The following is a 57671-nucleotide window of genomic DNA, read 5'->3' as shown; positions in this document are numbered from 1 at the left end:
GCCGCCTCCGCCGCCTCGCCGATGGAGGAGCAGGTGACCAGGACGGCGTCGACCCCGACCGACTCCAGGTTGCGCAGGTGCGCGAGCACGGTGTCCCGGACGGCCGGCGTGACGCCCTCGCGGCGTGCGGTGTCCAGCAGCCAGGCGTCGGCGACGTGGATCCGGCGGGGCGGCGCGGTCGGGGCGCGCAGCAGGTCGTCGAACGTCGCGGCCAGCGCGGGAACGGTGTGCAGCAGGCCGACCGTGCCCGGGTCGGCGGTCACGCCTTCCGCCACGGCGTCGCCTCCCGGTCGACCACCTCGACGAGCCGTTCGAGGCGGGGCACGGAGACCTCGGCCAGTGCCCGGTCCACGTCGGGGCGGCCCACCACGTCGCTCCACAGCGCCCGGCCGGCGAGGAAGCCGCTGGCACCGCCCTGGCAGGCGGCCCGTACCGCGCCGAGGAAGTCGTCGCGGTGGACGCCCTGGGACAGCACCACCCAGGGGCCGGTGACGGCGGAGCCGAGGTCCTCGCACGCCCGCCGGAGTTCGTCGGTCGTGCCCCGGCCCTGCCGCGGCACCTGCGCCTTGTAGAGGCTGGGACGCAGCGGGGAGAGTTCCCGGGCCGCATCGAGGATCGCCGCGTCCTGGTCCCACCGGCCGGCGGACAGTTCCTCCGGGGTGGCCCGGACCACCGGCTCCAGCACCGAGAGCACGTCGCGCTCCGCGGCCAGGCCGATGAACCGCCGGGCCAGTTCGACGCGTTGCTCGCGGTGCGCGTCGCGGCGCCAGAGCAGCAACAGCTTGATCGCCCGTACGCCGGTGAGATCGAACTCCGGCGCGGCGACCACCTCGTCGAGCCGGGTGTCCTCGACCGGTTGGCCGGGCTCCTGGTCGAGGGCGTCGGCGGCGAGGATCAGCCCGCACCCGGCGGGCAGCAGCCCGTCGCGGCGGACCTCATCGAGGCCGGTCGTCCGGTCGATGAGGAACCCGGAGGCCAGCGGACCGAGCGCGCGGGCCACCGCGGTCTTGAAGGCGACCATCCCGTCGTGGTCCGGCCGGCCGGCGCCCGCCTCGGCGAACATCGTCCGCAGGCTCTCCCGCTGGTCCATGGCCACCATCGCAAACCCGCCCCCCGGCCGCGCGATGGCGTCCAGGGTGGGTGCCGCTCTTCCCGATCCCGTCATCTGACCTCTTCTCCTCGCGAATCGTCGTCGGCCGCCCCGGCGCCGGTCGCGGCCGTCACGAACCTGGCGAACGGCTCGTCGTAGTCCCGGCCGGCGCCCGCGACCGCCGGCCCTGGCCGCCAGGCCAGCGCGGGGGCCGCCGGCCCGGTCCGGTGCGCCCGGACGGCGGCGACGATCGCCGCGCCCGCGGCCACCGGCTGCGCCGCCGGCACCACCCGCAGCTCGGCGGGGAGGACGTGGGCCTTGACCCGGACCCAGGCGGGGTTGGCCGCGCCGGCCCCACCCAACAGGGTCACCGCCGCATCGGCGGGCCTGCCGGCGAGCCCGGCCTGCTCGTGCAGCATCCACCGGGTCTGCAGGCACAGCCCTTCGAACATCGCGCGGGCCAGCTCGGCCGGTGTGTGCGTGGGGCGCCGCCCGAGGACCCGCAGCCGAGCCCGCGGGTCGGGCGCCGGGGCCTGCCGCCCGGCCAGGTACGGCAGGACGATCACGTCGGTGGGCCGGTCACCGCGGTCGAGCACCTGGGCGGACAGCTCGGCAGCCGGCGCGCCGCCCGACTCGTGAGCCAGCCACCAGGCGATCGTGGCTCCGGCGCTCGACGAGCCGGCGAGGATCGCCCGGTGCCGGCCGGCCACCGGGACGACCGTGCTCATGCCGGCCCGGGCCACCGCCACCGGGTCGGGGCAGCCGGCGACGACGGAGAGCACCGCCTCGGCCGTACCGAGCGAGTTCGCGACGTCGCCCGGCTCCCGCACCCCGCAGGCGTACGCGCCGACGGCGTGGTCGTGGCCCGCCACCACCACCGGTGTCCCGGCGCGCAGCCCGGCGCCCACGAAGGCCGGGTCCCGGACGGTGGCGGCGAACGTGTCCGGCGGCACGACGGGCGGCAGCTGCTCCGGTCGCAGACCCACCTCGGCCAGCAGGTCGGTGTCGAAGCCCTCCGGCACGGGCTGGCCGGGGCGGGGCAGCCGGTACGCCATGGTCCGCCCGGCCAGCGTGTGGTCGGTCGTCAGGTGGCCGGTGAGCAGCAGGCAGACGAGATCCGCCGCGCCCGCCCAGGACGCCATGGCCCGCCACTCGTCCGGCCGGTTGGCCCGCAGCCACGCCCAGGTGGCCAGCGGGACCTTGGCGCTCGGTCGTACCCCCGTCGCCGCCACGAGGTGCGCCCAGCCCAGCCGGCGGGACAGCTCGTCGGCCTCGGCCCCGGCCCGGTGGCCGTCCCAGCGCAGCCAGGAGCCGAGTGGCGTTCCGGTCGCGTCGAGCGGCACGCCGGTCTCGGCCATCGAGGCGATGCCCACGGCGTCCGGCGCCGACGACCCGTCCAGCACCTGGCGGAGCAGGCCGACCAGCACGCGACGCACGGAGTCGGGCGGGGGAGTGGGGGCGGTGGCGACGGCGCGTACCCGGACGGCGGAGCCGTCGATCGCCACGAGGGCCACCTTGGTGTTGGTGGTCCCCACGTCGATGCCCACGCTCAGGCAGGCCCCGCCCGAGGGGCCGCCACGCGGAGTCCCCGGCGGGTCGGCCTCGGCCGCGTCGGCGGGACGCGTGGCGCCATTCACCGGGCCATTCTGTTCGGTTTCGAACGAACGGGTCAAGGTCGATGTTCGACGATTGACAAAGTGGTTGCTGTCGCACTTGGATGGACCGGTGCGCTACACGCAGGCTCCCGAGCGGCGTCGCGAACTCCTGCGCCGGGCGGCCGAGGCCGGCTACGTCTCCTCGACCGACGCCGCGGCCGAGCTGGGCGTGTCGGAGATGACCATCCGCCGTGACCTGCGGCAGTTGGCCGCCCAGGGGCTGGTGAACCGGGTCGCCGGTGGCGCGAGCGCCCCCGTGCCGGCGTACGGCGTCCCGTTCGAGCAGCGCAGGGATGCCGCGACGGCGGAGAAGGAAGCGGTCGGCCGGGCCGCCGTCCCGCTCGTACCGGCGGGCGCGGTGGTGGCCCTCGACGCCGGCACCACGGTCGCGGCCCTCGCGGCCCGGCTGCCCGGTGGCCTCACCGTCGTCACCCATTCGGTACCGGTGATCCTGGCGTGCACCGGGCGCGAGGACCTCGAGCTGATCTCCCTCGGCGGCGCCTACCACCGCGCGACCCGCTCCTTCACCGGGCCGATCACCCGTGGCAGCCTGGAGGACCTGGCGGTGGACGTGGCCGTGCTCTCCGCGACGGCGGCCGGGCCGACGGGGGTCTACTCCGCCAACGCCGCGGACGCCGAGATCAAGCGGGCGATGGCCCGCATCGCCCGCCGGGTGGTCCTGCTGCTCGACCACGGCAAGCTGGCGGCGCACGCCCCGATGCGGTTCCTGGACCTGGCGGCGGTCGACACGGTCGTCGTCGACGCGGGGACGGACGCCGACCAGCTCGCGCTGCTGCGGGCGACCTGCCGGGAGGTGGTGGTCGCGCCGCTGGACGCCGGGACGGCCGTCCCGACGTCCCGGCCGGCGGCGAGCGCCACCCGGGCGGCCGGGACGTGACCGGGCCCTGGCTCGGTGCCGTCGCCGACGACCTCACGGGGGCCTGCGACCTCGCGGACGCGGTGAGCGAGGCGGGTGGGTCGGCGGTCGTGGTGGTGGGCCGCCCCACGGCGCCGCCGCCCGCCAGCGACTGCGTGGTCGTGGCGCTGAAGTCCCGGACCGCACCGCGCGAGCAGGCCGTCGCGGAGTCACTCGCCGCGGCGCGGTGGCTGCTCGACGCCGGCTGCACCACCCTCTACCAGAAGTACTGCTCGACGTTCGACTCCACCGACGCGGGCAACATCGGCCCGGTGGCGGACGCCCTGGTCGACCTCATCGGGGACGCCGTCGCCGTGGGCACGCCGGCCACGCCGCGGGTGGGCCGCACGGTCTACCAGGGACACCTCTTCGTCGGCCGGCAACTGCTCTCCGAGTCGCCGCTGCGGGACCACCCGCTCACCCCGATGCGCGACCCCGACCTCGTGCGGGTGCTCTCCCGCCAGGCCGAGGGTGGGGTCGCGCTCGTCGACCGGGCGACGGTCACCGCCGGCCCCGCCGCCGTCGCCGCCGCGATCGGGGCCGCCCGCCGGGACGGCGCCCGGCACGTGATCGTCGACGCCCTCGCCGACGGCGACCTGGACACGCTGGCCACGGCGCTGCTGGCGACGCCGGACGGGCTGCTGGTGGGCGGTGCCGCCGGGCTGGCCGCCGCGCTGGCGCGGGTGTCCGGCGCCGGGGCGCGATCCTCGGCGGCCGGTGCCGGTCCGGGCGGTGCGGTCACCGCGCGGGCCGTACCGAGGGTGCCGGAGGGCCGGCGGTTGATCCTCTCCGGCAGCTGCTCCGCGCGCACCCGGGAACAGGTGGACGCGTTCCCCGGGCCCCGGGTCGCCCTGTCCCCGGTCGACCTCGACACCGGTCTTCCGGAGACGGTCGACGCGGTGGCCGACGCCGTGGCCCGGGCGTACCGGGACACGACCGGGCCCGTCCTGGTCACCTCCTCGGCCGACCCGGAGCAGGTCGCGCGGTACGAGACCCGGCTCGGCCCCGGGCGAGCCGCCGCGCTGCTGGAGGCGGCCACCGCGGAGATCGCCCGCCGCGCGGTGGACACCCTCGGGGTCCGCCGCCTGCTGGTGGCCGGCGGTGAGACGTCGGGGGCGGTGGTCCGGGCACTCGACCTCGGCACGCTGCGGGTGGGACCGGCGGCCGGCCCCGGCCTGCCGTGGATGGTTCCCGCGGGCGGCCCCGCGCTGGCCCTGTTGCTCAAGTCGGGGAACTTCGGCGACCCGGACCTGTTCACCACCGCCTGGCGGCACTGCCCCTGAGGGCCGCCGTGGTCGCCGTACGAGTCGAGCCCGAGGGGACCCGGGTTCCTCAGTGCGCCGGCGAGGGCTGCTCGGGCGGGCGGCGGGCGGCGTGGCCGGCGTCGGCCAGGGCGACACCGAACAGCACGAGCGCGGCCACGACGGCGGCGACCAGCGGCGGGGCGAAATACAGGGGTCCGGCAGCCGCCGCGAGGGTGGCGATGGCGACGACCCGGCGGATCGACAGCCGGTTGAACACGACCCGTTCCAGGCGGATGCGGCCGTAGAGGAACAGCGCCGGACCGCCGAGGACCACCGCGAGCCACACCGGCTCCGGCCGGCCGCCGGGGTGTTCGAGCACGATCTCGTAGCCGACGGCGGTGGTGACGATCCCGACCACCATGACGATGTGGGCGATACCGGTGGCGCGGCCGGCGGCCAGCCGGTCCCTGGCGGCGGCGACCGCGTCGGTGAGGACCTGCCCGGAGCGGTAGAAGTAGATCCGCCAGAGCAGCACCGTCGACAGGTACGCCACCACCAGCGCCGCCGACGTGGCCGCGGTGGCCGGCTGGTCGGTGAAGGTGATGCCCGCGGCCAGGACGGTCTCCCCGAGGGCGATCAGCAGCAACTGCTGGTAGCGCTCGGGCAGGTGGCGGCCGCTGTCCATCGCCCACGCGCTGATCGGTGGCCGGGCCCGGCCGGGTAGTGGCCAGCGCAGTTGAGCGGTGACGATGTCCACCGTCACCGCGACGCCCCACAGGGTGGCCCGGGCGACGCCGCTGACCAGCGCGCCGGCTACCCAGATCGTCGCGGCGGCCGCGCACCAGAGCACCGAGCGGACGTAGAGGTCGCGCAGGGCGTGGCCGTGCAGGCTGGGCAGGAGGATCAGTGGACGGGCGCAGTGCAGGACCAGGTACGGCAGCACGAACGCCCAGCCCCGGGTGTCGAACGCGTACGGCAGGGACGAGGCCATGACCAGCAGGCCGAACGCGCTGGCCAGCACGATCAACTGGATCTTGCGGCGGCGGGGGTCGAACCAGCTGGTGATGTGCGCGGTGGTGATCCACAACCAGATCAGCGGCATGGCCAGGACCAGCAGGTACGCCAGCGACCGCCACCGCACGAGCGGATCGCCCGCGGTGACGTCCCGCATCACCCGGTCGACCACCCCCGCGAGGGCGAACACCAGCACCAGGTCGACGAAGAGTTCCAGGAAGTTCGCCTGCCGCACGTCCTCGCGGCGTTCCAGCAGGTCCCGCCCGTCGCCTCCCCGCAGCCCCATGCCGCCCATGCTCGCCCCCGTGACCCCGCCCCGGAGCCCGGTTGGAGGCGCTCCACCCACAGGAAGTTGACCCGGCGCCGTTCGGACACCCGCCGAAGCGCGAGGTCCCGATGCCGCCATCCGACCGGAGGGCGCGGGGCGACGGTGTGTCGGCGCCGCCTCGGGGTAGCGGTGAGGAAGGAAGAAGGATCCCGAGGAGGACGAGATGACCGAACCCAGGTACGTGCCGGTCGGGCTGGCCGCCGCCGGCAGGTTGATCGAGGACGACGGCGACGCCGCCCCCGGCGGAGAGATCGTCGGCGCGGACGACGCGGCGGCCGACGCCGCCCGGGCCGGTGCCGACGTGGACCTGTCCGGGGCCACCCGCGACGGCGACGGCGTCCCGACCGGCGCGGCGGACGCCGAGGCCGACCGCGACCGCGCCGCCGGGGGAGCCTGACCGCCGAGGCACCGGCCACCCCGCCCCGCCCTCGGACCGAGGGCGGGGCGGGGTGGCCGGTGCCGGGCGGATCAGCCGACGGCGGGGCCTCCGGCCCCCGTCGTCGGTACCAACAGCTCGGGTAGGTGTCCCAGGGCCCGGACCGCGGTGACGGCGGCGTAGCCGTCGGCGAGCCAGGCCAGGTCGGTGCCGGGAACGCGGCGGGCGCCGCTCTCCTCGACGGCCGTACGGACGTAGTCGTGACCCTTCTCGGCGACGGCCACCTGCACCTGACCGAACGGGGCGAGGGTGGCCTGGCGCAGCCCCGCGACCTGGTCGGCCGGCAGGTCGGGCACGTTCAGGTTCAGCACCGTTCCGGCGGCCGCGTCGCGCAGCCAGGGCAGCAGGCTTCCGGCCAGGTCAGCGGCGGTGGACCAGTGGCGGGCCTCGTCGTCGACGGTGTCGAGCACGTCGATCGCCGCACCACCGCTGCCCGCGCTCGCCGCCGCCGGCGACAGCACGTCCAGCGACACGGCCAACGCCCGGGCGCCGCCGTTGCCGGCGGTCAGCGCCGCCCCCACGGTGCCCGAGTGCAGGATCGCGTGTCCCGCGTTCGCACCCCGGTTGATGCCCGACAGCACCAGCTCCGGAGGCGGCCCGAACACGCCGAGCCCGGCCAGGATGGCGATGTAGGCGGGCGAGGCCGCCACCGCGTACGCCGGCACCTCGGGCAGCCCGACCAGTTCCGTCTCCGTGAACATCACCCGCCCGTCGTCGGTGACCGCGGACAGGGCCGCGCTCATCCCGCTCGCCTCGGACCGCGGCGCGGCGACCACCACGTCCAGGCCGCGTTCGTACGCGGCGCGGGCGAGCCAGCGGATGCCGGGCGCGAGCACGCCGTCGTCGTTGGTCACCAGGACCCGCGCCGGCCGGTCACCGGTCATCGGAGCCCCCCGACGCGTCCTCCAGCGGCGTCAGCCGCACCCGGCCGGCGAGTTCCCGTACGGCCTCCGCCCGGCCGGTGCCCAGTCCGTGCCGGGTGACGTTGAGCGCCCCGGCCGCGGCGCCGATGCGGACGGCCTCCCGCAGGTCGCCGCCGCGGGCGAGCACCGCCGCGACGCCGGCGGTCATCGAGTCGCCGGCGCCCCGGTGGTCGGCCAGTTCCAGCGGCGGGGCGTGCACCTGAAGCGTCGTACCGTCGTCGAGCAGGGCCAGGGCCGGCTCCCCGGCGCGGCTGATCAGCACCGATCCCGCGCCCCGCTGTTGCAGGCGCCGGCCGGCGTCGAGCAGCGACTCGACGCTGTCGTCGTCCGCGTGGCCGTCGTCCAGCAGCTCCTCGTGGCTGACCTTGAGCACGGCGACCCCGCCCTCCAGCACCGCCGCCAGGTAGGCGCCGGACAGGTCCGCCACGACGGTGCCGCCGTTGGCGCTCAGGTCGGCGGCCAGCCGCCGGTAGATGTCCGGATCCACCACGTCCGGGGCAGCGGGCCCGCTGAGTACGCTGACCGGCGCCCGCAGCCCTTCGGTGAGCGTCACCGTGTACAGCTCGTCGATGTCGTGGCGGACCATCGGCGCACCCGGGTCCTCGGCGATCTCCGCCCGCGAGCCGTCGCGCCGGTCGTGCACGTACCAGCCCGTCCCCGACTGCCGCTTCACCACGCGTACCGTCACGTCCTCGTCGACGAGCAGCTTGCGCAGCGCGTCGCCGACCTCGCCGCCGACGGCCACGCACAGCGTGACCGGGGTGCCGAGGCTCGCGATCATGCGGGTCTGCCACACCCCCTGCCCGCCGGGGTGCAGGTGCAACTCGACCGCGTCGGCCTGCTGCTCGATGGTCACGGTCAACAGCGGTGCCGGGGCGAACACCATCACCTGTTCATCCATCGCCACCTACTGCCCCGGGACGGCCCCGCCAACCGGGGGCGGGGCCGGATTTCGGGGCCGGGTCAGCGACGGATCAACTCCGGGGCGGCGGTGTCCAGCGGCACGGCGGTGCCGGGCACGAAACCGAGTTGCACGCCCGGTCGGGAGCCGACCGCGGCGAACAGCCGGTCGGCGGTGGTGCGGGCGGTTGGCGGGCAGCGACAGCAGGTGGTAGCCGCGGGCGACGACGCGGGCCAGCGGTCCGGACAGCGGTACGTGCAGCGGGTTCGCGGTGGCCTGCCACCCGCCGAGGTCCACGACGAAGCCCAGGTCACGGTGCCGGTACGGGCGACGACGGCCGACCCCGTACGACGCGGCGACGTTGTCGGCGGCCAGCCGGCCCTGCCGGACCGCATGCTGGGCGGTCATCGGGGTGATCTCGCCGGGGCGGGCCGGATCGGGCACCGCGGCGGCGTCGCCGCAGGCGAGGATCTCCGGGTGGCCCGGCACGGCCAGGTACTCGTCGACGGTGATCCGGCCCCTGGTCGTCGGCAGCCCGGTGGCCTCGACGAGCGGGTCGGGTCGCACCCCGACGCACCACACCAGGGTGCACGACGGCACGAACCGGCCGTCGGACAGGCGGACCCCGTCGGCGGTGGCCTCGGCGACCGAGGTGCCCAGGCACACCTCGATCCCGCGCTGGCGCAGCTGCGCGAGGCGCTGCGCAAGGTCGGCAGGGGCGAGCGGCCGCAGATGGCCAAGCACGAGGCCAAGCGGTGACGGACGCGAGCGGTGCCCGTGCCCTCGCGGGTGCCGACAACGCTCGCGGTCCTCGACCGATGGCGGCCCGCAGGCTGCGGTGGGCCCGCTCACCGGTCCGGCACGCGTCGGCGCGGTCCACCTTCGGGCGGACGCACTCGGTCAGCTCGGCGGCCATGTCCTCGCCGAGGCCGGTCTCCGCGCGCTAGGCGCGGGCGCCCGGACAGCGGCGGCATGGTGCGGAGACCAGCGGGTACGAGGCCCACATGGCTGACCTGATCCCGTCGTGTGGCCACCCGGGCGGCATCGGCGACGTCGGCGACGCGGTCGGGCAGGCGTGACTCCCCGGGCCGGACGATGACCGGCGACGGCGATGCGCGCCCAGCCCGGCAGGCAGCGAGCGACGATGCCCGGCTGAACGGGCTCGCCCGCCGGCTGGACAAGCCAATGGGCGTGCTCGGCATCCTGTTCCTGGTGCTCGTCCTCGGCCAGGCGATGACCCACGACGAACCGCTGGCCACCGTGCTGACCGGCGCCAGTTGGGTGCTGTGGGCCGTGTTCGTCGTCGAGTTCGCGCTGCGCGCCTGGCTGGCCCGCCACCGCGCCGGCGAGTTCTGGAAGCGCAACTGGTGGCAGGTGATCTTCCTCGCCGTACCCTTCCTGCGGTTCGCCCGGGCGGCCACCGCCCTGCGCGCGGCACGCGGCACCGGCGTGGTGGCCGCGGCCGTCCGTGGTTCCCGATCGGCGGGTCGGCTGCTGACCGACCGGCTGGCCTGGCTCGGGGGTGGTCACCGTGGCGATCATCCTCGCCGCCGGGCAACTCCTGGTCCTCACCGCCTCCTACCCGACGTACGGGCAGGCTCTGCACGATGTCGCTCTGACCACCATCACCGGCGAGCCGCTCGCCGCCACCGACACCTTCTCGCAGGTCCTCGAGCTGGTCCTCGCCGCGTACTCCGTGGTCGTCTTCGGCACCCTCGCCGGCGCGCTCGGCGCGTTCTTCCTCAGCCGGCAGCGGGAAGAGGAACGAGTTGGCCGTCAGGCTGCCGACGCGGGGCGGTGAGCGTTCATCCGCCAGACGCTTCGTCGAGCGCTCCGGACGACGGCCTCCTGGATGGGCTGGCCGATCGAGACCGAGCTGCCGAGTCCGGCCTTGCGGCCCTGCTCGGCCCACTCCGGCCAGCGGTCTTGCACGCCGAGGTCGGGCACGGGCAGGACGCTGCCGCTGGCGGCGGCGTCCAGGCACGGGCCACCCCCGTGGGCGTACTGCCGCCCGTCCGTGTCGCGGGCCACGTCGTCGGTGAACGCCGTCGTCAGCCGCTGCGCCGACCCGTGCCGCTTCGCCCGGCGGTCACCCGGCGACGACGAGCGCCTGGGGGGCGGCGGCCTTCATCCGGGTACGCAGCCACTTGAGCTGGATCGCCGTCTCGCCCTCGCAGCACCGCACGACCGCGAGCAGGTCCTCGTCGCGCGCGCCGTAGGCGGCCTGGCCGACGACGGTCCAGGCGATGTCGCACTCGGCCGCCATCAGGTAGAGATCCTGCAGGTCGCGCAGCAGGCCGATGCCGCCGGTGCGGGTGCCGGAGAACAGCTGCGAGTGCAGCCGGTCGGGTTCGTCGGGCGCGTCCTCCGAGTAGCGGGCGGCGAACGGGTGCAGTCGTTCGGCGTGCGCGTCGCAGCGGCGCGCCTGCTGCTGGCACAGGTGCTGGATGTCGGGTTCATCGGCGTGCGCGTCGGCGACCTGCCGGAACGCCTCGGCGAGGTTGACCTGGGCGCGGTGCAGCAGGCCGAGGTAGTGGGCGAGGTGCACGGTTCACTCCTTCCCGCTGGTGGCCCGCGCCGCCGGCCCACCCACGGTCGGCGGCACCCCGGCGTCCGGCGGCGGCGCGCTGCCGCCGGACGTCGGCGCCGGCGAGGGTACGCCCCGGCCGTCGGCGAGCTTGGCGACGCTGACCGCGGCGACCTTGAACAGGGGCTGCTTGGAGACCGGGTCCCAGGCGGTGACGGTCAGCTCGTTGGCGGCGCGGGGGGTGCGCTCATGCGGTTCCTGGTCGAAGTAGCCGTAGTGGAACGGCAGGAACACCACGCCGGGGCGGATGCCGCACAGCCGCGCGCGGGCCTGGATGCCGCCGCGGGCCGAGGCGACCCCGACCAGGTCGCCCTCGGCGATGCCGAGCCGGGCCGCGTCGGCCGGGTTCAGCTCCACCCACACGTCCGGTGCGGCCCGGTCGAGCTGTGGGGCCCGCCCGGTCTTCGTGCGGGTGTGAAAGTGGTAGACGGTGCGCCCGGTGGTCAGCAGCATGGGGTGCTCGTCGTCGGGCACCTCGGGGGAGGGCTGGTAGTCGACGGTGTGCAGGAACGCCCGCCCGTTCGGCTCCTTGGCGCGGTACTCCGACTCGGTGAACTCGGCGCCGGTGGCTAGGTCGTGGCCGTACGTCTCGCAGTAGTCGGGGTCGGTGGGGAACACCCCGTCGGTGTAGAGGCGCTCGGTGCCGTCGGGGTGCTCCTCGGTGCAGGGCCACTGGATGCCGGAGCCGCCGCGCAGCCCGGCGTAGGTGATGCCGGTGTAGTCGCACGGTCGGCCGCGGCTGCACTCCTTCCACGCCTCGAACGCCTCCTCCGGCTCGGTCCACCGGATCAGCGGTTGCCCGTCGCGGTCCCGGAAGTCCATCCGCCGGGCGTAGTCGAGGAAGATGTCCAGGTCCGGGCGGGCCTCGCCCGGTGGGTCGACGGCCTTGTCGGAGATGTGCACGGTGCGGTCGACGCTGGTGAACGTGCCGGTCTTCTCGCCCCAGGTGGCGCCGGGCAGCACCACGTCGGCCAGTTCGGCGGTCTCGGTCAGGAACAAATCCTGCACCACCACGAACAGTTCCGGTTTCGCCAGGACGCGCCGGATGCGCGCCAGGTCGGGCAGGGACACCGCCGGGTTGGTGGCGCTGATCCACAGCAGCTTGATCGAGCCCTGTTCGGCGTACCGGAAGATCTGCATGGCATGCGTCGGGGGCGCCCAGTGCGGGATGGTGTCGACGTCGACGTTCCAGAGCCGGGCCAGCTCCTCGATGTGCGCGGTGTTCTCCCAGTTGCGCAGGCCCGGCAGGTCCCCGTCGGCGCCGGTCTCCCGGGTGTTCTGGGCCGTGGGCTGGCCGTTCATCTGGTAGATCCCGGCGCCGGGCCGGCCGAGCATGCCCCGGACCAGGTGCAGGTTGTTGACGCCGCAGGCGGCGGCGGTGGCCTGGTTGGACTGGTAGAAGCCCTGGAGCACCGTCGACAGCAGCCGCCGCGAGGTGCCGAGCAGCTCCGCGGCGCGTTCCACGTCGGCGGCCGGCACGTCGCAGATGTCGGCGACCCGGCGGGACGGGTAGCCGTCGACCGTGCGGCACAGCTCCTCGAAGCCGAGGGTGTGCGCGTCGACGTAGTCGCGGTCGTACCAGCCGCGCCGGACGATCTCCCGGAGCAGGCCGTTCATCAGGGCCACGTTGGTGCCGCTGCGCACGGCGAGGTGCAGGTCGGCCTCGCGGGCGACCGGGGTGGCGCGCGGGTCGACCGCCAGCATCGCCGGCGGGTTGGGGCCGCGCCGCCGGTCCAGCATCCGCATCCACAGCACCGTCTGGGTCTCGGCGACGTTGTGCCCCCACAGGGCGATCGCGTCGCAGTGATCCACGTCGGTGTACGAGCCGGGCTGCCCGTCGGTGCCGAAGCTCGCCTTCATCGCGGCGGCGGCGGTGGCGGTGCAGAGCCGGGTGTTGCCGTCCATGTGCGGCGTGCCCAGCCCGGCCTTGCCGATCACGCCCAGCGTGTAGTACTCCTCCAGGAACAGCTGGCCGGTGGTGTAGAAGCCGAAGTGCCCCCACCCGCCCGGACCGTCGAGGAGTTCCTTCGACCGGGCCACGATCCGGCCCATCGCGGTGTCCCAGTCCGTCTCGACCAGCCGGCCGCCCTCGCGGACCAGTGGCCGGGTCAGCCGGTCGGGGCTGTGGTTGGCCTGCCACCCGTACAGGTCCTTGGGGTCGAGCCGGCCCCGGTTGATCCGGTCCACCGCCCGGCCCCGCACCCCGACGATGCGGCCGTCGGCGACCGCGATGTCCATGGCGTCGCCGTTGGAGTGCAGCACCGATGCCGACTGCACCCACCGGTCCACGTCCGCTTCGGTCAGGTCACCGTCGAGGAACCGGTCCACCCGCACCGGCCACTCCTGCCCCGGCCCGTACGGGGTCCGCTCACCCCACGGGTCAGCGATCCGGTCCACCATGACGCGCTCCCTCCGAATCCCGGTCGTCACACCTGTCCCGCCGTCACCGCGGGTCGTCGAAGCCCTCGGTGGCCCGTTCGCGGCGCAGGTGCGCCAGCGCCCGCCGGCCCAGGTCGGTGTCCTCCCGGCCGAGCGCCTCGTACATGGTCGCGACCTTCTCGTAGGGCTGGGCGGGCGGCAGCAGCGGGATCGCCGGATCCACCATCGCCTCGATGAGCGTCGGCCGGTCCGCCGACAGGGCCCGGTCCCAGGCGGCGTCGACCTCGGCCGGCGTGCTGACCCGGACCCCGTGCAGGCCCAGCAGTTCGGCCCAGCGCGCGTACGGGGCGTCCGGCAGGCGCTGGGAGTCGACGAAGCGGGGGTCGCCCTCCATCTCCCGCTGCTCCCAGCTCACCTCGGCGAGATCGCGGTTGTGCAGCACCAGCACCACGAACCGGGGGTCCGCCCAGTCGCGCCACCGGTGGGCGACGGTGAGCAGCTCGGCGAGCCCGTTCATCTGCATGGCCCCGTCGCCGGCGAGGGCCACCACCGGCCGGTGCGGCTCGGCGAGCTTCGCGGCCAGCCCGTACGGCAGCGCCGAACCCATCGAGGCCAGCGTGCTCGACAGGTGCGCGTCGACACCGAGGGGCAGCCGCAGGTGCCGCGCGTACCAGTAGGTCACCGAGCCGACGTCCACCGACACCTGCGCGTCCCCGGGCAGCCGGTCGGTGAGGGCGTGCACGACGTACTGCGGGTTGAGCGGCTCGGCCTCGGCGGTGGCCCGCCGGCGGGCGATGTCGCGCCACCGGGTCACCTCGCCCTCGACGCGCTGCCGCCAACTCCGGTCGGACCGGGGTGTGAGCAGTGGCAGCAGGGCCCGGATGGTCTCGGCGGCGTCGCCGAGCAGCGGCACCTCCACCGGGTAGCGCATGCCGAGGCGCCGGCCGTCGATGTCGATCTGCACCGCCCGGGCCTGCCCCGGAGCCGGGTAGAACTCCGACCAGGGATCGTTGCTGCCGACGATGAGCAGCGTGTCGCACCCGCTCATCAGGGCGCTGCTGGCGGTGCTGCCGAGGTGCCCCATCACGCCGGTGTGGAACGGCAGCGACTCGTCGAGCACCGGCTTGCCCAGCAGCGATGCCGTCACTCCCGCGCCGAGCGCCTCGGCCAGCTCGACCACCTCGCCGGCGGCGGCGCGGGCGCCCTGCCCCACCAGGACCGCCACCCGCTGGCCGGCGTCGAGCAGGTCGGCGGCGGCCCGCAGGTCCTCCGCGCGGGGGCGCAGCTCGGGCACCGGCAGCCCGGGATTGGTCACCATGATCCCGTGCTCGTGGGCCCGCAGGTCGGGGGCGGGGGCGGTCTGCACGTCGTGCGGCAGGATCACGCAGGTCGGGCTGCGGGTGGCCAGCGCGGTGCGGATCGCGCGGTCGAGGAGCATCGGCAGTTGCTCGGGCGTGTACGCGGTCTGCACGAACTGGGCGCACACGTCGCCGTAGAGGCGGACCAGGTCGATCTCCTGCTGGTAGCCGCTGCCCAGCACCGACGTCACCTGCTGTCCGACGATCGCGAGCACCGGCTGGGAGTCCAGCCGGGCGTCGTAGAGACCGTTGAGCAGGTGCACCGCGCCCGGGCCCTGGGTGGACAGGCACACCCCCAGCCCGCCGGTGTACTTCGCGTGGCCGCACGCCATGAGCGCTGCGGTCTCCTCGTGCCGGGCCTGCACGAACTCCGGCCGCCCGGCGCGGCGCAGCGCGCCCATGAGCCCGTCGATGCCGTCGCCGGAGTAGCCGAAGACCCGGCCCACGCCCCAGTCCACCAACCGGGCCACCACCAGATCCGACACCGTCGCGTCCGTCATCGCCGCCTCCTCGCCTCGCCTCGGCCCTCCAGCATGTGGCGATACCCCGGACCGCCACGCCGAACCGGACCGACAGCACCGGTTCGGGTGTCCGTACCGGCCTCGGCCGGTCAGCCCCGCAGCCGGCGCTCATGGCCGCACGCTGAACCGGCGCGAGGAGGGCACCAGCGCCGCGGCGGCGGGCGCGGCGAAGCACACCACGGCACACACGGCAAGGACGCCGACCGCGCCGAAACGGTCGATCGCGGGAGCGATGAGCGCCAGACCGACAGGCGCGAGTCCGTAGGACAGGAGGAAGTCCAGCGAGGACACCCGGGCGAGCTTCGTCGGCTCGACCTCACGCTGCGTGGCGGTGAACCAGGGGACGTTGAACAGTTCGATGCCGAGCCCGGCGAGCACGTAGGCGGAGACGACCAGCACGGGGTGCACCGGCAGGAGCAGGCTGAGCGGTACGAGTCCGTACAGGGCGAGCCCGGCCAGGGCGGTCCAGCCCGGTGCCGGCGGTCGCCACCGCCCGATCACCACGGCGCCGGCGAGCGCGCCGAGGGTGTACGCGGTCATGGCGGCGGCGAGCACGGCCTCGGTGCCGTAGCGGTCGCGGCTGACCAGTGGAAGGACCACGCCGGTGGCCGAGTATCCGGTGGCGATGACGGCGGTCAGCGCGGCCAGGCCCGCGAGGAACCAGGGGTGACGGCGTGCCTCGCGCACGCCGTCGGCGAACTCGGCCAGGATCCCGGGCCTGGCGACGGGCGTGTCGGGTCGGCCGGTCCCGGCGGGTGGGATCAGGGCGGCGGCCAGCCACAGGCCCCCGACGCCGAGCAGGAGCATCGGGACGGAGACGACCAGGGCCAGCAGCGCGGTCAGGCTCGGGGCGACGAGGGTCGTGACCCGCACGGCGAGGGTGATCGCGGCGTTGGCCTGCTGCCGTTGTGGTTCGGCGACCACCTCGGCGGTCAGCGCCTGGAAGGCGGGCCGGCACGCGCCCTGTCCCGCACCCATCACGGCCGCCGCCACGGCCGTCAGGGCGAGCGATCGGCCCATGCCGAACACCATCACCGGGGCGGCGAGGGCGCCCATCAGGCCCGACCACAGCACCACCCGCCGCCGCGAGTGCCGGTCGGCGAGCACGCCGCCGATCGGGACGGCGACGAGAAAACCCACGGTCCGTACGGCCAGCAGCACACCCAGTTCGATGGCGGTCAGTGATCGGTCGAGCACCGCCAACCCGAGGATGAACGGCAGGGCCCACGTGGCCATGCCCGAGGCCGTCGTGCCTGTCCACAACCGGACGAAGGACGTGCTCCGCAGCGCCGACCTCGGCTCCGGGCGGGTCTGAACGGTGTCGTCAAGCATGCGCATCGATTCCCCGGCCCCTTGACCTGACAATGATTGTCATTATAGTAACGGTCGCGGTTCGTCTCGTCCCGGAGGTGTCCATGCCACGTCCCACCCGGCCCCGGCCGGGCGTTCGACGCCGTGGCCCTGGCCACTGGCTGTGCCACCCCGAACGGCGGTGCGACACCGGCGGCCCCGGCGCGCGGCGCGGCGGTCGACAGCTGCGACCGACGACCGACGTTCCCCGGCGCGCCGCACCGACCGCAGCCCGCCCGTCGACCCGAGGAGGACCGTGAACATCAGCCCGGCCGACCTGCCACCGGTACTGCCCGCCGAGCACGTCATCGCCATCAACCAGCCCAGAGCCGACCTGCACACCCACCGCGACTACGCCTGGAACGGCATGACGTTCGACCTGCCGCCCGGCGTGTTCCACCCCGGCGAGACCAGCCGAATGCTGCACCAGTGGCTCCTCGACGGCGACATCGAGACCCGTGGCCGCGTCTACGCCGCGATGGGCGTCGGCGTCGGCGTCGAGGCCGTCGCGGCCGGGCTGCGCGGCGCGCACACCGTCTACGCGCTCGACGTGCACCCCGCCAGCGTGCGGGCCACCGCACGGCACTACCGCACCCACACCGGCAGACGACCCGACACCCGCTTCGTCCCGCTGGTGTCGGACCTGTTCGACGCGCTGGCCGACGGCACCCGGCTAGACGTCGTGACCTTCAACCCGCCCGCCGTCAGCCAACCGGTCAGCGACGACCCCGACGTCGTGCGCAACGTCTGCGTCGGCGCGCCCCTGGTCACCAGGTTCCTCGACCAGCTCGTCGGCCGCGATCTGCTGGCCGAACACGGCGAGGTGTTCCTGATCCTGTCCAACACCGCCGACCTGCACACCATCATCGGCCATGCCATCCGGCGCGGCTTCGCCACGACGATCCACCACCGCCACGACTGGCACGACGGCGTCGTCACGTTCCTGTTCCGACTCACCCGCAACCAGCGATGACGGCCCTGACCGACCTGGTGACGGCGGTCCTCGACGGCCAGCACGGCCCCGACCCCGCATCCCTCGTCGCCACCAGCGTCTTCTGGGTGCACCACGGCACCCGCCTCGCCGGCGGGAACACCACCTACCGCAACCAGTACGTGCTCGCCCGCGTCGGCACCGCCATCGGCGCGTGCGCCTTCGCCGCCGGCGACGTGGACCCGACGGTGTGCCTGGAGTACTCCGGCGCGCCCGTGGCCCACCTGCTCACCGACGCACCGCCCGCGGTGCGGGTGGCGACCCTCGACGCGTACCTGGCGCACGTGCGTCCCCACCGGGACTCCGGCGCGGAGCCCGTCGTGCTGCCCGCCGGCGCCCCGGAGACGCGGGCGCAGGCGCGCGACGCCGCGGTCGCCGGACTCCTCGACGTCACGCCCGGCGCGAAGGTCGCGCTGATCGGCGTGGTCAACCCGCTCGTGTCCGCCATCCGTGCGCGCGGCGCGGAGTGCCTGCCCTGCGACCTCACCCTGCGCACCACCCAGTGGGGTGATCCCGTCACCCCCGACATGCGCGACGTCCTCGGCGTCGCCGACGCCGTCGTCGCCACCGGGATGACCATCGGCAACGGCACCTTCGACGAGATCCTGCACACCTGTCGCCACCGGGACGTCCCGCTGATCGTCTACGCCCAGACCGCCGGCGCGGTGGCCCGACACTTCCTCGGCGCAGGCGTCACCGCCCTGTCGGCGGAGCCGTTCCCGTTCTCACAGTTCAGCGCCGAGCGGACCGTGCTGTACCGGTACCGCGCCCAGTCCTGACCACCCGAGGGGAAGACGTGGACGAGCACATCAGCGAAACACTCAGCAGGCCAGCCCTGATCCGCCTGGACGACCGCACCACCTGCGTGCGCTTCGAGACCATGAAGGTGGCTTCCGCGCTCGCCGCGGTACGCCATCTGCTGCACCGGGGAGTGATCGCGCCCGGCGACACCCTCGTCGACAGCTCCAGCGGGATCTACGCCCACGCGCTGGCGCTGGCCTGCCACCGCCACGGCCTGCGGTGCCACATCGTCGCATCCACCACCGTCGACATCACGCTGCGCACCCAGCTGGAGATCCTCGGCGCCACCGTGGAACCGATGCCACCGACCGCCAACCTGAAGCTGGACCAGGACCGCCGGGTCGCGCGGGTCCAGGAGATTCTGCGGGCGAAGCCGCGCCACCACTGGATGCGCCAGTACCACGACGACATCCACTACCTGGGCTACCGCCCGATCGCCACACTTATCCGCCGGGAACTCGACGGGCAGCCCCTGACGATGGTCGGTGGCGTCGGCACCGGTGCCTCGACCGGTGCCCTGGCCACCTACCTGCGCGATGCCACCCTCGACGTGTCCCTCGTCGGCGTCCAGCCGTTCGACAGCGTCACCTTCGGCAGCGACCACGTCCGCGACCCCGAGATCATCATCGCGGGCATCGGCAGTGCCATCCCCTTCGCCAACGTCCGCCACACCCTCTACGACACCCTGCACTGGATCGGCTTCGACGCCGCACTGGCCGGCAGTATCGCCCTGCTGCGCGACCACGCCGTCTTCGCCGGCCTGTCGACGGGCGCCGCCTACCTGGCCGCACGCTTCGAGCGACGTGCGGACCCCCGGCGGCACGTCGTACTACTGGCCCCCGACACCGGCCACCGCTACGTCGACGCCGCCTACACCCGACACGCCCAGGCCCTCACCGCACACGACCTGCAACCCCACCAGATCACCGAACTGGCCGAGATGAGGCTGCCGTGGTCGCGCATGAACTGGAACGCCGCCCCGGCCCCCACGGCCGCAACAACCGAGCCGGCCCTTCGATCCGCATCCGGTTCGGCGGCCACCGGCGCCCGATGATCTCCAGCTCTCAGGCGGGCGCGCTTCCGTTGCGGTACGCGTTGAACGGGACGACGGGAGCCGCTGCAGCCCGAGGACCTGCGTGTCAAAGACCTTGGCCGCCTCCAGCGACATGCCCTTCAGGTCCGGAACGATCCTGCTGACTGCCATACGGCGATCTTCAATCCCACCCCGTCGGTTGACGACACACCGGCCGGGATTCCGGGATCGATGACCGCGGGTAGTCGATCGGGATCCACGGTCAGGGCCGCAGGTCCCGCAGGTACGCGGCGAACTTTTCCAGCCCGTCGATGTTGCGCGGGCTGCTGATGCCCTCGTTGTAGTCGAGGATGAAGAAGCGGTCGTTGACCACCGCCGGCAGGTTCTTGGTCTTGGGCGAGGTCTTGAGGAACCTGATCTTCTGCTCGGCCGGCTGATCCTGGTAGTCGAGGATGATGATCACCTCTGGTCGGGCCTGGACGACCGCCTCCCAGCCGACCTGCGTCCAACGGCCGTCGAGGTCGGCGAAGATGTTCCGGCCACCGGCGAAGGAGATGATGTCGTTCGGCGGCACCTGCCGGCCGGCCGTGAACGGCTGGTCGGTGCCCGAGTCGTAGAGGAACACCGGGGTCCGGGTGCTCGGTGCCTGAGCCTTGACCGCCTCGACCCGTCGCTTCATGTCGGCCACCACTGCGGCGGCCCGCTGCTGCACACCGAAGATCTGGCCGAGTCGCTCCAGGTCGGTGTAGAGGCCGTCGAACGGGGCGTGCCGCTCGGGGTGGTTCGGATAGTTGAAGCAGGATTCGGCGTGCATGAAGCTCTGGATGCCCAGCCCGTCGAGGATCTCCGGGGAGGTGCCGCGCTTGTCGCTGAGCCCGGAGTTCCAACCGGCGACCACGAAGTCGGCCTTGGCCTCCACCAGGAGTTCCCGGTTGAGCAGGTCGTCGCTCAGGAACTTCACCTTGGCGTACTCGGCGGCCCACGGGGACTCGGTCACCGGCGGATTGGCCGGCGGCATCACGTATCCGTGGACGTGCTCGGTGAGGCCGAGGGCGAACATCTTGTCGGCGCTACCGCCCTCGTAGACGACGGCGCGCCGCGGAGTGGTGTACTCCACCGGTTCGCTGCACCGGTTGACGGTGACCTTCTGCACCCCGCTCCCGCTCGGTTCGACCTCGGCACCACAACCGGCGAGCAGCGCCGTGGCGGTCAACGACGCCAACGCGGTACGGACTGCCGTCCGCCGTCGGGAAACGGTTCCGTTCATCTGGGGATTCCTTCCGAAGATCGTGCTTGGCGCAGGGAATAGAGCAGTTGTGGATCACCGGTCAGCGGGTGCGTCACGACGCTGACCACGACGCCGAACACCTCGCGGATCAGATCGGCGGTCAGGACCTCGGCGGGAGTTCCGGTGGCGACGAGCCGGCCTCCGGACAGCACGCCGAGCCGGTCGCAGGCCGCCGCGGCGAGGTTCAGGTCGTGCAGCACGACGAGGACGGTGAGCCCCGCGCCGCGCAACAGGGACAGCAGCTCGATCTGGTGCCGGACGTCCAGGTGGTTGGTCGGCTCGTCGAGCACCAGGATCTGCGGCTCCTGCACGAGGGCGCGGGCGACGAACACCCGTTGCCGCTCACCGCCCGACAGCGCGAGCATTCCGCGGTCGGCCAGGTGCAGCACGTCGAGCTGTGCCATGGCCCATCGGCACAGGCGCCGCTCCCGTTCGCTGAGCGGCTGGTTGCCGCGCAGGTGCGGGGCACGACCGAGAGCCACCGTCTCGGCAACGGTGAAGTCGAGGTCCGTGCCGCCGTCCTGGGTGAGCGCGGCGACCGACCGCGCGCTGCGGCGCAGCTTCAGGGTGGACAGGTCGTCGGAGCCGAGCCACACCACGCCGCGGCTCGGCCGCAGCGCCCGGTAGACGCAGCGCAACGCGGTCGACTTGCCGGATCCGTTCGGTCCGACCAGTCCGACGATCCGCCCGTCCGGCACCTCGAGCGACAGGTCCTGGACGATGACGTTCCCGTCGATCTTCACCGTGACGCCGTCGAGTCGGAGATCCATCACCGACCGCCGAACAGGTAGCCACGGCGGCGCATCAGCGCGAGGAACACCGGTACGCCGACCAGAGCGGTGATCACGCCCAGCGGCAGCTCCCGGGGAGCCACCAGGGTGCGGGAGACCAGGTCGACCCAGACCATGAACACGGCACCGGCCAGCGGCGCGACGAGCAGCACACGGTGGTGCGAGGCGCCGACCACGATCCGGACCAGGTGCGGCAACACCAGGCCGACGAACGCGACCGCTCCGCTGACCGCCACCATCGCACCGGTGACCAGTGAGGTGATGACGAACAGTCGCCGACGTACCCGGGTCGTGTCGACGCCCAGGCTGAGGGACGCCTCGTCGCCGAAGGTCAGCACGTCGAGGGTGCGGCTGTGCCGGTGCAGGACGACCCCTCCGACGAGGACGGTGGCCGCGGCCACCGGCAGGCCGCCCCAGGTCGCGGCGCCGAAGCTGCCCATGGACCAGAACAGCATGGTGGCGGTCGCCTCGCTGTCCGGTGTGAAGTAGATGATCACCGCCATCAGTGCCTGGAAGCCGAACGACATGACCACGCCGGTCAGCACGAGGCGCAGGGGCGTGATGCCGGCGCGGCTGTACGCGGCCAGGTAGACCAGCGCCGCGGCGGCCATCGCGCCGAGGAAGGCGCCGGCGGAGACCGCGTAGATGCCGAGCGCGCCGAGTCCGCCGGCGACCGTGACCGAGACGGCGCCCACCGAGGCGCCGGAGGAGACCCCGAGCACGTACGGATCGGCCAGGGCGTTGCGCACCAGGGACTGGATCGCCACACCGACCGCGGACAGGCCCGCCCCGACGATCGCCGCGAGCAACACCCGTGGCGTGCGGATCTGCCAGATGATCTGGTACGTGGTCACCTCGTCGGCGTGGATACGGCCGCCGGTGAGCGCGGCCCAGAGGTACCGGGCCGTCTCGCCGGGCGGGATGGCGACCGGTCCGAGGCCGATCACCACCACGAGCGAGACGGCCAGCAGGACCAGCAGGGCGGCCACGGTCCCACCCGTTCGCAGTGACGGGCGAGGGGTGCCGGCGGCAGGGGCATCCGGGTCGACCACGAGGTCGACGGCCGTGGAGGACGTCACGCCGAATCACTCTCCCGGTAACGAAATCCATTGTCAAATGCGTATCGTGGCACGTGACCGGGCGTACTTGTGGCGGAACTTCTCCACCCGCCCGGCGGTGTCGAGCAGGCGCTGCCTCCCGGTCCAGAAGGGGTGGCTGGCTGACGAGATCTGCACGTCGATGACGGGGTAGGTGTTCCCGTCGGTCCACTCGATCGTCTGGTCGCTGGTCGCGGTGGAGCGGGTGAGGAAGGCGAAGTCGGCTTCCTTGTCGCGGTAGACGACGGGGTGGCACCGGGGGTGGATTCCGGGCTTCACGCGAGTCGTGCTCCTTCGGTGTCCAGGTTGGTGTCGGTCAGCTCCGCCACGTCGAGGGGGAAGCAACCGGCGAACGGGTCGTGGTAGGTCCGCCAGACCTCCTCGCCGTCGGCGAGTTCGGCGTCAGTCAGCAGGCAGCCGGCGAGGGCCCGGTGCAACTCGACGGGATCGACGTCGAGGCCGATGAAGACCAGGTGCTGGTGCCGGTCGCCGTAGTAGGGGTCCCACTCGAGGGCGGCGGCGAGCCGGCGCTGGTCGCACACGTGCTCCCAGCCGGTCTCGGGCAGGCTCACCAGCCAGTGCCCGAGGGATCCCATCGCCAGGCCGCCGCCGGCGAACTCCCAGGCCACGACCGTGTCGGGTTGGCTGGCCAGCCAGAGGTGGCCCCGGGAGCGGATCATGTCGGCGTTGACGTCCGCCAGGACGTCGTGCAGCCGCCGCGGGTGGAACGGGCGGCGGGCGCGGAAGACGGCGGAAACCACGCCGCAGTCGGCCTCCGGCTCGTGCGTGCCCAGCGCGAAGCCCTGTAGACCCCGGGCGAGGACACCGGGGGTCTCCGGCCGGTGCCGGTGGGTGTGGCGCAGTTGGCGGGTGAGCGCGTCGGCGTCGACGAGATCGCCGTCGACCCGGAAGTGCGCCGCCCACGGCGCCATCCGCTGGAGCAGGACCGCGATCCTGCCGGTGTCGAAATCACCCTCCCTGGGCCGTCCCCAGAGCACCAGGGTGTCGGCGTACTCGATCTGCCGGACCACGACGTCGGCGAGACCGCGGTGGTCGTCCTCGGCGGCCTGGATGCCGAGCGTGGCGAGGTCGTCGGTGCTGGCGAGGCCGTCGAGCAGGTGCTCGGCGTCGAGGACGGTGACGTAGGAGTCGACGCGGATGAGGTCGGTGACCGGTGTGCCGTCGACGAGGTGGTGGGCGCAGGCGGCGGCGACCGCCTCGGGTTCCACCACCTCGGGCAGCATCAGCACCAGGTCGTGGCCGGGGTTGTCCCGGCTGAGCCGGACGAGGGTGGGCAGCACGTCCTCCCGCAGTGTGCAGGAGGCGCAGCCGTGCGCCAGGGCGATCCGCTCGTCCTCGACGATGCCGGTGCCGGTGCGGACCACCCGGCGGACGACGCCGTCGCGGATGCCGGCGAGGTCGTGTCGCACCAGCAGCAGCGACGGGTCGGTGGCGAGCAGCGTACGGGCGACGGCGAAGGTCGCCGCCGGCCAGAACCCGGACAGCACGGTCAGCGACGGGCGGGTACCGGCGTCGGCTGTCTCGACGCGGATCGGGGCCTGCGGGGACGACGTCATCATGTTCCTCTCAGCTTAATGAAAACGATTGTCATTCTAGCCAGACGGCGGCTGCCGGCGCGAGTCGCGTCCCCGGGTCGGGCCCGATCGCTGGCTGCCGGGCGTCGGTGACCCCTGCGCGTGCCGGCCGTCGCCGAGGCCCGCCCCCGCCACCCGGCGCGGATCCACCTAGTCGGATGATGTAGAAATGAAAACCGTTGTCGTTTTGTGTGTCACCTGAGCAAGGAGCGATCACTGTGTCCAGACGTTGTGACGTCACCGGCGCGCGGCCGAGTTTCGGCAACGCCGTGTCCCACTCCCACCGGCGCACCCGCCGCCGCTGGAACCCGAACCTGCAGGACCACCGCTACTGGCTGCCGTCGGAGCGACGGTGGGTCGCCCTGACCCTGACGGCGAAGGCCCTGAAGACCGTCGACCGCAAGGGCATCGAGCGCGTGGTCGCCGAACTGCGCGGCAGGGGAGTGCGGCTCTGATGGCCCGCCAGACCGACGTACGCCCGATCGTCCGGCTGCGCAGCACCGCCGGCACCGGCTACACGTACGTGACCCGCAAGAACCGCCGCAACGACCCGGACCGGCTGGTGCTACGCAAGTACGACCCGGTCGTACGCCGGCACGTCGAGTTCCGCGAGGCGCGCTGATGGCCCGCAAGAGCCTCGGCCGTCGGCAGGCGCGCCGCGAGACCCTCGTCGCCCGGCACGCCGAGGCGCGGGGCGAGCTGAAGCGGGCGGTCGGCCACCCGGACACCGACCCGGACGTACGAGCCGACGCGGCGCGCCGACTCAGCCGCCTGCCCCGGGACTCCAGCCCCGTACGACTGCGCTCCCGCGACCAGATCGACGGCCGCCCGCGCGGCGTGCTGTCCCGGTTCGGACTGTCCCGGGTGCGGTTCCGCGAGCTGGCCCTGCGCGGTGAGCTGCCCGGGGTGCGCAAGGCGTCGTGGTGACGCCCCCGCCCCGCCCCGCCCCGCCCCCGCCCGCGACGCGGGAGGCCATCGCGCGGATCACCGCCACCTGCACCACCGCGCGCAGGGGCGCGTCGTCCTGGTCGCCACCGCCGTCTTCCTCACGGCCTGGCTGATCGCGCCACGACACGGCCTGCTGACCAGGCGCCGGCGGCGCCGGTTTCACTCCTGGCCGATCCTGCGGGAAGCTTGACCGGCGCCGCCAGGATTGCGCCAGACACGAGGCGGAGGTGCGCGTGCGGTTCGAGGTACTGGGCCCGGTGCGGGTGTGCACGCCGGACGGCGAGGCGGCCCTGGCGCCGAAACCACGGGCACTGCTCGCGGTGCTGCTCGCCGCGCGTGGCCGGCCGGTCACGGTCGAGCGACTGCTGGCCGAGCTGTGGCCGGCGGGCGTCCCGTCGACGGCCATGGCGACGTTGCAGATGCACGCCTCGGCGCTTCGCAGGGTGGTGGGCGACCGGTTGCGCACCACCTCCGGCGGCTACCGGCTCGACCTGACCGCCGCCACCCTCGACGCCGCCGAGTTCGAGCAGACGGCAGCGCTCGGGCTGTGGCGTGGCGACGCGTACGACGGGGTGCGGGCCGGACCCTCCGTGGCAGCGGCGGCCGCCCGGCTCGCCGAGCTGCGGCTCTCGGCCCGGCTCGACTGGGCGCGGCGGACACTGGCGGAAGGTCGGCACGCTGCGGCGGCCACCGAGCTGGCCGGTTGGGTCGCCGAACAGTCCACCGCCGAGGGGCTCGTCCGGCAACTGATGCTCGCGCTGTACCGGTCCGGCCGGGCCGGCGACGCGCTGACCGCGTACGACGATGTCACCGCCGCCCTCGGCGAGCTGGGTGCCCGCCCCGGCCCGGAACTCGACGCGCTGGCCGCCGCCGTACGCCGGCGTGACCCCACCCTCGACCGGCCGACGCCCGGCGTGCCCGCGCGGCGCAACCGGTTCGTCGGCCGCCGCTTCGAGCTGGACAGGGCGATCGACCTGCTCGGCGCCGCCCGGCTGCTCACCGTCGTCGGACCGGGCGGCGCCGGCAAGACCCGGCTCAGCCTGGAGCTGGCTCGCGAGGTGGCCGAGGATCACGACGCGGTGCACGTCGTCGAGCTGGCCGAGCACCGCGACGGCCCGCTCGACGCCCGGCTCGCCGCGGCGGCCGGCATCCGCGAGGAGCCCGGCGTGGCGGTGCGCGACACGGTCGTCCGGCAGCTGACCGGCCGGGTCCTGGTGGTGCTGGACAACTGCGAGCACGTCCGGGCGGACGCGGCGGCACTCGCCCACGCGCTGCTCGCCGCCTGCCCCGGCCTGCGGCTCGTGGCGACCAGCCGGGAGCAGCTCGGCCTCAGCGGGGAGGTGATCCTCACGCTGGGCGGGCTCGCCACGCCGCCCCCCGGTGCGACCGATCCCCGCGCGGACGCGATGCGGCTGTTCGCCGACCGGGTGGCCGCGGCGCGGGGTGGCGCCGGACTGGCGCCGGCCGAGCAGGCCGTGGCCGCCGAGCTGTGCCGCCGGCTCGACGGACTGCCGCTCGCCATCGAGCTGGCCGCCGCCCGGCTGCGCGCGGTGCCGCTCTCCGAGATCATGTCGCGCCTCGACCGGCGCCTGGACCTGCTGACCGGCACGTCGCCGGTGCCGCGGCACCGGACCATGCGAGCGGCCATCGACTGGGGCTACGACCTGCTCGACGAGCCGCAGCAGAAACTGCTGCGGCGGCTCGGCGTGTTCGCCGGCGGCTTCGACCTCGCGAGCGCGGCCGAGGTGGCCGGCGGGGATCCGCTCGACCCGTTGACCCAGCTGGTCGACCGGTCCATGGTGGAGTTCGGGCAGGGCCGCTACCGCCTGATCGAGACCATCCGCGAGTACGCCCGCGAACGACTCGACCCGACCGAGCGCGCCGAGGCGTACGGCCGGTTGGTCGCCGTCTGGGAGCGTCGGCTCGCGTCGCCGCCGCCGCTGGACGGCCCGGCGCACACCGAGTGGCTGGCCGGCATCGGCGCCGACCACGACACGATCGTGGCGGCGCTCGACTGGACGCTGCGCGACGGCGACCCCGCGAAGGGACTGGGGATCGCCGCGGCGATGTGGTGGTACTGGTGGGTCGCCGGACGGATGGCCGAGGGCCGGGCCTGGCTCGACCGCGCCCTGGCCGCCGCCCCGCCGGCACCGTCCGCCCTGCGCGCCCGGGCGTTGCGCGCCGCCGCGGCGCTGGCCCGCAACTCCGGTGACCTGCCGGCGGCCCGCCGGCTGGGCGAGCAGGGCCTGAGCACGTTCCGCGAGCTCGGCGACCGGACCGGCATGGTCGCGGCGCTGAACAATCTGCTCATCACCGCCCAGGCGCAGGAGGACTACCCGGCCTCGCTCGCGTTCGGCTACGAGGCGCTGCGGATCGCCGAGGACGAGTCCGACGCCCGGATGGTCGCGGCGGCGTCCAACAACACCGCGGGCACGCTGCGCTGCGTCGGCCGCCTCGACGAGGCGGAGGAGCTGTTCCACCGCGCGCTGGCGGGGTTCCGCGTCCTCAACGACCGGCGCGGCGAGGCGGCCGCGCTGACGAACCTGTCGACCATCGACCGGCGCCGTGGCCGGCCCACTCCCGCGCGATCGGCGATGCGGGAGGCCCTGGCGATCTACACCGAGCTGGGCATCGCCGAGGGACAGTTGGACGCCGTCGAGGGGCTGGCGCAGCTCGACGTCCTCGACGGTGACGCGGCGGGCGGGTTGCGGCTGCTCGCGCTCGCCGAGCGGGAACGCTCCGCGTTGGGCGCCCCGAGTTTCACCCCGGACGAGATCGCCGACCGCGACCGGGCGGAGGCCGAGGCCCGGGCCCGGCTCGGGCCGGCGGAGGTGGCGCGCGCCTACCGGGAGGCGAACGCGACGACGCTGGCGGAGGCGGTGGCGGCGCTGCTCGCCGGCTGAACCGGACGGCCTTTGGGCTTTCTTTGGCGCCGCCGTCCATCCTTCCCGACGTGATCCGATCTACCAGGCCAGCGGCCATCTCCCTGCTCATTGCCGCGACGATGTCGGGGTGCGCGGCGACCGGGCCGACCACTCGGGACAGCGACGCCGACGCGGCGGCTCCAGCGAGCCCGTCCACCGCCGCGACGCCCGACACGGCGTATTCGCCAGGACCGACGCCGCCCGCCAGCGCGGGACCGGCGACGACGGGCCCGGCCACCACGAAGCCCGCCGGCGAGAAACCGGCCACGGCGAAGCCGTCGCACCCGGCCACCACCCAGGTCGCCGGCCCGCGAATCGTCTACCTGCGCGTCGCCCGGCAGCCGAAGTGCGCCGAGGGCACCGCCGTCTTCCGCGCCGACCCCGTGCCCCTGGTCATCGAGTGGAAGATCACCGGCGCCACCGGCGGGGCCCTGTCCGTGGACGATCCGACGAACACGCCCGGCACGTACGGCCCGGTGGATCTCGAAGGCTCGCAGGAGTTCCTCTTCTCCTGCACCGGCGACGTCGGCAGCACCGAAACGCACACCTACGCGCTCTACACCGTCGGCGGCGGGCCCGTGCGGTCCGCGACCGTCACCGCCTCGGCCAAGGTGCTCGACAAGGGCCTCGGCACCAACTGACCCCCATCCCGTACCTCTGCGAGGAGACGTCGTGAAGCACCGCTCCGCCACCCTGGCCGCCCTCGTCGCCGTCTGCCTCACCGCGGGCTGCGACCGCACCGGATCCACCACCGCCGGCGACCCACCGACCGCGGACGCCACGCTCGCACCGCCCGCCGGGGCCGCCTCCCCGACGCCGGGCGGGACGGCGGACGGCGGCCCGGGTGCGGTGCGGGGCGCCGGCGGCATCCCCGACCCCTGCACCCTGCTCACCGGAACCGAGGTGGTCGACCTGACCGGCCGCGAGGTTACCCGGAACGACGAGGACGGCGGCGATGCCGGCGACGTCACCCGCTTCTGCCAATGGCAGCAGGACCACGGCCAGCTCACGATCTTCCTGAGCCGCACCACCGCCGCGGACTTCGACGTCACCGTCGCCGCTGCCAGGCCGGTGGACGGGGTCGGCGAAAAGGCGTACTGGCACTCCGGGCACCTCTACGTCCTGCACGGCGCCGTGCAGATCGACGTCTACTCCCGCGGTGGCTCCGAGGCGCAGAACCTGGCCGACGCCGAGCAGGTCGCCAAGGTCGTCATCCCGCGCGTCTGACGACGGATCGCGCCAGCCCGTCAGCCCGTCCGCGAACGCCACCCCAGCTCCCGGCCGACCCGATCGTCGGGGCCCGCCGACGCGTGGGCCACCCCGGGGCCGGACCACGGCCGGCAGGTGGCGACCCGCTGTCACAATCGGACACACGTCACTCGACCATCGTCGATGCCTGGCTCGGTCGGGCGCCTGGGCTGTGAGGTCATCGCATGGGGAGACTCGTACTGCCGGTCGTCGTGACACTGCTGGCGCTGTCCGCGGTGCGATGGGCCGATCCGGACGCCCTGCGGGTTGACGGGTTCTGGCCGCTGGCGGCGGTCGCGCTGGTCACCTCCGTCGGAGCGGCGGCGACCCTGCGGCTGCTCCGCCTCGTCCTGACGCACGTGCCGCCGTGGATCAGTGGCCTCCTCGCCACCGTCGTCGCCTTCGCCCTGCTGACGTCGCTCACCGACGGCCCCGGCCTGGCGGCGGTCATCGGGGGGATCGTCATGGCGCTGGTGCTGCTCGTGTCCCTGCTGCGCGGCGGCGGACGCGCCCTGCGGGCGGAGCCGTTCCCGCCGGACGTCCTCGGCGTGGCGCGGCTCGCGGCACGGTTCGCGGTGCCGCTGCTCTGGTACCTCGCCGCCGTCGAGCTGGTGCCGGGCGTGCAGTCGGCGCAGCGGTGGCCGGGCGCGCTGCTGGGCGGCCTGGTCGCGGGCGGCACGCTGGTCATGGGCACGGCTCTGGCGTGGACCAGGCCGTGGCACGCCAGCGTGACGTCGGTGCCCGTGGACGGCGGCCTCCAGGTCGCGTACGGCGGGATCGGCCACCTCGTCGGGGTCGGCGACCCGCGCGCCGGCAGGCAGCTGCGGGTGATGGGCTCCGCCGGCGTGCTGGTCGAGCTGGCGGGTCTGCTGCCGAGCCCGATCCCGGACCGCATCCTGCCGTACCTCGACCGCCTCACGCCCGGCCTGGTGCGGGCGGTCTGCGTGGTCGAGACCCCGCAGCGCGTGCTGCTCGCCTCCGCCGGCTACGGCGAGGCCGTGCACCTGTGGGACCCCGCGACCGGTGCGGCGGTGCACGCCCTCGCCGGCCACCGGGGGTCGGTGAACGCCCTGTGCCCCGTGCCGGCCGGCGACACCGTCCTGCTCGCTTCCGGCGGGGACGACCGGGGGATACGGTTCTGGGAGCCCGAGACCGGCCGCCAGCTCCGGGCCGTCGGCCGTGAGGTGCGCCCGTCCGTCCGGGCGCTGTGCACCCTGTCGGTGGGCGGTCAGCTCCTGCTCGCGGCCGGTTACGCGGACGGCGTCGTCCGGCTGTGGGACCCGGTGCGGCTGCGACTCGTCGGTCAACTGGGCGTCCAGCGGGGCGGCGTCAACGCCCTCTGCGCGGTCACCGTCGACGGCGCGGTCCGGCTCGCCTCGGCCGCCGGCGACGGCACCGTGGTCCTGTGGGACCCGGCCACGGGTGAGAGCCTCGGCTCCTACGACGACGGGGCCCCCCGGTACGCGCTCTGCGCCGTGGAGATGGACGGCGAGGTGCTCCTGGCCGCCGCTGGGGACGGCGTCGGCGTCACGCTGTGGGACCCGGCGAGGACGGCGCGCCGGGGCTCGCTGGGCACCGGCTCGGTGATCGGCATGTTGCTCGACTCGACGGGGTGGATCCGGTCGATGTGCCAGCTCGGCACCGGCGACGACGCGTTCCTGATGCTCGCGGGGTACGACCGGGCGGTCCAGCAGATCCGGCTCCGGCCGGCGCTGCGGTCCCTGGCCGAGACCGAGAAGAACTCCTGACGGGGTTCGCTGGGCAGCGGCTCCGGCCGGGAGCCCCTGTTGCTTCGGGCGCGACGATCAGCGGCGGCAGCCGTGGGCGACGCAGGCCGCACGGCCGACGCCGGAGACGCCCCGTCCGGTTCCCACGGCGGTCACCCGGGTGGCCGGCCCGACCGGCCGGTCGCCGCTGTGGGGCTGCGGCACCTGCTGTCGATACCGGCGACGAGGTCCGCCCGGGTCCGGCGACGAAGTCGCCAACCTTGAGGGTCTTCACGTCGGAGTCGATCTCCTCGATGACGCCGACGTACCCGTGCCCCATCACCTGGTGGTCGGCAGGCTCGACGCCCCGGTAGGGCCACAGGTCCGACCCGCAGATGCACGTCGCGGTCGACCGGACGATCGCGTCCGTAGGCTCGATGATCCTGGGATCGTCACGCTCCTGCACCCGGACGTCACCGGACGGTGTGCATGATCACTCCACGCATCAGACGTCTCCTTGCTCGTGCACCGACTGCGCGGCACCGGATGCCGCCGAGAAGCCCAGCATCCGCGCCGTCGCGATCCATCGAAGCCCGGGGAACCGTCCCACCTGGGAGGGGCCAACAACATCCCCCGGCCTGACGCCGGTCACGACCGAATGCGGCGGCGGTCGGGTGAGCAGTTGGCCGTACGCATCGGGGGAGGACGGCGGCCGGGCGCCGGCGAGCCGACGGCCTGCGGTTGGCGGGCACGGCTGGCGCCGAGAGGCCGTAGACTCCCGCGATGGCCAACGGGCGATCGATACTACTGGTCTCGATGGTGCTGATCGGTCCGCTGCTGTGGTGGACCGGCGTGGCCAGCGCCGCCTACGCCGCCAACGGCGCCCTCCCGCCCGGCGACGCGACCCTGCGGCACGCCGTCTCCAACTACCGCAGCGGCGGGCTGAGCATGACCGGCCTCTTCGCTTTCCTCAATCTGCTACTGATCTCGGTGCTGCTGCCGACGGATCGGCAGGTGCGCGAGGGCCGGGCCGGCACGCTCGTCCGCGCGATCATCGGAGCGGTTCTCGTCACCGGCATGGCCTGGTTCGAATACCGGTTCAGTCCGGTGACCTACAACTGGAGCGGCGACCCGGACGCCCGGGACCTGGTCGAGGACCATCTCAGGCCCTGGCACCCGGCGGTCGGGACCCTCTGGATCGTCCTCAACGCGGCGGCCGCCGCCTCGATCGCCGTGCGGCTCGTGGTGATCCGTCGGCTGCGACCCACAGACGGCGACCGCCAGCGGCCTTTCCGTTCCTGACATCCGCCGAGGGTGTCAAAGGGCCGCCCTTCAGGGTGTCGAGAATGTGGCGCCGGCTCCGTCCCAGGGATACCAGCGCCCGGAACGGGCCGCGCGACGAAGAAGGAGTACCACCATGACCGAGGGGACGGACCGCAGGAGCCCGGGGGCCGCGGCAGTGAGCGAACTTCAGGGGGTCGCCCGGTTCACGTTTCACGAGGGCAAGCTCGAGGAGTTCAAGCGCCTGTCCGCTCGATGCGTGGAGATCGTGCGGACCAAGGACACCGGAACGCTGCAATACGACATCTACTTCAACGACGACCAGTCCGAGTGCATCGTCCTCGAGCGGTACCGGGACTCCGAGGCGCTCATCGAGCACACGGCGCATGTCGCTGACCTGATGCAGGCGATCCTTGCGACGGGCTCCGTCTCCGGCGAACTCCTCGGTGAGCCGAGCGCGGAGCTCAGAGCGAAGCTGGACGGCAGCGGGGTCCGTCTCTTCACGCCCTTCCAGTCGATGTAGCTCGTCGGCTCGGACCGTCGACGAGCTGCCTCAGGCCGCGGTCGGAACGGACGCGGGGGAGGGTGCCGCGGTCGCGGCGGAGCCACGGCGGACGCCGAGGGCGGTGACGAGCACGGCGACGACGAACGCGCCATCACCGCCGGCCTGCCGGCGAGGTGGGTCATCGCGGACGAGGCAGGCGGGCAGGACCCGAATTTCCGGACCTGGTTGCAGCAGCACAGGAAGGGCTTACGGCCTTGCCGCGTCCCGCAACGCGGAGCGCCGGCAACCGAGTGCCGGTCGCGGCTGAACCCGCCGGGGAGGCTCCGGTAGGACCCTGGCGGTTTCAACTGCCGCGGACAACGCGCGCAGGCTCGCGCTGGAGTCGCCGCCCGTGGCACCCATATGTCCAGGTTCGACAGGACCGATGATTCCGCGCCGCGGAGCAAGGCAGAAGACCCTGTCAGTGGGGCCGACCAGGGTCGTGCCGAGGTTCGGTTGTGCCGTGAACGCCCTACCGGGCTGACGTCGCCGTTCTGCCGCGAGCGAACCCGCTTGTCTTTGTTGCGGCGCGCTGCGGAGGATCGGTGGATGGATCTCCTCACCGCGGAACGGCAACTCCAAGCCGCCCAGCGCGCCGCCGACGTCGAGTCCCTCGACGCGCTACTGCACCCGCAGGTCGTGGGTGCCGGACCGGACGGCACGGTCTTTACGAAGGAAGACGACTTGGAGAGCTACCGCTCCGGTGCACTGCGAATCACCAGCTTGGTGGAGGAGTCGCTCGACGTCCAGGAAGACGGTCAGACCGGGGTGACCCGCATGGTCGCCGCGGTGGATGCCGTTCAGGGCGGTGCCGCTATGTCCGCGCGGTTGCGCTACACCCGACTTTGGGTGCGTCAGGACGGCAACTGGCGGGTGTTGGCCGCCACCTTCGTCCCGGTCTAGTGAGCCCTTCTCAACTGCCGTGTACCGGTTCTCGAGGTGTTGAAGGACGAGGATGGAGTGCACGATCGCGGTGGCGTGGCGTGGGCCGCAGGCCACGGGACGTCGCAAGAACGAGCCTGAACGAATGATGATGGATAAAACGCCGAACGGCGGCCCGCTGAACCAGTCGGGCCGCCGTGGCGAAGCGTGGATCAGAGAGGGCGGATATCCGACGCCTGCGGGCCCTTCGGGCCCTGGGTGATGTCGAACTCCACCCGCTGGTTCTCCTCGAGGCTGCGGAAGCCGCTCGCCGAGATCGCCGAGAAATGGGCGAAAACGTCGGCACCGCCGCCGTCCTGGCTGATGAAGCCAAAGCCCTTGTCGCCGTTGAACCACTTCACTGTGCCAGTAGCCATGTCTGCTCCTTCGCAGGCTGTTGGAGACCGCACTGTGCGGACTCGCGCGCCACCGCGTTGATCACCCGCGCCGGGAACGACACGAAAACGAAAAAGCGCCTGGATGGGGTTTAGATGACCCATCAGGCGCCGAAACGTCCACGGAAATCAAAACTGCAACTGGGTCAGGCTAGCACAGAATTCGTCGCCCGCCGCCAGCCCCATGCCTGCGGGCTCCGTCACAGCACCGCACCGCGAGGCGCAACTTCGATCGCTGCGACGCCTCGGCCGTAGAGGAGGACGAGCCGATCACCGTGCTTGGTGCGCAGCACTCCCGAATCCTGCGCCAGTGTCGAGATCACGTGGTCCACAAGCTCGTCCTCGTCGGAAACATCCGGTCTGTCGTACGTGATGTCCATGCGGTCGCCGCCGATGAGCCGGACGCGTAGCACCGTAGTTGCCATCTGATAGAGGCTAGTCGAGTGGGATGCCAGGTGCAGTGGCGGTCGCGGGCTCCTCAGTCGACTCGTGCAGCCACAGGTGCCACCGTTCAACTACTGCTGTAGGTCGCAGGTCGCCGACAACAGGCGAAGCCGAACGATGGACCACCCGGGCGAGCGTGACATGGACGAGACGAGGTGGTGTCGATCCTCGCCGAGAGGGAGCCACATTCAATCGCTGGAGTCAGTTCCCTAGGCTGGCAGCGGCACCGCTGCGTGTCGTGCGCGTAGAGTGGGTGGTGGATCAGTTCGTCAACATCGTTGGCGGGCCAGCGCCTACCGGGCGCCCTGCCCAGGTCTCGGCAGTGTCCAGAGGACAACCTCCAGCTGTGAGGGCCGAGCGTTGGCAGACCATCCGATCGACATCGACATCTCAGTGTGCTGACGGACAACGCTGCGTCCGTTACCGGCGACGACCAGCGACGCCGTGAGGCGAACCGTCATGACCGTCGGCGTGGCTGTCGTCCAGTGGCTGCTCATCTCCAGCAGGCGGCCCTTCAGGAAAAGTCCGCCCAGGCACAACGACTCACATCCCGACAGAGATCCTGCCCGGGTCATCAGCCGCTACTTCGCTGTCAGTAACCCGTGAATCGCCCCCCAGCGCCGTGGCACGACGGCGCCGTTGCAACACGGCTGCGGCAGGTGGGCGTCAATCAGACTGGCTCAAACGAGCAACACCACCGACAGCACAGGAGAAGGACATTGACTTTCGTATTAGCCCCGCCCGCGGTCGCTCCGTCACCGCTGCGCGAGCCCGCCAAGACCCTCCGCGAAAGAGGGGCAAGCAGTTTCCACGCCGCGCTCGCCGCAGTCTTGGCCACCGGGTTGGAGGATGCGCTTGAAGCGGGTGACCACCCGAGAGCGATCAGCTTCATCAACCGCGGCTTCGCAGAAGGAAGCCCACAGTTGGGCTGCGACCTCCTCTGCCGGGCCATTGCGGCCGTCGGGACAGCCCGCACGTGGACCGTGCAGCTCGCGCCCCTGCGATCACCGTAACTCCTGGGATCGACGCAGCCAGCCGGGTGGGAATCGCTGCCGCGCGAGTACCACCCGGCATTCCGTGACGCCTCCACCGACCGGGCAGACTTCCTGACCAGCGTCGGAGCCGGGCTCGTAGCACCTCCCGCTGTGTTTGGTGCCGGGATCATGGCCGGCACACCGGTGGGTGGGGTCGCCCGGTGGACCGGCCCGCCGAGAACCCCGTTCGTACTCGCCGAGCCCGATCGCGTCGAGGTCACGGCTTCGGTGATCAGCCCGGCGGACGGCTTCGGCACAGGCGCCGGAACGGTCCCGGCAGGCCACCTCAACACCCGGGTGCTATCGAAGCCACGCCTCCAGCGTGTCAGCGCCGACAGCAACCGGGCCCCGCCATGCCCGGCGTCGTGGTGTGCACGAACACCGCGAGGAGTAGCGGGCCGCCTCAGGTCACCAGGCCCCGGCGGTACGCGTACACCACGGCCTGCACCCGGTCGCGCAGGTCGAGCTTCGTGAGGATGCGGGACACGTACGTCTTGACCGTCTCCTGGCTGATCACCAGGGCCGCGGCGATCTCGCTGTTGGACAGGCCCTCCGCGATGAGCCGGAGCACCTCCATCTCGCGCGGGGTCAGCGCGCCGCCGTTCGGGTCGCCCTCGGCCGGGCGGATGCGGGCCGCGTACCTGCCCACCAGCTGCCGGGTCACCTCCGGGGCCAGCAGCGCGGCGCCCGTCGCCACCGTGCGGATGCCGTGGAGCAGCTGCGCCGGTGGGGCGTCCTTGAGCAGGAAGCCGCTGGCGCCGGCACGCAGTGCCTCGTAGACGTACTCGTCGAGGTTGAACGTCGTCACCACGAGGACCTTCACCGGCTGGGGAACCCCGACGCCGGCCAGCAGGCGGGTCGCCTCGATGCCGTCGAGCACCGGCATCCGGATGTCCATCACCACCACGTCCGGCCGGAGCCGGACGGCCAGGTCGACCGCCACGCGCCCGTCGCCGCACTCGCCGACGATCTCCATGTCGGGCTGGGCGTCGACGATCGTCGCGAATCCGGCGCGGATCAGCTCCTGGTCGTCGCAGACCAGCACCCGGACCGGTGCGGTCACGACGGGTTTCCAGCCGGGATCCGGGCCCGCACGAGGAAGCCGCCCCCGGCCTGCGCGCCCGCGCTGAAGTCGCCACCGAGGGCGGTGACCCGCTCGCGGAGCCCGGCGAGACCGCGCCCGCTGCCGCCCGGGGACGCGCTGCCGGATCCGGAGCCGTCGGTGCTGATCTCCACGGTCGTCTCCCCTTCCCCGTGGTGAACGCGAACCCTGGTCCGGCTGCCGTGCGCGTACTTCAGCGCGTTCGTCAGCGCCTCCTGCACCACCCGGTACGCCGCCTCCTCGGCGCTGCCGGTGGTCGCCACCGACGTGCCCTCCCGGACGAACTCGACCGGCTGCCCGGCCTGCCGGGAGTGACCGACGAGAGCGTCCAGGCCGCCGACGGACGGCGTACGCGGATCGCCTGTGCCGTGATCCGGGTTGAGCAGGTCGAGCAGCTGCCGCAGGTCGCCGACGGCCCGGCGGCCCGTGCCGGTGATCGCGGTCAAGGCATGGTCCAGCTTGTCCGGGGCGCCCGTCAGGTAGCGCGCCGCCTCGGCCTGCACGACCATCGCCGTCACGTGGTGGGTGACGACGTCGTGCAGCTCCCGGGCGATGCGCGTGCGCTCCGCGGTACGGGTCGCCTCCTCGACATGGCGGCGGCGTTCCGCCTCGGCGGCCCGGTTCTGGCGCAGCCACGCCCCGATGCCCCACGCGAGCGCCAGCAACAGGTAGAAGGTGATGAACCCCGCGACGCCCTCATCCGATCCGAGCCGGTCGAGGCAGATCGCCAGGGGCACGTACGCCGCCGAGGCGAGACCCGCGACGACCCGGCGGCGCCGCTCCAGGTGGGCGCCGGCGCTGATGAGGGCGATGGCCAGTCCCGTACCCGCGATGGTGTGGTAGCCGCGGAGCTGGTCGATCGCGAAGCCGAGCGACACCAGCGCGAGGCAGACGGCCGGCCACCGACGGCGTACGGCCAGCGGCAGGCACTCCAGGGCGACGACACCGACGGTCAGCGCGTCGTACGGGCGGTCCGGGAGGTCGCCGAGCTGCGTACCCTGCCGCTCCAGAGCCGGGACCACCGCCGCGAGGGCGAGAGCCAGGGCGAACGGGAGATCCCGGACCGTGATCGGCCACTGCCGCCACAGATCCGGGAGCCTCCGGAGCTCGATCACCGGGTGACTGTAGCGGTTGCCGGGGCCTGCGCCGTGCGGTGGCGGCGCGGGACGATGTGCCCGCGGCGCTTGGCCAGCCACAGGAACACCACGGTCAGCACCACGCCGGCCAGCACCGCGTACAGGCTGCCCTCCGGCCCGAAAGCGCCGCCGCTGAGCGCGACCGGCCCCGACGTCGAGGCCTCGAGCAGCCCTTTCGACTCGCCGTTGCCCGAGACCACGACGCTGAAGATGCCGCCGGCGGCGAAATTCCAGCCGAAGTGCAGGCCGATCGGGACCCACAGGTTCCGGGTGGCGGCGTAACAGGCGGCCAGCATGAACCCGGCCTCGATGGCGATGGCGGTCGCCCCCCACAGGGTGGCGTCCGGGTTCACCAGGTGGATCGCGCCGAACACCACGCCGGTCAGGGCGAGAGCGATCCAGGTGCCCGTACGCTCCTCGATGATGCGGAACAGCACCCCCCGGAACAGCAGCTCCTCGGTGACCGCGGCGACCGCCATGAGCCCGAGCAGACCCAGGGTTCCCGTCGGCGAACCCCAGCCCTCGACGTGGTAACCGCCGAGGAACGCGATGTTGGCGATGACGGCCGCGAACATGGCGAAGCCGATGAGCGTCCCGCGGCCCAGCTTCCCGCCCCAACCTTCCTGGCCGAGCTCGGTCGGCTCACGGCGCTCGGTGCGCCGCACGACCCACCGGTAGACGACCACGCCCAGCACCACCGTCACAGCGCCGATCACCAAGGTGAGGAGGAAACTGCCCTCGACGGCGGCGACGCTCTGCCCGCCGACGAGGGCGACGGCGGCGACGGCGAGTAGCTGTTTGACGAAGCGCATGACGACTCCTTCGCAGACCGCGACCGGAGCGCCGCGGACACAAAGAAACCTATGGAGTTCCGCCGCCACAATCGTCCCCGTGCGGTGGACACTCGCAGGTAGCTCGCACGGGGGACAAGACCCTCTCCGGAGTCCGGAAACCCGGTCGGACACGGCGAGATCCGCCGCTCGTCGCGCCCCGTCCGGCCGTGGGACCTAGGACCTGTTTCAGAAGTACGGACTGAGGTTCAGGCTGGTCGGTGGGGGTAGTGGCGGCCGGCTAGCCAGATGGTGAGGTCTTTGGCGATGTGGCCGGGGTCGGTCTCGATGGTGAGGTCGTGGATGTGCTGGTGGGCGTCGTGGCGTTCGACTTGGTGGGTGTCGTCGTCGAGTAGTGAGATCGAGGCGTACCAGGCCGGGTCGTCGTCGGCAGGGTTGATCGTGACGAAGGTGTTGTCAGCGTGGTTCAGCTCGTCGATGAGGCATGAACAGGGCGTCTTCGGAGGGGTCGTCGATGTGGTCGCCGTTCTCGGTGTCGGCGTAGTAGTAGTCTGCGGCCATCCGGTGTCTCCCTGCTCTGCTGCTCAGCCGGCCCGGCTTCGCATGAGCTGATGCTCGGTGGTCAGAGCCACTCGTTGATCGCGGCGACGTGCACGGCGACTTCGAGCGAACGGCGAGTTGTCGTAGCGGATGGCCACGCCTCGGCGGCGTCTGAGCCGGTTGATGCCGTACTCCACAACGTGACGGGCCTTGTATTCCTCGACGCCGAACACCGGTGGCCTGCCACCGGCGGCGCCGCGCTTCTTACGGTTGCGGGCCTGGTCGGCGGGCTCGGCGGTGGTGGCCTTGATCCATTGGCGGCGCAGATACTCGCGATTGGCCCGCGACGAGTACGCCTTGTCGCCGCGCATCCGAACCGGCCGCTGCCGCGCTCGGCCTGGTCGCAGCGGGGCACCCGGATACCCCGCAGCACCGGCACGAACTGCGGCGAGTCCCGCGCTGCCCGGCGGTGACCAGGATCGACAGCGGCTTCTGGCCCTGCTCACACGCCAGGTGGATCTTCGTGGTCAGGCCGCTCCGGGACCGGCCGAGTCCGTGACTGGCAGGCTCAGACACCACACCACCGGCTGGCTCCCGTTGCGCGTCGCCGTCGCGTCGGGCGCCGGCGGCGTGCTGAGGAGCCCGGCAGATCGTCGAGTCGACGTTGACCTCCCAGCAGACCAAACCGGCCGCGTCCGCCCTGGCCTGTAAGGCGGTGAGAAATCGCGCCCACACCCCCGAGCGCTGCCATCGCTCGCGGACGCGCCGGTCTGATCCCAACCGAGCGGCGCGTTTCCGCATTTCAGATAGGGTGCCGCGTCCTGTTCAGGGTGAGAGGGCGCGGTCGACAGGCGCCGTGCGGCCCTCACCAACCCGTCTCGTAGCGTTCCAGCGTGGTGTCGATGGCCCGGCGCAGGGCGGCCGCGACCTGGTCGGGCGGATATCTCGGTAGTGCCTCGGCTTCCGCCCGGCGCAGCGCGGTGCCCATTCGGAGCGGATGGGTGTTGGCCAGCAAGTGCAGTAATCGGTTCTCAAGTTGACGGAGATCAGCCGCCCCGGAACCGTCAAGCTCCTCGAACGATTCTCCTGCACGTGGTCGGGCAGGATCGGCCACGATGGTTCGATCCTTTCTCAAGCCGTGGTCGGGTGCCGGCCCTTCGACTCGTCGCGGGCACCTCGGGGTGTGAACAGGCAAGGTGCGCCGGCGTCAGGCCGAGGGCTCGGCCATCGCCACGGCAACCCGACGAGGGCCGGTGAACGGCTCCCGGCCGTGCGCAGCCAACATGTTGTCCACCACCAACACGTCGTTTCGCTCATAGTCGAAACGGGTGGAGGCCGACCGGTAGCACGAACGTAGATGGTCGAGCGTTTCGTCCGGGATCGCGGCGCCGTCCCCGAAGTAGGTGTTGGTGGGCAGGTCCTCGTCGCTGAAGATGGCGCGAAGCCCCGACTGAACTTCGGCCGCCAGCGTGGTCACGTGGAAGAACGTCGCGTGGTTGAACCATACGGCCTCACCAGAATCCGGGTGCGTGTGCACCGCGTCCCGGACGGCCCGCGTCCGCAGTCCGTCGCCGCGCCATTCCAGTTCGATGCCGCGACTGCGGCAGTACTCCTCGACAGCGGCGCGATCGTCGGTGTTGAACACCTGCCGCCAACTCTGCCCGAAGCTCTCGTGGAAGTTGCGCACCACCATCCATCGCCGCCGCCTGAATTCGTCCCTGACGTCCGGATTAATGGCATCATGTATCGCCCGAGTGTCGGCCAGTGGCGTGGCTCCGAGGTTTTCGGCCGGCTGAAGGCAGTAGAAGAAAAGCAATCTGGGCCACGCTGCCTGATACGAGTTCTCGTTGTGGAGGAATATCTCCTCGGAGGGTGGATAGTCCGTGGACGTGTAGACCTGCCCCTTGATCGTGCTGCGCGGGGACGACCGCTCGGAGTAGGTCAGTGGAGGGCCCGCGAGCGCCCGTACGACGGAGTCGAACCCGTCGACGCCGCCAACGTCGAAACCGCGGAACAGCAAGGCACCCCGGTGGACGAGTTGTTGGCGAAGCTTGGCGCGTCGAGCCTTTACCGCCGCAACGATATCAGGCTCGCCGTCAGCCTCGATCAGGACAGGGAACAGCGAGTTCGACATGACTGCCTCCTCAAGCGCAGAAAGGTCAGAGGGGGGCCGCACGGAAGCGCCCGGTTGAGTAGATCGAACCGGATGGACGTTGGCGGCCGTTCCGTCAGCTGTCGACGAGAATGAGACCGTGCACTCGCCGGAGTTCTTCTCCGGGCTCGATTCCTACCTCGGCTACGAGAACATCACGTGCTGCCTTGTATGCCAATAGGGCGTCGGCTCGCCGGCCCATCCGATGTAACGCAGTCATGAAATGGGCCCACAGTCGTTCCCGCAGTGGGTAGGCCTGGACCAGTTGAGCCAACTGTTCTATCGAATCGCCGTAGCAGCCAATCTGGTGTTCCGTGCTGACGAGTTCGTCGATCAGCGCCAGGCGGCTTTCCTCGAGTTGGGCGGCGATTGAACGGATGAGGCTTCCGCCGATGCCCGAAAGGGCTTCCCCGCGCCACAGTGTCAGCGCGCGTCGCATGTGGCGGACGGAGTCCGCCACTTGCCCGGAGCGTTCCGCGCGGCGGGCTGCTTCCGTGAGCTTCCGGAACACGTCGATGTCGAGCGACGATTCAGGGGTGCGGAGCAGGTAACCCGACGCGGTGGTCTCGATGAGGTCGGAAGGCCCGTTCTGGCGGAAGGTCTGCCGGAGCCGGGAAACGCAGATCTGAATCTGGTTCCTCGCTGTGCTCGGCGGATCGTACCCCCATACCGCCTCGACCAGTCTCTCCACGGAGACCGGGCAGGGTGCGTCGATCAGAAGCATGGCCAGTACCGTGCGTTGTCGTGCGGAGGTGAGCAGAACAGGACCTGCCGATCCAGCAATCTCAAGCGGACCGAGAAGTTGGAAGCGTACCTCCTCGTTCAGTTCCTCCGGATGCTTGTCCTGATCATTTGTCAACCTTTCTGCGCCTCTCCTTTGAGGCGGGAATAGGCGGTCATCAAGGTTGTGCCACAGCATTTGCGGCTTTCTCATGCGTGTTCCCCCGTGGTGCAGATGCAGATGGCGTCCGGCCGCGCGGGCTTAGTCAGAATCATGGGATTGCGCGACAAAACGACGTCGGTGAATGCATCTTACTGCGTGCGGTGACGTGGAGTCAACACAACGTCAACCGCAGTCGGCGCGAGAGTGATGCAGCGGGTATGTTTCGCCTGCTCTGACCCGCGCTTCATCGGGTGCGGCGCCGATGACACTGTGACCGTTGGCTCGTGAAAGCGGCGCGAAAGCTCAACGATACCAGGCATTGCCATGATGGGACGGGCTTGCTGATGGACAAGAGAGGCGGTTGATCGATGACTGACGAGCTATACCAGGTTGTTCTGAATGACGAGGAGCAGTATTCGATCTGGCTTGACGGAAGAGATGTGCCGGCCGGCTGGCGGGCCGAGGGAACTATCGGTACCCGGGAGCAGTGCCTCAACCACATCGATGAGGTATGGACCGACATGCGACCGCTGAGCCTGCGTCGCCGAATGGACCAGGTAAACAACTGAGCGCGCTGCCGCACGTGAATCCAGGGATGGAGGAGAAACCGTTGCGTCCCGCTGACACGTCCGTGATGTCACCTGCCGCAATCACCTTGTCGCTTATCCTGCGCCGCGCGCTGGGTGCGCATGCGGTGGAAGAGAACGGCTCAATAGCAGGCCGGATCAGCCGTCAGGACGCAGAGCAGGTCGTGGCAGACGTCCGGGCTGCGTTCCACGTGGACCTGGACGCGACGGCTGTCGCCGCAGCGGGCGCCGTGGCCGATCTGGTGTACTTGCTGCAGCAGAAGATGGCCAGCGTGTTCGACGACGAACCGGGTGACGTCGGCATAGCCGATCACGACGTCATCCCGAGGCACCTTCGGGGCGCGCCGTTGCCGACCTCCTTCGGCCAGCGCCGCCTGTGGCTGCAGGAGCAGTTGCGCCCGGGCAGCTCCGAATACGTCATGCCGGTCACGATGCGGCTTGCCGGACCGGTGGACCGGGAGATGCTCGCGCGGGCGCTCACCATGGTCATCGAGCGGCACGAGGTGCTGCGGTCCAGGATCGTCCCGATCGCTGGCGAGCCCATGCAGGTGGTCGACGACCCCGCCCCTGTCGAGCTTCCGCTGATGGTCGGGGACGCGCTGCAGATCGTCAAGGCCGAATCCGCTCGTCCCTTCGCGCTCGGCACCGAGCGGCTGATCCGCCCGATGCTGATCCGCACCCCGGACGGGTACGTCCTGGCTCTTCTCATGCACCATGCCATCTGCGACAACTGGTCGCTGCGGGTGCTGGCACGTGAACTCGACGCGGCGTATACGGCCCTCGCCGCCGGACGTGCCCTGGACGCCCCCGCCCCGCGTCTTCAGTACGGCGACTTCGCGGCGTGGCAGCGGCAGTGGATGTCCGGCCCGCGGCTGGAGCGGAACCTCCAGTACTGGCGCGGGCGTCTGGCGGACTTCGTCCCGACGTACCTGCCGACCGACCGGCCCCGTCCGGCCCACTGGGACCCACGTGGCGGCAGCATCTCGGTTGTCGTACCCGCCGATGTCGCCCAGGCCGTGGTGCACATCGGGCAGAAGCACTCCGCGTCCCCCTTCACGGTCTTCCTCGCCGCGTTCCAGATTCTGCTCTCCCGCTTCACCGGGAGCCACGACGTGACGGTAGGCAGCTCGGTCGCGGCGCGTACCCAGGTGGAGACGGAAGACATGATCGGCTTCTTCGTCAACACCCTCGCGCTGCGCTCACGGCTCGACGACGCCGAGAGTTTCGCGCAGCTGCTGCCCCAGGTCCGGGACACCGTGCTGGGCGCGCTCGCCCACCAGGAGCTTCCCTTCGAGGCGCTGGTCGAGGACCTTTCTCCGACCCGGGACCTGGCCGAGAATCCGTTCTTCCAGGTCATGCTCGTCATGCAGAACACCGGGGCCACCGACCACACCTTCCCGATCGGTGACCTCACCGGCCAGTACTTCCGCGCGGGCAAGGTCACCGCACAGTTCGACCTGCACTGGACGCTGCAGGAGCGGCCGGACGGCTCCTACGCCCTCGAGTCCGACTACGCGGCGGCTCTCTTCGACCGGGAATCCGTCGCCCAGATCACGGAGCACTACCTGACGCTTCTCCGCTCCGTCGCCCGTGACCCCGACAAGCCGATCCGGGACCTGGACTTGCTCAACGAGGCGCAACACTCGGCGCTCGTGGCCGACCAGGGTGAGCACGTCGAAGTCCCCGACCGGGTGCACGAGATGTTCCGGCGGGCTGCCCGCAGTTTCCCTGACTCGATCGCCGTCGTGCAGGACGAACGGCAGATGACCTACGCCGAGTTGGATCGCTTGTCCGACTGTCTCGCACACCGGATCGGGCAGGCGGGCGTCGCAGCGGAGTCGCCCGTCGCGATCCTCCTGCCCCGCAGCCCAGAGGCTGTCGCAACCATCCTCGGCGTCCTCAAGGCGGGTGCAGCCTACGTCCCGCTCGATCCGCAGTATCCACGCAACCGCGTCGACCAGATCCTCGACGACGTCGACCCGGTCCTGGTCGTCACCGATGCCGTGACGGCAGCCAGCCTCAACGTCGCTGGCCGTCCGGCCGTCGACGTCCGGATGCTGCTCGACGTCACCGTGGACAGCTCACCGCCAGCGCCAGCGCCAACGCCCGAGCCGGGGCCGGCCCCTGTGGGGCAGGACCTGGCATACGTCCTCTACACCTCCGGATCGACCGGAATGCCGAAGGGCGCAGCGGTCACCCACGCAGGAATCGCCAACCGGGTCGCCTGGGCGGTGCACGAGCACGGTATGACCAGCGAGGACCGGATGCTCCACCGTAGCTCGCTGGCCTTCGACGCCGCCGGGTGGGAGATCTTCGCCCCGCTGGTCAGCGGCGGCCAGGTGGTGATCGCCCCGCCTGAGGTGCACCGCGACGTGGCTGGACTCTTGCAGCGTGTCGTCACGCACGACGTGACGATCCTCCAGGTCGTGCCGTCGCTACTGGAGGCACTGCTCACGGTGCCCGACCTCGCCAGGTGCCAGAGCCTGCGGCGCGTGTTCTCCGCCGGTGAGGTGCTGCGCCCCGATCTGGCCGAACGCCTGCGAACCGTGCTGCCCCAGGTGGAACTGATCAACACGTACGGGCCCACCGAATGCGCCATTGACGTCTCAGCGTGGCGGTACTCGCCGGCCGACGCCCACGTCGTGCCGATCGGTCGCCCCCTTATCAACACGCAACTGTACGTCGTGGACGCGAACATGAGGCTTGTCCCGCAGGGTGCTCCCGGTGAGCTGTGCGTGGGCGGCGTACAGGTCGGACGCGGTTACGCCCGCCGTCCCGGCCTGACCGCCGCCTCCTTCGTACCCGACCCGTTCTCCGCCACACCCGGACAGCGGCTGTACCGTACCGGCGATCGGGTTCGACGAACCGCTGACGGTGCGCTGGTGTTCTTGGGACGCATCGACGACCAGGTCAAGGTCCGCGGCTTCCGGATCGAACCACGCGAGATCGAGGCAGTGCTCCTGACTCACCCGGGCGTACGGTCCGCCGCCGTCGGGGTCCATGGCGACGGCGGGGAGCGCGGCCTCGTCGCCTACGTCGTGCCCGCGGATAGTGCCGACTTCGACACGGCGCAGCTGCGGTCCTTCACCGAGCAGCTCCTGCCCGAACACATGGTGCCGTCCTGGTGGACGGTGCTCGACGAATTGCCTCTCACCCCGAGCGGCAAGCTCGACCGGCGTGCCCTTCCCGCCCCGGACCGGACACGCGGTGCGGCACAGGGTGCCTACGCCGCCCCCCGCGACGAGCGGGAGGAGGGGCTCACGGGGGCCTGGGCGCAGGTACTCGGCATCGACCGGGTCGGCTTGGACGACGACTTCTTCCAGCTCGGCGGGAACTCGCTGCTCGCGATCCGGATGCTGGCCCGCCTGCAGGACCTCGGGATTCCGACCGGTCCCGACCTGCTCCGGGTGTTGTTCGCCGCGCGCACGCCCCGTGCCATCCTGGCGGCCCTCGGCGAGAGTGGAGCGCCGCAGGAGACGGCCAACCGGATCCCGCGCAGGCACACCGACGGCCAGGCCCCGCTGTCCTTCGCCCAGGAGCGGCTCTGGTTCCTGGAACAGCTCCGCCCAGGTACGGCGGAGTACGTGCTGCCGATGGCGTTGCGGCTGACCGGGGTCCTGGACTCCCACGCGCTGCGGCAGGCGCTAACGGCCGTGTGCGGGCGGCACGAGGTGCTCCGCGCGACAGTCGACTTGGTCGACGGCAGCGCCGTCCAGCGGTTCGCGCCATGCGAACAGGTGCCGCTGACGGTCGTGGAAGGTGGCCTGGCCGAGGTGTGCCAGGTGGAGGCTGCTCGTCCGTTCGACCTGCGCACCGACGCCCTTGTGCGCGTGACCCTGGTACGCGAGTCCGCCGAATCCCACGTGCTGTTGCTGGTGCTGCACCACCTGGTCTTCGACGGGGCGTCGGTCGCCGTGCTCCTGCGCGATCTCGACGCGGCCTATCGGTCGGCGGCGGCGGGGCAGCCGGCGTCGCTCGCCGAGCCGGAGGTCCGGTACGGCGACTATGCCGGGTGGCAGCGCGAGTGGGTGGACAGTCCGCGTTCCTCGGAAGATCTCGACTATTGGCGTCAACAGCTCGCCGGCGTCAGCCCCCTGGAGCTGCCCACGGACCGGCCGCGTCCGCCGGAATGGGAGCCGATCGGTGGCGACATCTCCGTCAGGGTCCCCGCCGATCTCGCTGCCGCCGTCGCCCTGATCGGAAGTGAACGCGGAGCCACCCCGTTCATGTCGTTTCTCGCCGCGTTCCAGGTTCTCCTGGCCCACTACAGCGGCGGGGAGGACATCGCGGTGGGAACCCCCGTCTCGGGACGGACCCGCGCGGAGTTCGAGGACGTCGTCGGGCTGTTCGTGAACACCGTCGTCCTCCGCTCGACGGTCGAGGGCAATCCCGGGTTCGACGTCTTCCTCGACCGGGTGCGCGACGTCGCGATTGACGCCTTCCTGCACCAGGAGGTGCCGTTCGAGCGTGTCGTGGAGGCGTTGGCCCCCGAACGGGACCTGTCCCGCAACCCCCTGTTCCAGGTCATGTTCGTCCTGGAGAATGAGGAGGCGGCAGGCCGAAGCGTGCCGGTCGGTGATCTCACCGCCGAGATGCTGCCCGTCGACAACGGCACGGCGAAGTTCGACCAGACGTGGTCGCTGACCGCCGAGGCGACCGGTGGATACCGGCTCGACGTGCAGTACTCGTCCGCGTTGTTCGACCGCGACACGGTCGTCCGCATGACGGCGCACTACCTTGAGCTGCTGCGATCCATCGTGGCCCGCCCCACCACACCGGTGCTGTGGCTGGGTCTGGTTGCCTCCGACGAGCGTGCGGCGATGCTGGCCGCCGCCGAGGCACATCCCGCGACACAGGCCCGTGGGCCGGGAATGCCCTCCACCGGCCACCTGGTGTACCAGCGCGTCGCCGCAGCGGCTGCGGCGACACCCCACGCGGTGGCCGTCGTCGATGGCGACCGCGAGGTGTCGTACGGCGAACTGGACCGGTGGGTGAACCGGCTGGCGCACCATCTGCGGAGTCTGGGCGTGGGCCCGGAGGTGCGGGTGGTCGTCGCCTTGCCCAGGCGCGTCGAGGTGGTGGTCACCCTCCTGGCCGTTCTACGGGCGGGCGGCGTCTACGTGCCGCTCGACCCGCAGCACCCGGTGCAGCGCCTGTCGTACCTCCTCGATGACACGTCACCGGCCGTCGTCGTCACCGACGACTCGGTACGTGACCGGTTGCCGGAGACCTCCGCCACGGTCGTCGAGATCGGCGGGTTGCGGCTCGACGCCCACCCGGACACGCCGCCGGAGGTCCGCGTCGATCCCGACAACCTGGCGTACGTCATCTACACCTCCGGATCCACCGGTACGCCGAAGGGCGCGGCGATCAGCCACGCCGCATACGCGCACCACTGCGAGATGATCAAGGGGCCTTACCGGATCGAGCCCGGCTCCCGGATCCTGCTGCTGTCGGCGCTCACCTTCGACGTCGCGATGGACCAGATAGGTGCCACCCTGGCCTTCGGCGCGACCATCGTCATGGGGCATGCCGCCGAGTGGGGGCCGGACGGCCTCGTCGACCGGGTGCACCAGTACGGCGTGACGACGATCGAGATCACGCCGGCGCACTACCGGGAGGTCATGCACGGCGTACGGCATGACGACCCGCGCCTGCGCCACCTGAGGGTGATGAACGTCGGCAGTGACGTCGTGACGTACCAGGACGCCCGGCTCTGGACGGACAGGGGCATGCCCGACGCGTTCCTGTGCAACTACGGCCCGACCGAGACCACCGTGACCTGCACGCTCTACCCGGTCACCGCCGAGGAGGCTGCGCAGGCGCATCCGGCCTCGACCGTTCCCATCGGGTTTCCGGTCGCCGGTACCCGAGCGTACGTCGTGAACACGGCCATGGACCTCGTTCCGCCGGGCGTACCGGGGGAACTGGTCATCGGTGGACCACGGCTCGGTCGTGGCTACGCGGGCAGGCCGGGCGTGACGGCCGATCGGTGGGTTCCCGACGCGTTCTCGTCCCTGCCGGGCAGCCGCCTGTACCGCACCGGCGATCTGGTCCGCCAGCGTGCCGACGGGGCGCTCCTGTTCCTGGGGCGCCTGGACCAGCAGGTGAAGGTGCGGGGCTTCCGCATCGAGCTCGGTGAGGTCGAGGCGGCGTTGGCGGCGCACCCGGCAGTCCGGGCGGCGGCCGTGAAGGCGCACGGCGACGGTGCGGGCCGTGGCCTCGCGGCCTACCTGGTGCGCTCCGAGGTCAGCGCCGACATCGAGGAGTTGCGCGCCTTCGTCGCCGCTCGGCTGCCGGACTACATGGTGCCGACATGGTGGATCGACCTCACCGAACTTCCGTTGACCAGCAGCGGAAAGGTGGACCGCAAGGCACTTCCCCCGGTTACCGCTGGTGCCCGTCCCTCCCTCGGACAGCACTACGTCGGGCCCCGCAGCGAGGTCGAGGCGGTGATCGCCGACATCTGGGCGCAGGTGCTGGGTCTGGAACGCGTGGGTGTCCACGACCGATTCTTCGATCTCGGTGGGCACTCTCTGTTGGCGGCCCGGCTGCTGGCGCGGATCAACGGCCAGTTCGACCTCGAACTCCCGCTGCGGGTCGTCTTCGACGCGGACACGGTGGCCAGGCTCGCTGTCGCGGTCGAGGACGCCGTCAGCGCGGAGATCGACCGGCTGAGCATCGACGAACTCGAGTTGGCAGTGGAGCGGAACGGGGAGCACAGGTGAAGAACAAGCAAGCACTTGGCGAAGCTGAACTTCGCGCCCAGCTGCTGCGACGTCGTCTCCGCGGCCGCGGAGACGACGCGCCGGCTACGAGGAGGATCCCCCGTACCGGCAGGCGGCCTCTGTCCTTCGCGCAGGAGCAGCTGTGGATCCTGCAGCGCCTGCGCCAGGAGTCGTCCGAGTACGTACTTCCGGTCGCCCTTCGGCTGACCGGGCAGCTGGATCCCGCGGCACTGGCGAACGCCCTCCGCGTGGTCGTCGACCGGCACGAGATTCTCCGTTCGCGGATCGTGTCGGTCGACGGCGAACCGGAACAAGTGGTCGACGACCCCGGCCCGGTCCGGCTGGACCAGATCGACATGTCGGCGGCCGGTCTCGCGGGCGTGCTGGCCTTCGGCCGCGAGGAGACCTCGCGGCCGTTTGACCCCGGCACCGACCGCCTCTTCCGCGCCCACCTGCTGCGGCTGGGGCCGACCGACCACGTGCTGCTGATCGTCCTGCACCACGTGGTGTTCGACGGCTGGTCCACCGATGTGCTCGTCCGGCACCTCGGGACCGCCTACGAGGCGATCCGTGCCGGCCGCCCACGCGCGCTGCCGGAGCCCGAGCTGCAGTACGGCGACTACGCGGCCTGGCAGCGGGAGTGGATGTCGGGCCCCCGCCTGGACAGGGAACTGGAGCACTGGCGCCGGTACCTCGACGGGGCGACGGCCACCGAGCTGCCCACCGACAAGCCGCGCCCGGCGCGCTGGGACGTCGCCGGGGCCAACGTCAGCGTCCGGGTGCCCGCAGATCTGGCGCAGGCCGTCGTCGAGTTCGGGAGGGCGACGCGGGCGACCCCCTTCATGGTCTTCCTTGCCACGTTCAAGGTCCTGCTCGCCAGATACGCCGGCACCGGCGACGTGGTGGTCGGCACGCCCGTGGCGGGCCGCAGCCGGCCCGAGATCGAGGACCTGGTCGGCTTCTTCGTCAACACGGTCGTGCTGCGGACCCAGATTGCCGAGGACCAACCTTTCACCGAATTCGTCGCGCGGGTTCGCGAGTCGACGCTGGATGCCTTCAGCCACCAGGAGGTGCCGTTCGGACTGCTGGTCGGCGCGGTATCTCCAGAGCGGGAACTGGCCCGCAACTCCCTGTTCCAGGTCATGTTCGCGTTACAGACCACCGGCGCGGCCGGTGCGGCCTTCTCCGTCGGCGACCTCGACGGCGAGTTGCTCCGTGTGGAGAACGACACCGCCAAGTTCGACCTCACCTGGACCCTGGAGGAACGGGCCGACGGCTCGTACAGCCTGGACGCGCAATTCGCCACCGCGCTGTTCGAGCCGGCCACGATCGAGCGGATGACCGAGCACTACCTGCGGCTGCTCGACGTCGTGGCCCGGGCCCCGCAGACGCCCGTGGGCATGCTGGACATGCTCACCGAGGACGAGCGGGCCCTGGCCCTCGCCGGGACGGTGGCGACCAGCCCGGTGGAGGAGGCGATTCCCGCCGTCTTCGCGACGGTCGTGGCCGACCACCCCGACGCCGTCGCCCTGGTTCACGGGGACACCCGGTTCACCTATGCCGAGCTGGACCGCAGAGCGAACCGACTGGCGCACCACCTCGTCGACCTCGGCGTGGGCCCGGAGTCGTTGGTCGCCGTGCTCATGGAGCGCGGCCCGGACGCCGTGGTGGCGATGGTGGCGGTGCTGAAGGCGGGTGCCGCGTACGTTCCGCTGGACCCCGCCCACCCGCGGCAACGCCTCGCCTACGTGCTCGCCGACACCGCGGCGCGGATCCTGGTCACTGACCGAGTGGACGGGCTGCCGGAGTCCGGGGCGCGGGTGGTGTCGCCCGCCGACGCCGACGGATGCCCCGACACGCCGCCGCGCGTGCGGGTCGACCCGGACAACCTCGCCTACGTCATCTACACCTCCGGCTCCACCGGGCGTCCCAAGGGCGTGGCGGTCACCCACGCCAACGTCGTCCGCCTGTTCGCCACCCTGCAACCGAGCTTTGCGTTCGCTCCGGACGACGTCTGGTCGTGCACGCATTCGTACGCCTTCGACTTCTCCGTCTTCGAGACATGGGGTCCGCTGCTGCACGGCGGGCGCTGCGTCATCGTCGACGGGCATGCCGCGCGCTCCCCGCATGATGTGCTGGAAGTCCTGCGTACGCACGACGTGACCCGCCTTTGTCAGACCCCGTCGGCCTTCGCCGGCCTCACCGAACTGGTCGCCGGGGGCGCGGAACCGCCGGCAGCGCTGCGAACCGTGGTCTTCGGCGGGGAGGAGCTGGCACCGGCCTCGCTCGCACCATGGTTCGACCGCCTTGGCACCGGCACGCCGACCTTCGTCAACATGTACGGCATCACGGAGACGACGGTGCATGTCACCTACCGTGATATCGGTCCGGGGGACGTCGGCAACGTCCGGTCGCCGATCGGCGTGCCGCTGCCGGACCTGTCGCTGCGGGTCCTTGACGCCACGGGTAACCCCGTCGGGACGAACGTGCCGGGGGAGATCCACGTCGGCGGACCCGGCCTCGCCCGCGGCTACCTCGGACGCCCCGCTCTGACGGCCGAGCGGTTCGTACCGGATCCGTTCTCGCAGGTTCCCGGCATGCGCCTGTACCGCTCCGGCGACCTGGCGCGGCGCACCGGCCCGCACGATCTCGAGTATCTCGGCCGGATCGACCAGCAGGTGAAGATCCGTGGTTTCCGCATCGAGTTGGGCGAGGTCGAGGCCGTTCTCGGCCGGCACCCCGGCGTGAGCGTCGCCGTTGCGGCCGTGCACGGGGAGGGGGCGCAGCGCGGCCTGGTCGGGTACGTGGTCCCCGCCGACGGCTCCATGCCGGACGTGGCCGACCTGCGGGCTTTCATGGCCGAACGGGTGCCGCAGTACATGATCCCGGCGTGGTGGGTGCAACTGCCCACGCTGCCGGTCACGAGCACTGGCAAGATCGATCGGCGCGCCCTGCCCGCCCCGGACGGCGAACGCCCCCGGCTCGGCCATGCCTACGTCGCGCCGAGGTCCGACATCGAGGACAAGATCACGCGGGTCTGGAGCGACGTCCTGGGCGTGGACCGGGTCGGGGTGGCCGACAACTTCTTCGAACTCGGCGGCGACTCCATCAAGGCCGTCCGGGTCGCCGGGCGCCTCGCCGCAGCCGGTATCGGGGTCACCGTGGCCGATGTATTCGGCCACCAGACCGTGGCGGCGCTCGGTGCCGTTGCGACGCGGCCCGACGCTGCCGCTGGCGCAGCCGTGGCGCCGTTCGCGCTGCTCGACCCCGAGATACGACGCTCGCTGCCGGCCGGGGTCGAGGACGCCTACCCGGTCTCGGCCGTGCAGGCGGGCATGCTCTACCAGATGCTGGCGGACCGGAGCCTGAACCTGTACCACAACGTCACCAGCCTCTTCCTCCAGGACGACGCACCCTTCGACCAGCACCTCTTCCAGGCTGCGGCCGACCTGCTGGTCGCCCGCCACGAGGTCCTGCGCACCACCTTCGACCTGGACACCTGGGCCGAGCCGGTGCAACTGGTCTGGCCGGCCGCCCAGCTCAAGATCCGGGTCTACGACCTGCGCTGCCGCGATGATTCGGAGCATCGCGGGACCGTCGAGCGGTTCGCCGCCTACCGGCGGTCCTCGCCGCTGGACCTGAACCTGGCGCCCCTGCTGCAACTCGACGTGCACCGTACCGCCGACGACGCCTTCTGGCTGTCGATCACCGAGTGTCACGCCATCCTCGACGGATGGAGCCACCACTCCCTCATCGGGGACCTCATGGCCGAGTACCGCGCTCTGCGCCGCGGCGCCGGGCCGGCGCTCCCTGCGTGCCGTACGGTCACCCGCTACGCAGACTTCATCGCCGTCGAGCGGGCCGCGGTCGACTCGGCGGAGCAGCGTGACTTCTGGAAAGCGACGCTGGCCTCCGCGGAACCGCTAGCGATCCCCGCCGCCTGGGCCGGCAGCGAAGACGGCCACGTCGATGTCATGGTCCCCTTCGCCGATCTGCTGTCGGGGCTTCGTGAGGTGGCCCGACGCGCGGGCACCCCACTGAAGAGCGTGTTGCTGGCGGCGCACCTCGTCGCGCTCGGCGAGATGAGCGGGCAGCGTCGCTTCCGCACGGGCCTGGTCTGCAACGGTCGGCTGGAGCGCGACGGCGGCGACGAGGTACGGGGCATGTTCCTCAACACCGTGCCGATCGTTGCCGATCTCACCCCGGCGCCCTGGGTCGACCTGGTGCGTGCCGTGCTGGATACGGAGGTCCGGCTGCTGCCGCACCGGCGGTTCCCGCTGCCCGTCATGAAACAGCTCTGGCCCGAGCACGCCCCGGCCCCCGATGTCATCTTCAACTACCTCGACTTCGGGGAGGTGGACGACGTCACCCTCGACCACTCCCAGGCGATCGACCAGAGCCCCAACGAGGCCGCCTTGCACGTCTCCACGGAGCCGGGCGCGTTCGTGCTCACCGCACACACCGTCCGGCTGGCGCCGGACCGGCTGCGCCACCTGGGTCGGGTGTACCGGAGCGTCCTCGCTGCCATGGCCGCAGACCCCGACGGCAACTGCGCCGTCTCGTTCGTGCCGGCCGAGCAGACTCGACGGTTGGCGCGGTGGAACGACACCATGACCGGCCAGGCGGACGCCCGGATTCTCGACCGGATCGCGGCCCAGCCCTGTGACGCCACCGCAGTCGTATGTGGCGACCGCCGCCTGACGTACGGTGAATTGCAACGGCGGTCCAACCAGATCGCCCACCACCTCCAGCGGATGGGGGTCGGTCCGGACATCCGGGTCGGGGTGCTGCTGAGCAGGAGCGTGGACCTCGTCGCCACCCTGCTCGGCGTCCTGAAGTCCGGTGGCGCCTACGTCCCGCTCGACCCGGGACACCCGAGGCAGCGGCTCGCGTACCAGCTGGCCGACGCGGGCACCGAGGTGGTGCTGAGCGAGTCCGGGCTCCAGGACCGCATCCCGGACGTCGGCGCGGACGTCGTACTCCTCGACCATCTGCCTCTCGGCGACCTGCCCGACGCACCGCCCGCCATGCCCGCTCGTCCCGCCGACCTGGCCTACGTCATCTACACATCGGGCTCGACCGGCCTGCCCAAGGGCGTCGCCGTCACCCGGGAAGGGCTGGCGAACCTCCTGCTCGACGTGACCGACACCCCCGGCATGACCAGCCGCACGGCGCTCTTGGCGGTCACCACCGTCGCGTTCGACATCGCCGTGCTCGAACTGTTTGCGCCCCTGACCGTCGGCGGGACGGTGGTGGTGGCCGACAGCCGGCAGGTGTCGGACGCGCAGGCGCTGACGGCCCTGCTCGACGAGGCCGGGGCCACCATGATGCAGGCCACCCCGGTGACCTGGCAGATGCTCCTGGACGCCGGGTGGGTGCCGGGCAACGGCTTCTCGGTACTGTGCGGCGGCGAGAAGATGCCGCCGGGGCTCGCCGCCGCACTTGCCGCCGCCGGCGCCACGGTCTGGGACATGTACGGCCCGACGGAAACCACCGTCTGGTCCATGCGCGCCGACGTCACGGCCAAGCCGGAGAACTGGCATCCGTTGGCCAACACCACCGTCCACTTCCTCGACAGTCATCTCCGACCCGTCCACGACGGAGTTCCGGGGGAGATCCACATCGGCGGAGCCGGGCTCGCCCGCGGCTACCTCGGCCGCCCCGGCCTGACCGCCGAGCGCTTCGTTCCCGATCCCTTCGCCACCACCCCGGGCGCGCGGATGTACCGGACGGGTGACCTGGCGGTCGCCGGCGATGCGGGAGTCGACATCCTCGGCCGGATCGACCACCAGGTCAAGATCCGCGGGTTTCGGATCGAGTTGGAGGAGGTCGGCGCGGCCGTGGCAGCCCATCCGGCAGTACGTGCGGCTGTAGCGGCGGCACACGGCACCGGAGCGACAGCGGGCCTGGTCGCGTACGTCGTACCCCGCGACGGCATGCCCGACCCGGCGTCCCTGCGGGCGTTCGTGGCCGAGCGGCTGCCCGGATACATGATCCCGTCGTGGTGGGTCGAGCTGGGCGAACTGCCGGTGAACGCCAGCGGCAAGGTGGACCGGCGGGCCCTTCCCGCCCCGGACGGCAGGCGGAACCTCGCCGAGTCCTTCGTCGCGCCGCAGACCGCGACCGAGCAGGCGATCGCGGCGGTCTGGGCGCAGGTCCTCGGCGTCGACAGGGTGGGAGTGAACGACGACTTCCTGGACCTCGGCGGCCACTCGCTGCTCGCGCTGCGGGTGGCGGGGGCGTTGCGCCGAGAACACGGCCTGGACGTCGCCCTGCGGGATCTGGTGACGAACCCCACGGTGGCGCGACTGAGCGAGCACCTGTCCGCCCGCGCCGAGGGGGCACCCCGGAGCACCGCCGCCATCTGGTACCGCACGGAGGGGGAACAGCCACCGCTGTTCTGTGTGCACCCGGGCGGCGGCAGCGGACACTGGTACGAACCGCTCGCCCACGCGCTGGGGGAGCGGCAGCCGATCGCGGCCTTCGAGTGGCCGGGGCTCAACGGCGTCGACCTTTCGCTGACCTCGGTCGACGACATGGCCAGCTGCTACCTGGAGGAGCTCAGGTCCAGGTATCCGCACGGCCCGTACCGGCTGCTGGGCTGGTGCGGGGGGTCGCCGGTGGCCTGGGCGATGGTCCACCGGCTGCGCGAGGCGGGCGAGGACGTGACGTTCTCGCTGCTCGACCCGGTGGTGGACCTGTGGATCGCTGACAACTTCGACGCCGAGCTGACGAGTCTGCGACGGTGCGAGGAACTGCTCGCGCACCTCGTTCCCCGGTCACCTGCCGGTCGTGACCCGGCGCTCACCGGGGAAGTCGTCGAGCTGATGCGGCAAATCGTGGACGACGACCGTGGGCGGCCCATCGTGGCGAGCGAGATCAGCGCCGAGTGGCACCGGCGGGTGCGGGTGTGGCGGCAGATGTTGGAGGCGAGCATCGCATACCGCTTCCCCGTCCTCCCCGGATCCGCGCGGCTTATTCTCGGCGACGAGGCGGCGGCGGAACAGCACGAGGTGCTCAGCGGCAAGCCGTTGGCCGCTTACGTCGAGCGCTGGTCGCAGCTTGTCGAAGGAGAACTTACTATTGTCCGCGTCCCCGGGGATCACTTCGGCGTCCTCCGCCCACCCTACGTAAAGAGGTTGGCCGACGCCCTCATGGGGGTGGACACCTGACGTGATCTCGTTGGAAAGGACCAAGTGGTGCCGACCGAAGAATCACTGACGGCCGAGCGGCGCGAGGGGCATCGACCGTCACCGCCTCCTCTCTGGCGTAACCGCGACTTCCAGCTCTTCTGGATCGGTTCCGCGGTCTCCGCATTCGGGTCCCGGGCGTCCAGCATCGCCTATCCCTTGCTGGTTCTGGCGCTGACCGGTTCCGCGGCTGACGCGGGATTCGTCGGATTCGCGGCGACCCTGCCGTACCTGTTGTTGCAGTTGCCGTTCGGCGCCCTGGCCGACCGGTCGGACCGCCGAAGGGTGCTGCTGTTCGCGGACGCGTCCCGCGGCCTCGTGCTCGCGGCGGTGGCGGCGGCGGTGGTCCTCGACTGGGTGAGCCTGCCCTGGCTGATCCTCGCGGCGTTCATGGAAGGCGCGCTCACGGTCCTCTCCGGCGCTGCCGAGCCCGCAGCCGTCCGTCACCTTGTCCATCCGGACCAGTTCCCGAACGCGCTGGCGCAGCAGGAGGCGCGAGACCGGGCCGCCATGTTGGCGGGACAACCGGTGGGCGGTGCGCTGTTCGCCGTGGGACGGGCGGTTCCCTTCGTCTTCGACGCGTTGTCCTATCTCGCGTCCATGGTCGCCCTGCTGCTGATCAGGAAGCCGATGCAGGAACCGCGCGAGCGGGCCCAGGGGCGCCCGCCCTTCCGCTCGGAGGTCCTGCGGGGCCTCACCTGGTTGTGGAGGCGCCCGTTCTTCCGCAACGCCAGCCTGCTGGTTGCCGGGAGCAATTTCCTCTTCCAGGCGTTGACCCTTGTCCTGATCGTCCGGGCCACCGAACAGGGCGCCTCTCCT

Annotated in this window: 46 protein-coding genes and 2 pseudogenes (2 of these 48 only partly in view); 21 read left to right on the top strand and 27 right to left on the bottom strand. The window is 71.9% G+C overall.

Annotated features, from left to right (window positions below; all coding sequences use genetic code 11):
* The 3 genes from ACFHW0_RS15740 to ACFHW0_RS15730 form a co-directional block, all read right to left on the bottom strand.
* Positions 1-275 carry the beginning of an aspartate/glutamate racemase family protein gene (locus ACFHW0_RS15740; protein WP_416608313.1) on the bottom strand. It extends 424 nt beyond the left edge of the window, so only the first 275 of its 699 coding nucleotides appear in the window; the start codon lies at positions 273-275; the stop codon falls past the left edge of the window.
* On the bottom strand, positions 260-1090 hold the full coding sequence (locus tag ACFHW0_RS15735) for a hypothetical protein (protein ID WP_416608311.1): 831 nt from the start codon (positions 1088-1090) through the stop codon (positions 260-262). Before ACFHW0_RS15735 ends, ACFHW0_RS15740 begins: the two co-directional genes overlap by 16 nt.
* A 71-nt stretch (positions 1091-1161) precedes the next feature.
* A complete protein-coding gene (locus tag ACFHW0_RS15730) occupies positions 1162-2727 on the bottom strand; it encodes an FGGY-family carbohydrate kinase (RefSeq protein WP_416608309.1) in 1566 nt (521 codons plus the stop codon).
* A gap of 88 nt (positions 2728-2815) precedes the next feature.
* On the opposite strand from ACFHW0_RS15730, the gene ACFHW0_RS15725 reads away from it, so the two are divergent.
* On the top strand, positions 2816-3643 hold the full coding sequence (locus ACFHW0_RS15725; RefSeq protein ID WP_416608307.1) for a DeoR/GlpR family DNA-binding transcription regulator: 828 nt from the start codon (positions 2816-2818) through the stop codon (positions 3641-3643).
* Positions 3640-4944, top strand: coding sequence for a 3-oxo-tetronate kinase (gene otnK / locus ACFHW0_RS15720; protein WP_416608305.1), 1305 nt, complete (start codon positions 3640-3642; stop codon positions 4942-4944). Before ACFHW0_RS15725 ends, otnK begins: the two co-directional genes overlap by 4 nt.
* Before the next feature lie 49 nt (positions 4945-4993).
* Here the strand turns inward: otnK and ACFHW0_RS15715 are convergent, their stop codons facing one another.
* Complete coding sequence (locus tag ACFHW0_RS15715; RefSeq protein WP_416608303.1) at positions 4994-6205, bottom strand: low temperature requirement protein A; 1212 nt, start codon at positions 6203-6205, stop codon at positions 4994-4996.
* A 205-nt stretch (positions 6206-6410) separates the two neighbouring features.
* On the opposite strand from ACFHW0_RS15715, the gene ACFHW0_RS15710 reads away from it, so the two are divergent.
* On the top strand, positions 6411-6644 hold the full coding sequence (locus tag ACFHW0_RS15710) for a hypothetical protein (protein WP_416608301.1): 234 nt from the start codon (positions 6411-6413) through the stop codon (positions 6642-6644).
* 71 nt (positions 6645-6715) lie between these two features.
* Here the strand turns inward: ACFHW0_RS15710 and surE are convergent, their stop codons facing one another.
* From surE to ACFHW0_RS15695, 3 genes and pseudogenes are all read right to left on the bottom strand, one after another.
* Positions 6716-7567, bottom strand: a complete 852-nt coding sequence (surE, locus tag ACFHW0_RS15705; RefSeq protein ID WP_416608299.1) for a 5'/3'-nucleotidase SurE — start codon at positions 7565-7567, stop codon at positions 6716-6718.
* Complete coding sequence (locus ACFHW0_RS15700; protein ID WP_416608297.1) at positions 7557-8507, bottom strand: 1-phosphofructokinase family hexose kinase; 951 nt, start codon at positions 8505-8507, stop codon at positions 7557-7559. The genes surE and ACFHW0_RS15700 overlap by 11 nt, the downstream gene beginning before the upstream one ends.
* A gap of 62 nt (positions 8508-8569) precedes the next feature.
* A pseudogene (locus tag ACFHW0_RS15695) lies at positions 8570-9221 on the bottom strand (NAD(P)/FAD-dependent oxidoreductase); the annotation flags it as partial.
* A gap of 817 nt (positions 9222-10038) precedes the next feature.
* Here ACFHW0_RS15695 and ACFHW0_RS15690 point away from each other — a divergent pair.
* A complete protein-coding gene (locus ACFHW0_RS15690) occupies positions 10039-10308 on the top strand; it encodes a hypothetical protein (RefSeq protein WP_416608295.1) in 270 nt (89 codons plus the stop codon).
* On the opposite strand, the gene ACFHW0_RS15685 is transcribed toward ACFHW0_RS15690, so the two are convergent.
* The 5 genes from ACFHW0_RS15685 to ACFHW0_RS15665 all read right to left on the bottom strand — a co-directional run bounded on the left by ACFHW0_RS15685 (position 10284) and on the right by ACFHW0_RS15665 (position 16684).
* Positions 10284-10538 (bottom strand): hypothetical protein, encoded by a 255-nt coding sequence (locus ACFHW0_RS15685; RefSeq protein ID WP_416608293.1) that lies wholly within the window; start codon positions 10536-10538, stop codon positions 10284-10286. The genes ACFHW0_RS15690 and ACFHW0_RS15685 overlap by 25 nt on opposite strands.
* A gap of 58 nt (positions 10539-10596) precedes the next feature.
* Positions 10597-11055: a hypothetical protein gene (locus tag ACFHW0_RS15680; RefSeq protein WP_416608292.1), complete on the bottom strand. Its 459-nt coding sequence runs from the start codon at positions 11053-11055 to the stop codon at positions 10597-10599.
* Between the two features lie 3 nt (positions 11056-11058).
* Positions 11059-13494, bottom strand: a complete 2436-nt coding sequence (locus ACFHW0_RS15675; RefSeq protein WP_416608290.1) for a molybdopterin oxidoreductase family protein — start codon at positions 13492-13494, stop codon at positions 11059-11061.
* 43 nt (positions 13495-13537) lie between these two features.
* The gene (locus ACFHW0_RS15670; protein WP_416608288.1) at positions 13538-15331 is read right to left on the bottom strand and encodes a thiamine pyrophosphate-requiring protein; all 1794 of its coding nucleotides are present in this window, start codon (positions 15329-15331) and stop codon (positions 13538-13540) included.
* A gap of 129 nt (positions 15332-15460) precedes the next feature.
* Complete coding sequence (locus ACFHW0_RS15665; RefSeq protein ID WP_416608448.1) at positions 15461-16684, bottom strand: MFS transporter; 1224 nt, start codon at positions 16682-16684, stop codon at positions 15461-15463.
* 274 nt (positions 16685-16958) lie between these two features.
* On the opposite strand from ACFHW0_RS15665, the gene ACFHW0_RS15660 reads away from it, so the two are divergent.
* The 3 genes from ACFHW0_RS15660 to ACFHW0_RS15650 are packed head-to-tail and all read left to right on the top strand — an operon-like array spanning position 16959 to position 19548.
* Entirely contained in the window at positions 16959-17675 is a 717-nt protein-coding gene (locus ACFHW0_RS15660) for a hypothetical protein (protein WP_416608286.1), read from the top strand.
* A complete protein-coding gene (locus ACFHW0_RS15655; protein ID WP_416608284.1) occupies positions 17672-18472 on the top strand; it encodes a Rossmann-like domain-containing protein in 801 nt (266 codons plus the stop codon). Before ACFHW0_RS15660 ends, ACFHW0_RS15655 begins: the two co-directional genes overlap by 4 nt.
* A gap of 17 nt (positions 18473-18489) precedes the next feature.
* Positions 18490-19548 (top strand): pyridoxal-phosphate dependent enzyme, encoded by a 1059-nt coding sequence (locus ACFHW0_RS15650; protein WP_416608282.1) that lies wholly within the window; start codon positions 18490-18492, stop codon positions 19546-19548.
* 241 nt (positions 19549-19789) lie between these two features.
* Here the strand turns inward: ACFHW0_RS15650 and ACFHW0_RS15645 are convergent, their stop codons facing one another.
* Genes ACFHW0_RS15645 through ACFHW0_RS15625 form a run of 5 tightly spaced genes read right to left on the bottom strand, consistent with a single transcriptional unit; the run spans position 19790 to position 24280 of the window.
* Positions 19790-20794, bottom strand: coding sequence for an ABC transporter substrate-binding protein (locus ACFHW0_RS15645; RefSeq protein WP_416608280.1), 1005 nt, complete (start codon positions 20792-20794; stop codon positions 19790-19792).
* Positions 20791-21585, bottom strand: coding sequence for an ABC transporter ATP-binding protein (locus tag ACFHW0_RS15640; RefSeq protein WP_416608278.1), 795 nt, complete (start codon positions 21583-21585; stop codon positions 20791-20793). Before ACFHW0_RS15640 ends, ACFHW0_RS15645 begins: the two co-directional genes overlap by 4 nt.
* Positions 21585-22685: a FecCD family ABC transporter permease gene (locus ACFHW0_RS15635; protein ID WP_416608276.1), complete on the bottom strand. Its 1101-nt coding sequence runs from the start codon at positions 22683-22685 to the stop codon at positions 21585-21587. The genes ACFHW0_RS15640 and ACFHW0_RS15635 overlap by 1 nt, the downstream gene beginning before the upstream one ends.
* A gap of 33 nt (positions 22686-22718) precedes the next feature.
* Positions 22719-22982, bottom strand: a complete 264-nt coding sequence (locus ACFHW0_RS15630; RefSeq protein ID WP_416608274.1) for a type B 50S ribosomal protein L31 — start codon at positions 22980-22982, stop codon at positions 22719-22721.
* Positions 22979-24280 carry a CobW family GTP-binding protein gene (locus ACFHW0_RS15625; protein ID WP_416608446.1) on the bottom strand — a complete coding sequence of 434 codons (1302 nt, stop codon included), beginning with the start codon at positions 24278-24280 and terminating at the stop codon, positions 22979-22981. Before ACFHW0_RS15625 ends, ACFHW0_RS15630 begins: the two co-directional genes overlap by 4 nt.
* 236 nt (positions 24281-24516) lie before the next feature.
* On the opposite strand from ACFHW0_RS15625, the gene rpmB reads away from it, so the two are divergent.
* The 7 genes from rpmB (at position 24517) to ACFHW0_RS15590 (ending at position 31166) form a co-directional block, all read left to right on the top strand.
* The gene (rpmB, locus tag ACFHW0_RS15620) at positions 24517-24753 is read left to right on the top strand and encodes a 50S ribosomal protein L28 (RefSeq protein WP_416608272.1); all 237 of its coding nucleotides are present in this window, start codon (positions 24517-24519) and stop codon (positions 24751-24753) included.
* Positions 24753-24920, top strand: coding sequence for a 50S ribosomal protein L33 (rpmG, locus tag ACFHW0_RS15615; RefSeq protein ID WP_013287204.1), 168 nt, complete (start codon positions 24753-24755; stop codon positions 24918-24920). The genes rpmB and rpmG overlap by 1 nt, the downstream gene beginning before the upstream one ends.
* A complete protein-coding gene (gene rpsN / locus ACFHW0_RS15610; protein WP_416608269.1) occupies positions 24920-25225 on the top strand; it encodes a 30S ribosomal protein S14 in 306 nt (101 codons plus the stop codon). Before rpmG ends, rpsN begins: the two co-directional genes overlap by 1 nt.
* 254 nt (positions 25226-25479) lie before the next feature.
* Positions 25480-28149 carry a BTAD domain-containing putative transcriptional regulator gene (locus tag ACFHW0_RS15605; protein WP_416608267.1) on the top strand — a complete coding sequence of 890 codons (2670 nt, stop codon included), beginning with the start codon at positions 25480-25482 and terminating at the stop codon, positions 28147-28149.
* A 50-nt stretch (positions 28150-28199) separates the two neighbouring features.
* The gene (locus tag ACFHW0_RS15600) at positions 28200-28811 is read left to right on the top strand and encodes a hypothetical protein (RefSeq protein ID WP_416608265.1); all 612 of its coding nucleotides are present in this window, start codon (positions 28200-28202) and stop codon (positions 28809-28811) included.
* Between the two features lie 31 nt (positions 28812-28842).
* A complete protein-coding gene (locus ACFHW0_RS15595) occupies positions 28843-29397 on the top strand; it encodes a DUF3558 family protein (RefSeq protein WP_416608263.1) in 555 nt (184 codons plus the stop codon).
* Between the two features lie 206 nt (positions 29398-29603).
* Positions 29604-31166, top strand: a complete 1563-nt coding sequence (locus tag ACFHW0_RS15590; protein ID WP_416608261.1) for a WD40 repeat domain-containing protein — start codon at positions 29604-29606, stop codon at positions 31164-31166.
* Between the two features lie 232 nt (positions 31167-31398).
* On the opposite strand, the pseudogene ACFHW0_RS15585 reads toward ACFHW0_RS15590, so the two are convergent.
* Positions 31399-31590: pseudogene (locus tag ACFHW0_RS15585) on the bottom strand (alcohol dehydrogenase catalytic domain-containing protein); the annotation flags it as partial.
* A 317-nt stretch (positions 31591-31907) separates the two neighbouring features.
* Between ACFHW0_RS15585 and ACFHW0_RS15580 the strand changes: the two are divergent.
* The 3 genes from ACFHW0_RS15580 to ACFHW0_RS15570 all read left to right on the top strand — a co-directional run bounded on the left by ACFHW0_RS15580 (position 31908) and on the right by ACFHW0_RS15570 (position 33852).
* Entirely contained in the window at positions 31908-32426 is a 519-nt protein-coding gene (locus ACFHW0_RS15580) for a hypothetical protein (protein WP_416608260.1), read from the top strand.
* Positions 32427-32541: 115 nt separating this feature from the next.
* Positions 32542-32928 carry a putative quinol monooxygenase gene (locus ACFHW0_RS15575; RefSeq protein WP_416608258.1) on the top strand — a complete coding sequence of 129 codons (387 nt, stop codon included), beginning with the start codon at positions 32542-32544 and terminating at the stop codon, positions 32926-32928.
* 570 nt (positions 32929-33498) lie between these two features.
* Positions 33499-33852: a nuclear transport factor 2 family protein gene (locus ACFHW0_RS15570; RefSeq protein ID WP_416608256.1), complete on the top strand. Its 354-nt coding sequence runs from the start codon at positions 33499-33501 to the stop codon at positions 33850-33852.
* Positions 33853-34043: 191 nt separating this feature from the next.
* On the opposite strand, the gene ACFHW0_RS15565 is transcribed toward ACFHW0_RS15570, so the two are convergent.
* The 9 genes from ACFHW0_RS15565 to ACFHW0_RS15525 all read right to left on the bottom strand — a co-directional run bounded on the left by ACFHW0_RS15565 (position 34044) and on the right by ACFHW0_RS15525 (position 42398).
* Positions 34044-34247 (bottom strand): cold-shock protein, encoded by a 204-nt coding sequence (locus ACFHW0_RS15565; protein WP_212836447.1) that lies wholly within the window; start codon positions 34245-34247, stop codon positions 34044-34046.
* Positions 34248-34465: 218 nt separating this feature from the next.
* The gene (locus ACFHW0_RS15560) at positions 34466-34690 is read right to left on the bottom strand and encodes a hypothetical protein (protein WP_416608253.1); all 225 of its coding nucleotides are present in this window, start codon (positions 34688-34690) and stop codon (positions 34466-34468) included.
* 1456 nt (positions 34691-36146) lie between these two features.
* Entirely contained in the window at positions 36147-36806 is a 660-nt protein-coding gene (locus ACFHW0_RS15555; RefSeq protein WP_416608251.1) for a response regulator, read from the bottom strand.
* Complete coding sequence (locus ACFHW0_RS15550; RefSeq protein ID WP_416608250.1) at positions 36803-37960, bottom strand: sensor histidine kinase; 1158 nt, start codon at positions 37958-37960, stop codon at positions 36803-36805. Before ACFHW0_RS15550 ends, ACFHW0_RS15555 begins: the two co-directional genes overlap by 4 nt.
* Positions 37957-38793 (bottom strand): CPBP family intramembrane glutamic endopeptidase, encoded by an 837-nt coding sequence (locus ACFHW0_RS15545; protein ID WP_416608249.1) that lies wholly within the window; start codon positions 38791-38793, stop codon positions 37957-37959. The genes ACFHW0_RS15550 and ACFHW0_RS15545 overlap by 4 nt, the downstream gene beginning before the upstream one ends.
* 563 nt (positions 38794-39356) lie before the next feature.
* Positions 39357-39683, bottom strand: coding sequence for a hypothetical protein (locus ACFHW0_RS15540; RefSeq protein WP_416608247.1), 327 nt, complete (start codon positions 39681-39683; stop codon positions 39357-39359).
* 494 nt (positions 39684-40177) lie between these two features.
* Positions 40178-40426: a hypothetical protein gene (locus ACFHW0_RS15535; RefSeq protein WP_416608245.1), complete on the bottom strand. Its 249-nt coding sequence runs from the start codon at positions 40424-40426 to the stop codon at positions 40178-40180.
* A 93-nt stretch (positions 40427-40519) separates the two neighbouring features.
* Positions 40520-41446, bottom strand: coding sequence for a TauD/TfdA family dioxygenase (locus tag ACFHW0_RS15530; RefSeq protein ID WP_416608243.1), 927 nt, complete (start codon positions 41444-41446; stop codon positions 40520-40522).
* Between the two features lie 94 nt (positions 41447-41540).
* The gene (locus tag ACFHW0_RS15525) at positions 41541-42398 is read right to left on the bottom strand and encodes an AfsR/SARP family transcriptional regulator (protein WP_416608241.1); all 858 of its coding nucleotides are present in this window, start codon (positions 42396-42398) and stop codon (positions 41541-41543) included.
* Positions 42399-42715: 317 nt separating this feature from the next.
* Here ACFHW0_RS15525 and ACFHW0_RS15520 point away from each other — a divergent pair, with 317 nt between their 5' ends.
* The 4 genes in view from ACFHW0_RS15520 to ACFHW0_RS15505 are tightly spaced (at most 27 nt apart) and all read left to right on the top strand, a layout consistent with a single transcriptional unit that may run on beyond the window.
* The gene (locus ACFHW0_RS15520; RefSeq protein WP_416608239.1) at positions 42716-42916 is read left to right on the top strand and encodes an MbtH family protein; all 201 of its coding nucleotides are present in this window, start codon (positions 42716-42718) and stop codon (positions 42914-42916) included.
* Positions 42917-42942: 26 nt separating this feature from the next.
* Complete coding sequence (locus ACFHW0_RS15515; RefSeq protein ID WP_416608238.1) at positions 42943-49662, top strand: amino acid adenylation domain-containing protein; 6720 nt, start codon at positions 42943-42945, stop codon at positions 49660-49662.
* Entirely contained in the window at positions 49659-56834 is a 7176-nt protein-coding gene (locus ACFHW0_RS15510; protein ID WP_416608236.1) for an amino acid adenylation domain-containing protein, read from the top strand. Before ACFHW0_RS15515 ends, ACFHW0_RS15510 begins: the two co-directional genes overlap by 4 nt.
* Positions 56835-56861: 27 nt before the next feature.
* Positions 56862-57671, top strand: the 5' portion of a protein-coding gene (locus ACFHW0_RS15505) for an MFS transporter (RefSeq protein ID WP_416608234.1). 450 nt of this gene lie beyond the right edge of the window; the window shows 810 of its 1260 coding nt (coding positions 1-810); the start codon lies at positions 56862-56864; the stop codon falls past the right edge of the window.

The sequence above is a fragment of the Micromonospora sp. LOL_025 genome (assembly GCF_048060285.1).
Classification (GTDB): Bacteria; Actinomycetota; Actinomycetes; order Mycobacteriales; family Micromonosporaceae; genus Micromonospora.
The sequence above is the reverse complement of the archived record's forward strand: the minus strand, read 5'-3'. Positions and strand labels throughout refer to the sequence as shown.

Excerpts from the sequence above, each read along its gene's own strand:
- ACFHW0_RS15735 (WP_416608311.1), bottom strand. The coding sequence starts at position 1,090 with ATGGACCAGCGGGAGAGCCTGCGGACGATGTTCGCCGAGGCGGGCGCC.
- ACFHW0_RS15715 (WP_416608303.1), bottom strand. The coding sequence starts at position 6,205 with ATGGGGCTGCGGGGAGGCGACGGGCGGGACCTGCTGGAACGCCGCGAG.
- ACFHW0_RS15710 (WP_416608301.1), top strand. The coding sequence starts at position 6,411 with ATGACCGAACCCAGGTACGTGCCGGTCGGGCTGGCCGCCGCCGGCAGG.
- surE (WP_416608299.1), bottom strand. The coding sequence starts at position 7,567 with ATGACCGGTGACCGGCCGGCGCGGGTCCTGGTGACCAACGACGACGGC.
- ACFHW0_RS15700 (WP_416608297.1), bottom strand. The coding sequence starts at position 8,507 with ATGGATGAACAGGTGATGGTGTTCGCCCCGGCACCGCTGTTGACCGTG.
- ACFHW0_RS15675 (WP_416608290.1), bottom strand. The coding sequence starts at position 13,494 with ATGGTGGACCGGATCGCTGACCCGTGGGGTGAGCGGACCCCGTACGGG.
- ACFHW0_RS15670 (WP_416608288.1), bottom strand. The coding sequence starts at position 15,331 with ATGACGGACGCGACGGTGTCGGATCTGGTGGTGGCCCGGTTGGTGGAC.
- ACFHW0_RS15665 (WP_416608448.1), bottom strand. The coding sequence starts at position 16,684 with ATGCTTGACGACACCGTTCAGACCCGCCCGGAGCCGAGGTCGGCGCTG.
- ACFHW0_RS15655 (WP_416608284.1), top strand. The coding sequence starts at position 17,672 with ATGACGGCCCTGACCGACCTGGTGACGGCGGTCCTCGACGGCCAGCAC.
- ACFHW0_RS15645 (WP_416608280.1), bottom strand. The coding sequence starts at position 20,794 with ATGAACGGAACCGTTTCCCGACGGCGGACGGCAGTCCGTACCGCGTTG.
- ACFHW0_RS15640 (WP_416608278.1), bottom strand. The coding sequence starts at position 21,585 with ATGGATCTCCGACTCGACGGCGTCACGGTGAAGATCGACGGGAACGTC.
- ACFHW0_RS15625 (WP_416608446.1), bottom strand. The coding sequence starts at position 24,280 with ATGACGTCGTCCCCGCAGGCCCCGATCCGCGTCGAGACAGCCGACGCC.
- rpmG (WP_013287204.1), top strand. The coding sequence starts at position 24,753 with ATGGCCCGCCAGACCGACGTACGCCCGATCGTCCGGCTGCGCAGCACC.
- rpsN (WP_416608269.1), top strand. The coding sequence starts at position 24,920 with ATGGCCCGCAAGAGCCTCGGCCGTCGGCAGGCGCGCCGCGAGACCCTC.
- ACFHW0_RS15590 (WP_416608261.1), top strand. The coding sequence starts at position 29,604 with ATGGGGAGACTCGTACTGCCGGTCGTCGTGACACTGCTGGCGCTGTCC.
- ACFHW0_RS15580 (WP_416608260.1), top strand. The coding sequence starts at position 31,908 with ATGGCCAACGGGCGATCGATACTACTGGTCTCGATGGTGCTGATCGGT.
- ACFHW0_RS15575 (WP_416608258.1), top strand. The coding sequence starts at position 32,542 with ATGACCGAGGGGACGGACCGCAGGAGCCCGGGGGCCGCGGCAGTGAGC.
- ACFHW0_RS15570 (WP_416608256.1), top strand. The coding sequence starts at position 33,499 with ATGGATCTCCTCACCGCGGAACGGCAACTCCAAGCCGCCCAGCGCGCC.
- ACFHW0_RS15565 (WP_212836447.1), bottom strand. The coding sequence starts at position 34,247 with ATGGCTACTGGCACAGTGAAGTGGTTCAACGGCGACAAGGGCTTTGGC.
- ACFHW0_RS15560 (WP_416608253.1), bottom strand. The coding sequence starts at position 34,690 with ATGGCAACTACGGTGCTACGCGTCCGGCTCATCGGCGGCGACCGCATG.
- ACFHW0_RS15545 (WP_416608249.1), bottom strand. The coding sequence starts at position 38,793 with ATGCGCTTCGTCAAACAGCTACTCGCCGTCGCCGCCGTCGCCCTCGTC.
- ACFHW0_RS15540 (WP_416608247.1), bottom strand. The coding sequence starts at position 39,683 with ATGCGCGGCGACAAGGCGTACTCGTCGCGGGCCAATCGCGAGTATCTG.
- ACFHW0_RS15530 (WP_416608243.1), bottom strand. The coding sequence starts at position 41,446 with ATGTCGAACTCGCTGTTCCCTGTCCTGATCGAGGCTGACGGCGAGCCT.
- ACFHW0_RS15525 (WP_416608241.1), bottom strand. The coding sequence starts at position 42,398 with ATGAGAAAGCCGCAAATGCTGTGGCACAACCTTGATGACCGCCTATTC.
- ACFHW0_RS15520 (WP_416608239.1), top strand. The coding sequence starts at position 42,716 with ATGACTGACGAGCTATACCAGGTTGTTCTGAATGACGAGGAGCAGTAT.
- ACFHW0_RS15515 (WP_416608238.1), top strand. The coding sequence starts at position 42,943 with ATGGAGGAGAAACCGTTGCGTCCCGCTGACACGTCCGTGATGTCACCT.